Source organism: uncultured Sunxiuqinia sp. (assembly GCF_947495665.1).
GTDB lineage: Bacteria > Bacteroidota > Bacteroidia > Bacteroidales > Prolixibacteraceae > Sunxiuqinia > Sunxiuqinia rutila.
In genome coordinates this window covers 57,290-114,960 of sequence record NZ_CANLZV010000015.1, presented here as the reverse complement: position 1 = coordinate 114,960, position 57,671 = coordinate 57,290, and the positions used below count along the sequence as shown (strand labels likewise).

Sequence of the window (57,671 nt, the reverse complement as noted above, 5' to 3'; positions counted from 1 at the left end):
CGATGCCCGGAACCCGAATTTTGACACCAAAGTACTGGCTGTAACGGCCAATGTGCTGAAAAGTGATATTAACCTGTATATGGATCATGGATTTGATGGTTATGTGCTCAAGCCATTTAAGGAAACGGAGTTGTATAATAAGATCTGCAACATTTTGCAGCTAACCCGAAATGAGGCGCGTCCCCTGCAGGTCAATGCACCTGAGGATACTTTAAGCCCTTTGGAGGATAGGTTCAGTACGGATAGCCTGTGGCAAACGTCGAATGGCGATGAGGCATTTTTCAATAAAATGATTGATACATTCGAGAAGAATTCACACCGTTTTGCGGTCGGATTTGAGAAAGCTCTGAATGAGCAAGCCTGGCAACGATTGGGTGAGAGTGCCCATCGGGCCATTCCTTCTTTCAAGTTTTTTGGGTTGAATCGATTGGTGAAACAACTGGAAGAACTGGAAGACCTGGCCTTGCGGGAACAAGCCTATCAGAAACTTCCGGATAAAACCAAAGAGGTTATCGGTAAGTTGCAGGATGTGAGGCAGGAAGCCCGAAAGGCGCGTCGAGAATATTAAGCCAAATGCATAAAGACTATAAATAAGCAGAACCTATGAGTAAGATACTAATCATTGATGACGACACGTTTATTTGCGAAATTCTGAAAAAGCAACTGACAAGTAACGGCTACCAGGTGGAAACAGCCTTTTCAGGCAGAAAGGGGATGGAAGCGGTCAAGAGTAAAACCTTCGACTTGGTGCTTTGTGATTTTAGGTTGCCTGACACCGATGGGCTGGAATTGCTGCAACGCATCAAAGCGATTTCCCGATCCACCATCGTGATTATTATTACCGCTTATGCCGATGTTCGCCAGGCGGTGAAGCTGATGAAAATGGGAGCTGAAGATTACATCACCAAGCCTTTGCAGCACGAGGAGATTCTGGCTCTTGTCAAGCAAAAATTAACCGATGAGAAAAAGGAGAGCGCGCAGGCCGATGATCACATTTACACCGATGGCGACTTTGTGATGGGCAAGAGTGATAATATGCGTTCGGTCATTAACTTGTCGCGGCGTGTGGCACCAACCAATATGTCTGTGCTTATTCAAGGGGAGACCGGAACCGGCAAAGAGTATATTGCCCGGTTTATTCATCAGCACAGCAAGCGTAACAACAAGCCTTTTGTGGCGCTCGACTGCGGGGCAATTCCGAAGGATCTGGCCAACAGCGAGCTGTTTGGGCATATCAAAGGATCGTTTACCGGCGCGGTTCGCGATAAGGAAGGGGTTTTTCAGCAGGCCAACGGTGGGACCCTTTTTCTGGATGAGATTGGGAATCTGACTTATGACATTCAGGTACGTTTGCTTCGAGTGCTGCAGGAACGTACCGTTTCACGGGTGGGCGAAAACAAATCACAGAAGGTTGATGTGCGCATTATTACGGCTACCAACGATGATTTGTTGGATGAAGTGAGCCAGAACCGTTTTCGGGAAGATTTATACCACCGGGTGAATGAGTTTAAAATTAACCTGCCTTCGCTTCGGGAGCGGAGAGAAGATATTTTGTTTTTTGCCAATCACTTTCTGCAGGCCTCCAATGACGAGTTGGGCTTGCAGGTAGAACAAATAGCGCCGGATGCTGAGTTGATTTTGCAAAAATACCCGTGGCACGGGAACCTTCGGGAGTTGAAAAATGTGATTAAGCGGGCCACTTTGCTGTCAGGCGGTACGGAGATCACAAAAGACTGCCTGCCGCGCGATATTGTTTACCCATCGGAATCGGAAGTGAAGAGTGAAACGGTGGAAATTGGCGAATCCAAATTGAAAGATGCCTCGTCTGAGTTTGAGAAACAGCTTATTTTGCGAACCATTGAAGAGGCCGGGTACAATAAGTCGAAAGCAGCCCGACTGCTGAAAATTGATCGAAAAACATTGTACAACAAGATCAAGCAATACGGAATTGAGATTTAGTGTGCGCCTGATTCTTTGGAATGGATATTGAACATTGGGGGCATTGAGGAGGATGCAAAATGTGCCAATCAAATTTATTGAAGAAAATAGCCATTGTGGACGAGAATCAGGACTGTCTAGGCGTGAAAGGGGGAAGCCTGAGTCAGGAGACCTTGAAAAAACAGGTCCAATGTTTTTCAAAAGCAGCCGGCCTGTTAAGTTACCTGAAACAACTTAAGCAAGAAGGATTGTTTGAAAAATTCCCGGATTATGTGTTGATAGACATTCACTTGCCCGATATGGATGCCATAACGTTTTTGAATAGCTTTGAGGAGCTTGTTGCCAATATTGAAACGCCGGAAGTCTTTATCCTGTCAAGTTCAGGGAGCAAGAAAAGCCGGGACCTGGCCATGCAATATCCCTTTGTGAGTGCCTATTTGAAGAAACCGGTTTCGGCTGATTTAATTGAAGTGTTGATTGCCGGCAGAGGTGTGGATGATTCCCCTCATTAGTTTGTGGATATTTTTGCCCATTGATCCGCTCAGCCGGTAGGCGTTGCAGCAAACTCTTTTTTTTCGTTTAATTTTATAGCTGAAGTTGCTGTTTTTAGAATGAACCTCTCAAGTCGATTTAGTGGGCTGAGCTGTAAGCGAAGACAGAATCCCATTGAAGGAAGACTTGTAATATAAATTAAATACCACTGATCACGATGAATTTTCAACTGTCCGACAAATCATCATTGAGCTATGTGAGAGGGATTGTCATGATCCTTTTAGGAGTAGCGCTTTTGTTTTTTCCGGGTTTCACCTTGCTGTCCATTACCCGCTTTGTTGCCGCTTTCCTTTTGGTGAAAGGAGCCTTGTCGGGCCTTGTTTTGCTGCTTTCCAAAAACCGACCAAGACGCTCTTCTTTTGTGTTCGAGCTAATTTTTGATCTTGGTATCGGGCTCCTGATTTTGTATAACCCTAGTGGAACAATTTCATTCTTTGTTATTCTGCTGGCCATTTGGGCCTTATTGGGGGGATTGCTTATGGCTTTTTCGTTTACAAGCTTGCGAAGAGCCGGCATCACCAATTGGGGCTTATTTCTCAGCAGCGTCATTGCCTTGTCTTTTGGGTTGGTGCTTATCTTCGAACCTTTACGCAGCGGATTAACGCTGGCTACGGTTATTGGGGCTTTTGCCCTGGTGTATGGGGTAGTCAGTTTGCTTTCCAATCTTTCGCAAAAACACCTTCAATAGCCCTTGGTGTTCCTACCTGTTCTGTCGGTGGTCGAAAAATCTGCATCATTTTCTTCAGCTTCTCGGTGCTGAGATTTTGCTTCTGTTTACGAACCGGCTTACCAAGGTGTTTTCACTCACGTTAATCAGGTGCATTTCCGCAAGCCTGCACTTTGCAGGACAACTTCGAATAAAGGAATGGGCTGCCTGGCCTTCTCCTTAGGTTAATGAATTGATTTTCCCAAGGCTTAACTCTTGATAAGGTTTTTCCACAAGTTGTGGAACATATTCTACTTCTTTAAAGCCGTTTGTTTGATGGGAGATGTTTGTAAGCTCTTGTTATTCAGCAAATGGTGGGGTGAGGTTGTTGGCTGGGCCTTTTGGAATGGTTTTTTCTCTTTTGTAAGTAAATGCTGAAAAACAAAAATCATGAGGAATCTGAAGAAACGAATTGAGAATATGAATCTTTATTTGAATTCCAAGTCGTATTCAGCTAAAGATAAACAGACCATCCGCGGAAGCAATTCCCGAATGCGGTCCGGACGAATAACAACGACCCGTGATAATAACACAAATACGCGGACGTCGGATAAGTGGAAGACGTCTATTTAGATAACTTAATTATTAACCATTAAAAAATGAAGCCATGAGTAAAGCAACACGAAATGCCCTGTTGGGATTTGTTGCCGGTGCTGCCGCTGGAGCATTAGCCGGAGTTTTATTAGCCCCTGAAAAAGGTGAAAAAACAAGAAAGAAAATCCAGAAAAAAGTGAAGCGAGTATCTGAAGACATGACCGATGTGATCGGAGAAAAAGTTGACCATTTGAAAGATCAGGTTAATGAAATGATCGATCAGGTCAAGGAGAAAACAAACGAAGTGGAAGAGAAAGTTAAAAAAGAAGCCAAAGCGCAGGCAGATGCCGGTGGAAAGTAAGCTAATCATTAAAATTCTCTAATCTTATGAGCAAAAACCTATCAGATAATGTCAATGAACTGAGTGAAGTTACAAAGAAGTATGTTCAGACACGCATTGAGCTGTTGAAGCTTTCGGTGCTTAGCAAAGTAACCCAGGTTACAAGTTATTTTATCAGCACCCTAGTGTTGATTACGGGTGTAGCAATGGTGGTGTTTTTCTGCTTTGCTGCATTTGTTGCCTGGTATGGGCAGGTTTATCATGATTATCTGACAGGTTTGCTGCTTGTCATCGGAGTGCTTGTTGTGCTTGTTGTCCTGTTTGCCTTACTGAAAAAACAGTTGGTTACCTCGCTGGTTTTAAGAAAGTATTCCTCCTTGTTGTTTGACGATGAAGAAGAGGAGGTAGAATTATGAAGGACATCAGAAACATGCGTGAATTGAAACTGAAAAGACAGAACCTACGCTTTAAGTCGCGCTATTTGGAAGATAAATTGAAAGATCAATCCGGCGAGGCGATACAAGCCTTTACAGGGTATGTTAAGAACCTGGCTTTTGAAACAGGTTTAAAGATTGCCCTGCAGTTGTTTTTTCGACATCGAAAACATCAAAAAGAAGCGGATCCCGAATCAACGACAAAATAAAATAAGGGTTAGTTGTCATTTTACGATGATTGCCCTGCAACAATAGAACTCAAATCAAAAAGTCATGAAAACAAATTTATTGCTACTGGATACCTCAAAAAATATGGAACCCCTCATTTTTTCGGGCTTCAACTTAAGTAACCAGCAACAGCGAAAACTTAAAATAAGCTATGTGCTGGACTTTAATTGGATGGGAAGCGGTGCTTTTATTGAGCCAACAGGCTCTAATATTGATGCTAGCCTTCGCGTGGCCGAGAAAACATTGAGAAAAGATTTTGAACAAGCCCGAACAGAAATGCAAAGCATTGTGGCAAAATACCTGGAGCTTCACCCACAAAACGTTCCTTATGAGCTGGATGTGGTGGAGAATGACCGGTTGAGTGTTGTTAATAAAACGATAGAGGAAGAGAAAGATGTTTTGCTGCTAATGAGCAATTACAACAGCTATTCCGGACTGGACACCGGAGCAATCAACTATCCCAATATCATTGATAAAGTAGCTTGCCCGGTTTTAATTCTTCCCGACGATACTCCTACGGCGGGCATCAATACATACTTGTATGCTACAGCCTTTCACCCCGAAGATTTTAAGGCCATGCGCCACTTGAAAGAATTGACAGAAGGCCTGAGCCAATGCAGTCTGACCGTTTTTCACAACCTGGAATCCACCAATTTTGAATCGATTTTGAAATGGACCGGATTTAAAACCATGACCAAGGAAAGTATCGAGGGATTTCAATTGAACTTTGCCCATTCGCATGAGAAAAATGTACGCGAGGGATTGAAAAAATACCTGGAAGATGAAAAACCAGACGTCCTTGTGATCATGAAAGAAACAAAAGGCTTTTTAGCTGACCTGTTTTCTTCATCGGAAACACACTATGTGCTCACTCATTTTAAACGACCGGTATTGGTCTATCACGAAGAAAACCTGAAATAACGAATTCATTAAAAGCGAAAGAGGAAGACCATGGAAACAAAAGAAAAAACATTTGTAAGACTAGGATTTAACCAAAAAGATACCTCAGAACTGATCGAGCAAATCAATCGTTTAATCTCCAGTTACCATGTCCATTACCAGAAATTACGCAATTTTCATTGGAATGTAACCGGCAAAGACTTTTTTGATTTGCATGAGAAGTTCGAGGAATTATACGATTTTTCCAAAGTGAACATTGATGATTTGGCTGAGCGGGTGCGGGTATTTGGAGCCCACCCAACGGCAACCTTACAGGAATACCTGACCATTTCCAAAATTCAGGAACCCGAGGGAATTCCCGGCCCCGAAGAGATGGTTGGACAAATTCTGAGTGACTTCGAGATTTTGTTGTCGCAAATGATTAATGTCCTTGAAACGGCCAATGATTTGGGGGATGTGTCCACCATTGACTTGGTTAACTCAATGGTAAAGCAGACCGAAAAATATTTTTGGATGTTCACTTCCTGGATGGAAGACAAATAGTCAAATTTAAATTTTATTTATAGAAAGCTGTTGATTTTTCAACAGCTTTTTTATTGCCTGAAAACACCGACCGGCGCTGTTTTTAACCGTTAAATCCTAATTAAGAGTGAAAGTAAATAGCGATGAATTAATGACTTTTTAAGCAAAGGATCAAGGTTTATGACTATTTTTACAAACTTGGCCTCCCAAGGAAGTTTTCAACCGTGGTTTGTTAATTATTGACAAAATCGAGGGACTTCAAGGGTGTTTTGTTTTCTTTATATTTGTGACAAATAGCAATAAGTATGACTCCTAATTACGATGAAGGTTCGATAAGAACGCTTGATTGGCAGGAACATATCCGGAAGCGTCCCGGAATGTATATCGGAAAGCTGGGTGATGGAACTGCCTCTGACGATGGAATTTATGTGCTTCTAAAAGAAGTCATGGATAACTCAATTGATGAGTTTATGATGGGCTTTGGTAAGAGAATCGAAGTTCATGTTTCAAACGAGTTGGTAAGTGTACGCGATTTTGGACGTGGAATTCCTTTGGGCAAGCTGCTTGATGTTGCTTCGAAAATGAATACCGGGGCCAAATACGACTCGGAAGTTTTTAAAAAATCAGTTGGACTGAACGGAGTTGGTATAAAAGCGGTGAATGCCTTGTCGACCAGCTTTGTCATCAAGGCATTTCGGGAAGGACAGGTCAAAGAGATTGCTTTTTCAAGAGGACAGGTCGTTGAGGAGAAAGAACTGGGAACAACTGAGGAACCCAATGGAACAATGGTTTCCTTTGTGCCGGATGGAGATATTTTCAGAAGTTTCCGCTTCCAGAAGGACTATGTGGATAACATGATGAAGAATTACTCGTTCCTGAATGCCGGATTAACCATCTTGTGCAACGGAGAACGATTTCAGTCAAAGAATGGACTGAAAGATCTTCTGGAAGAAAATCTGGATGCCGAGCCTCTTTACCCGGTTATTCATCTGAAAGGCGAAGATATTGAAGCGGCTCTTACCCATGGCAATCAATATGGCGAAGACTATTATTCGTTTGTAAACGGGCAGCATACCACGCAGGGAGGAACCCACTTGGTTGCTTTTCGTGAAGCCATTGTGAAAACGGTGCGTGATTTCTACAAAAAGGATTTTGATCCTTCCGATATCCGGGCATCCATCATTGCGGCCATCAGCATCAAGGTGGAAGAGCCTGTGTTTGAATCTCAAACCAAAACCAAATTAGGATCACGCGACATTGGCCCTGACGGCCCCAGCGTGCGTAACCATGTGGTCTCCTTTATTCAGAAGGAACTGGACAACTACCTGCATAAAAATCAGGAGGTGGCCGAGGTGTTGCTGCGACGAATTCAGGAGTCGGAGCGTGAGCGAAAGGCTATTTCCGGGATCAAAAAACTGGCCAAGCAACGGGCGAAAAAATCGAGCCTGCACAATAAAAAATTGCGCGACTGTCGAATTCATTACAACAAAAACCATGAGCGCAAAAGCGAATCATCGATTTTTATCACCGAGGGAGATTCGGCCAGTGGATCGATTACCAAGTCGCGCGATGTGAATACGCAAGCGGTGTTCAGTTTACGTGGAAAACCGCTGAACACCTATGGAATGACCAAAAAGGTGGTCTATGAAAATGAGGAATTTAACTTGTTGCAGGCTGCTCTGAACATTGAGGAAAGCATGGAAGATTTGCGCTACAACAAGGTTATTATCGCCACCGATGCCGATGTGGACGGTATGCATATTCGCTTGTTATTAATCACGTTCTTTTTGCAATTCTTCCCGGAGTTGGTCAAAAAAGGACACCTTTATATTTTTCAAACCCCCTTGTTTCGTGTTCGGAATAAGCAGAAAACCTTTTATTGCTATTCCGAAGAAGAGCGTTTGGCGGCCGTAAAAGCGGTGGGAGCCAAGCCAGAAATTACCCGATTCAAAGGATTGGGGGAAATATCACCCGATGAATTCAAGAAGTTTATTGGTCCGGATATTCGTCTGGAGCCCGTTCAAATGAAAAAACATGAATCTGTTTCGCAGATGCTTGATTTTTACATGGGGAAAAATACCCCGGACCGGCAGGAGTTTATCATCGATAACCTCTATGTGGAAAAAGACGAAGTGTAATTCATTCGCGTGATTGATTGAACCTAAAGTTTTACCTATAATAAAATCGTTGTGGCAGAAGAGGAAGTAAACAAAGATAGTCAGCAGGCTGATAAAAGTGATGGCATTACCTACTTGTCAGGGATGTACCAGGATTGGTTTCTTGATTATGCATCATATGTTATTTTAGAACGTGCAGTGCCTTATGTCAATGACGGATTGAAACCCGTTCAACGACGTATTTTGCACGCTATGCGCGAGATGGATGATGGACGGTACAATAAAGTGGCCAACATCATTGGGCAAACCATGCAATATCACCCACACGGTGATGCCTCTATCGGCGATGCTCTGGTTCAGCTGGGACAAAAAGATTTGCTGGTTGACAGCCAGGGAAACTGGGGAAATATTTTAACCGGCGATGGGGCAGCCGCTCCACGTTACATTGAGGCTCGTTTGTCAAAATTTGCCCTTGATGTAGTGTTCAATCCCAAAACGACCAACTGGAAATTGTCTTATGATGGGCGGAAGAAAGAGCCCATTACTCTGCCTGTTAAGTTCCCTTTGTTGTTAACCCAAGGTGTAGAAGGAATTGCAGTTGGGTTGGCGTCGAAAATTCTTCCTCATAACTTCAATGAGCTTATTGATGCCTCGATCGCCTATTTGAAGGGAGAGGAATTTGAAATTTTTCCGGATTTTCCAACAGGCGGATCGGCCGATTTTTCGCGTTACAACGACGGACTTCGCGGAGGAGCTATAAAGGTGCGTGCCAAGATTGAGAAAGTGGACAACAAAACTTTGGCCATCACAGAACTGCCTTTTGGAAAGACCACTTCAAGCCTAATCGAATCGATTATTAAGGCCAACGATAAAAATAAAATCAAAGTAAAACGCATTGATGACAACACTTCTGATCGGGTGGAGATTCTGGTGCATCTTGGCGCCGGAGTATCTTCTGATAAGACCATCGATGCCTTGTATGCCTTTACTGATTGTGAGGTTTCCATTTCACCCAACGCGTGTATTATCGAAAATGATAAGCCGCTTTTCATTGGCGTGAGCGATATTTTGAAACGCAACACGAATCAAACGTTGGCTTTGCTTAAGCTGGAACTGGAGATCCGCAAGGGGGAGCTTGAAGAAGCCTGGCACTTTTCCTCTTTGGAGAAGATTTTTATTGAAGAACGCATTTACAAGGATAAAGAGTTTGAGCAGGCCGAAAATATGGACGAGGCGGTGGCTCATATTGATCATCGGCTGGAACCATGGAAGCCTAAGCTGAAGCGGGAGATAACGCGGGATGATATTCTGAGGTTGATGGAAATCCGCATGGCGCGTATCCTTAAATTCAATACGGATAAGGCCAACAATCATATTCAGTCGATTGAAGATGAAATTGAAGAAATCATCCGGAAAATTCAAAACATCGTTCCCTTTACGATTGAATATTTCCAACGGATAAAAGATAAGTACGGTAAGGAACGGGAGCGCAAAACGGAGATCCGAAGTTTTGAAAGCATCGAAGCCAGTAAGGTGGTTGTTGCCAACGAAAAACTCTATTTCGACCGGGAAGAAGGCTTTATGGGAACAAGTTTGCGCAAGGCCGAATACGTTTGTGATTGTTCCGATATGGACGATATTATTGTTTTCCGGAAAGATGGAACGTATTTCGTGACCAAAGTGTCGGAAAAAGCGTTTGTGGGCAAAAACATTCAGTACCTTGGCGTATTCAAAAGAAACGATAAACGGACGATTTACAATGTGGTTTATCGTGATGGACGACAAGGAACGTTCTACATGAAACGTTTTGCCGTTACCGGCATGACCCGTGATAAAGAATATGACCTGACTAAAGGAACAGCGGGCTCCCGAATTTGGTATTTCAGTGCCAACCCCAATGGCGAAGCCGAAGTGTTGCGGGTTACCCTGAAACATAAGGCACGCCTGAAAAAACTCAACTTTGAAGTGGACTTTGGCGAGTTGGCCATTAAAGGCCGTGGAGCCATGGGGAATATCCTGACGAAGAACGATGTGCACAAAATCAGCCTGAAGGAAAAAGGGGTTTCGACCCTTGGTGGACGGAAAATATGGTTTGACCCGGATGTGTTGAGGATTAATTCCGATTCAAGAGGTAAGTTCCTGGGCGAGTTCCAGGGGGAAGACAAGATTTTGGTTCTTTACAAGAACGGAGAGTATCAGTTGTATAACTTCGACTTATCAAATCATTTCGATCCGGACATCCTAGTGATTGAGAAGTTTGACCATGCCAAGATATTATCGGTAGTGTATTACGATGCCCAGCAGGAATATTACTACGTTAAGCGTTTTGAAATAGACGAAACCATGGGACGACGCATCAGCTTTATTGGTGATCATCCCGACAGCAAGCTGGTTAGCTTAACTTGGGTGCATTATCCCCGTCTGGAGATTGAATTTGGCGGGAAAAATTCGGCGCGGGAAAATGAAATTATTGAGGTGGCCGAGTTTATTGGTGTAAAATCGTACAAAGCGCGAGGCAAGCGGTTGACTAATTACGAGGTTGAGAATATTACCGAGATTGAACCAATTGTGAAGGATGAGGATGATAAGCCGGCTTCGGATATCGAACCGGAAGAAGTTTCGGACGATGTGCCTTTTGAAGTGAAGCGTACGGACGAAGAGGAAGAAGACGATAAAAATCAAATGTCACTGTTTTGATGAAAGTATTTTTGATCGGATATATGGGCTGTGGAAAATCAACCTTGGGGAGAAAGCTTTCGGAGCAGTTGAATATTCCGTTTGTTGATTTGGACAAGTATATTGAGGAAAAATACTTTAAGTCGATCCCACAGATTTTCGCAGAAGAGGGGGAGACGGCATTCCGAAAAAAGGAACAAAAAGCACTGATGGAAGTTGCCGATTTTGACCGGGTTATTGTTGCTACCGGAGGTGGGGCTCCCTGTTTTTTTGATAATATGGAGCTGATGAACCAAGCCGGGTTGTGTGTTTTTTTAGATGTGCCAACAGCAGCGTTGGCCGACCGGCTGAGTCAATCAAAAACAGAACGTCCGCTCATCAAAGGGAAATCCAATGAGGAGTTGCTGGCCTTTATCGAAAATGCGATGGCTGTTCGTCGGCCATTTTACGAAAAGGCAAAATGTATTTTAAAAGGAGATCAGATTTTACCAGAGCAAATTATTGCTGAAATAAAAAATTGAACGTGAGTCAACTTGAAATTTGTGCATTGGCGTCGGGAAGCAATGGAAATTGCTATTATGTGGGGAATGAAAAAGAAGCGGTTTTGGTTGATGCTGGCTTGTCGGCCAGGCAAATTCAACTTCGGTTGGAGCAGAAACAGATTGATCCTTCCAAGTTGAAGGCAGTTCTGATCACGCATGAGCATAGCGATCATTGTCGGGGTGCCCGCGTGTTGGGCAAGCGCATGGGGATTCCGGTGTACCTTACTAAAAAAACGTTTTTGGCCATGCGTAAGGCTGTCCGGCCTGAAACGCCCCGCTGGTTTGAACCCAATGAAGAATTTCAGGTTGGCGAGTTTTCCGTTTTACCCTTTTCCAAACAACACGATGCAGTGGAAGCTTGTTCTTTTCGGGTTTCCTATGCCGGCAAACATGTTGGTGTGATGACTGACATTGGAGAAGCCTGCGAACGTGTGAAAGCTGAGTTTGCCCGCTGTCATGCTGTTTTTCTGGAAAGTAACTACGATGACGATATGCTGATGAATGGCCCGTATCCTTATTACCTGAAACAGCGCGTGGCTTCTGATAGGGGACACTTGTCCAACGAACAGGCTTGTTTGTTATTGAAGGAGCATGCCGGGGAACAGTTGCATACCATCCTGCTGAGTCACCTTTCAGGCGAGAACAATACGCCGGAGAAGGCCTATGCGGTTTTTGAAAGCCTTAGCCAAACCTATCGGATTGAGTTAACCTCCAGGCACGCACCCACCGAAATAATTGCAATTTAGCTGTGTCTTTTTAGTTTTTTGATCTTCCGGTTTGCTTTGTAGAAGTATTCTGAAGAGCAATTGCCTATTGCTTATTTTTGGAAAATCATGGACGTACTAAATAAAAAAAGCCTGACCGAAGCCAGGCTTTTAATAATACAAGTAGTGATAAATATCGTTAATTGAAGGAGCTGACTTCGAAAAGTACCCGCTCCAATCGCAGAATTAGTCTACTTTAGTTACGTTCGTTGCAATTGGTCCTTTGTTTCCTTGACCAATTTCAAATTCTACAGTCTCGTCAGTGTCAAGACCAGCGTAGGCATCAGCTAAACCAGAACGGTGAACAAAGATGTCTTTGTTGTCCTCGGTCAGGATAAATCCAAAACCTTTGGTTGCGTCATACCATTTTACAGTACCTTTCATAATCAAGCTCCTAATTAGTAGTTTGATCTGAAGTTGTTGTCTCTACGGCCGTAACCGCCGCCACCGCCACGGTTGTTGCCACCACGGAAGCCACCGCCGCCACGGTTGTTGTCTCTCTTTTTCTCGATAGACTCATTAACAACCATAGAGCGTCCTTCTACTTCTGCACCGTTCAATTCTTCAATCGCTTTTTGGGCTTCTTCAGCATTAGCCATTTCAACGAATCCGAATCCTTTACTTCTACCAGTAAATTTGTCTGTGATTAACTTTACAGAAGTCAGCTCACCATACTCCTCAAAGATCTCACGCATATCATCTTCAGTAATTGCGTAATTGAGGTTTCCTACAAAAATGTTCATAATCAGTATTAAAATAAAAATGTGAATGGCAAATGTAGACTAATTTTGCTTTAAAAAAAATAAAATGGGGAAAATAAATGAATTATTTTCGATTTTCTTTTTGTTGATAATCAATATGAAAGCGGAATTAAATGCTGAAAAAGTTAATAACAAGGAGCATTTTTGCCTGAATGCGCTTGTTGTAGGCCGAAGGAAGGCCTTCGCGTGATTTTTTTTTGAGGAATGGGAGGAGAACTGCTTGGCTTATTGAAATTGAGGTGCCCTAAAAAAAATGGCGTTTGAATGTGAAGCTTGAGAGGCGTAGCTAATTACGCAGTCGGCTCCAAAGTTGAAGGTGGTTTATTGTAGGGCTTCACCTCCCGTTTTTGGAGCCGACTGGTAATTGGTAACTTAATGTTGTTAGTTCTCCAGCAGGTTGTCGCTTATGGCCTGCAATGTTTTTTGCTTGAAGGCTGTAGGAACCAAAACGGAGATATTGTGACGGCTTCCACCGTAAGAAATCATACGAATTGGAATGCCTTCCAAGGCATTAAATACTTTTGATGCAAAACCACGCTCTTCACCAATGATGTCACCAACAATACAAATAATGGTTTGCTCTTCGTCAACCAAAACTTCACCATATTCTTTAAGCTCTTTCAGGATGTCTTTCAGTTTGCTGGTGTTGTCGATGGTCAGCGAAACGGCTACCTCTGATGTGGAGATCATGTCGATTGGCGTTTTGAAAAACTCGAAAATTTCAAAAATGCTTTTCAGGAAACCATAAGCCATAAGCATACGGTCGGAACGAACTTTAATGGCTGTAATGCCGTCTTTGGCTGCCACCGCTTTAATGCCACTGCCGCTGGTCTCTGATGTGATTAGTGTGCCCGGATCACTTGGGTTCATCGTGTTTTTCAGGCGAACCGGAATGTTGTGCAACTTGGCCGGAAGAACAGTTTGCGGGTGCAGAATCTTGGCTCCGAAATAAGCCAGCTCGGCGGTTTCGTTAAACGATAGCTGTTCGATCTTTTTGGTGTTGCTAACATAGCGGGGGTCGTTGTTGTGAAACCCATCAATGTCGGTCCAGATTTGGATTTCTTCGGCATATAGAGCTGCCCCAATCAAGGATGCGGTGTAGTCTGATCCACCACGCTGCAGATTGTCGATTTCGTCTTTGTCGTTCCGGCAAATAAAACCTTGGGTAATGTAGTAGTCGGCATCGCCAACTTCTTTCATCACTTTTTCAATATTGACCGTAATGGCATGCAGATCGGCTGATTTTTCTGCATCGATTCGCATGAAGTCGAGCGCAGGCAAAAGCTTGGTGTTGTATCCGTTTTCAAGCATAAGCTGGGTGAACAGGCCGGTTGACATGAGTTCTCCTTGCGCCAGAATGGCTTGTTCGTTGGTCTGGTCAAATGCTCCGCTAGCTTCTTGACGAATCGTTTCGAAGCATTTTTTGATGATTTGCAGGCCTTCCTTTTTTCGGGCTTCTTCCTTGAAAAGATTGGAAACAACTTCCTTATATTGTAGTTCGAGCTTACCGATCTGAGCTCGTGCAACGTCCTTGTTTTTCTTGTGTAAGTAGTCAGAAATTTCAACTAAAGCATTGGTCGTTCCTGACATCGCGGACAGAACCACCAGCTTTTTTTTTCCATCAGTAATTAAGTTCATAACAGCGTTCATATTTTCAACGCTTCCAACTGATGTTCCTCCAAATTTTAAAACCTTCATAGTCTGATTTTTATTCATTAAAAGTTTTGTGTTTTGAAACACAAAGATTAAAATTTTTTTTCTCAAATTTTAGGTTTTAGACGAAAGAGGTGAATGTTTATGCGCAAGAAATGAATAAATATTAACCACCAGGTTTCATGAAATAATACGTCTGGGGTGGATAGGAGGTTTTGTTTTTGATAGCTAGTGTTTTATGGGTTTTGTGATGGCATCTCTTGTTGTACATATTGTTGATTTAAGCGCAAAAAAAGGCTGCTGATTAGGTGTTGTATAATAGTTAAGATTTTATGAAATTGTCATTAACTTTGTAATCAAAGACTTTTTGGTGGATATCCAGTCTCTTCTCAAGAGATTTATGTGCAGCTAGGGGTGGATGCACGGATGTCCACCTTTCTTTTTGTATAAAGGATCGAGATTTTTGACTTGCCTCTTTGTGCTAGAAATTACCGAAAATCGCGTGCTTTTCCGAGTTGAAATAGATGGTGGAGTAAATGTGAAAACCATCCCGGTTGGTCGATAGTTTCCGCTCGACATAAAGTACCGGTTCCCCTTTTTTGATATTCAGCAGCTGGCTTATTTTATCATCTGCTTTAATGGCTTTTAGCTTTTGCTCGCCTCCTTTAATTTCAATCTGGTAGTGTCCTCTTAAAATGTCAAAGAGTGATTTATTCTCAAATGTTCGGCTGGTAAAGCGCGGCAGATTGATATTAGGAATGTGGTTGATGTCGTAAAATACGGCTTGTTCATTCACAAAACGAAGGCGTTCCATGTAAATACAACCAAAGTCCTTTTCAGCTTCCGAAAGGTCAAAGTTGAAAGGCGTAGGCCAAGCTCTGATCGTTGGTTTTTGCAGAATTTGTGTCTGCAGGTATTGTTTCCCAATAGCCGATGATGTGCCGGATATCGATAAAATACCAATGTCTTGAGGAGGCTTTTGGACAATGCTTCCTTTGCCTTGTTTCTTGTAAATGAAGCCATCCTGCACCAGGGCTTCCAGGGCATGGCGCACTGTTGGGCGTGTCATGTTGTGAACCGCGCACAGTTCATTTTCCGAAGGAAGTAAGCTGCCTTCTTCATAAACGCCGGAGAGAATATGCTTACGCAGAATTTCGTATAATTTTTTGTACTGTGGAATTCGGAGTTCTTGCACCATAGCTTGTTGAATGAAAATCAAAAGTAAGAAAAATATTTAAATTCTTAATTTCAACTTGTAAATACAAGTTGTATGATGTAAGTTTACAACCGTAAATTTGTCAAAGCCATGTGCTGTGGTAGTTGTGTGTGGCTGTGAATGGACGATGAATCGAACTTATGTATTAACAAGTGAAATAAACGTATATGGCTATTCCGGTAATTATGCCTCGACAGGGGCAATCTGTAGAGACTTGCATCATCGGAGAATGGTACAAGCAGGTAGGCGATCAGGTGAAAGCAGGTGATTTGCTGTTTTCCTATGAAACGGACAAAGCTTCGTTTGAGGAAGAAGCGAAAGAGGACGGAGAACTTCTGGCTGTCTTTTTTGAAGAAGGCGACGAAGTTCCTGTATTGATTAATGTGGCTGTTTTGGGTCAACGTGGCGAAAGTGTGGATGAATTTCGTCCGGGGGGAGAACAACCTGTTGATGCTGCCGCCGAGGCAGAAACGGTTCCTGAAGTCGAAGCAATTCCGGATACCGAAGAAAAACCGGTGGTGTTAAGCGGGCAGCCTGAAGGCAACGTGAAAATCTCGCCCCGGGCCAAAGTGATGGCCGAGAAGCTGGGTGTTCCGTATGGTAAGGTGCAAGGCTCCGGGCCTTATGGTCGCATCATTGCGCAGGATATTGCAGGGGCTGCGGAGGCTTTGCCCAAGCTCACTCCCTTGGCTCAGGAAAAAGCAAAAGCTGAAGGCTTAACTCCTGCTGCTGAAACCACGGGATTGGGCGGTCGTGCAGCTGCTGAAAACCTGATTTCGTACAACCCGGTTTATGGGGATGACTTTGAAGTGAAGAAGCTGACCAATATTCGCAAGCTGATTGCTAAAGCCATGCACCAGTCGTTGCAGAATTCGGCCCAGCTCACCCACCATATGAGTGCCGATGCCCGTCAGATTATGGCGCTGAGGAAATCCTTTAAAAAGAAACTGGAGGCTGGAGAAGTTTCTCAAAATATTACCATTAATGACATGGTGTGCTTTGCAGTGATTCAGGCGTTGAAAAAGTTCCCGCAGGTGAATACGCATTTCATTGGCGACAGCATGCGCTGGTTTAAGAAAGTGCACCTGGGGCTGGCTGTAGACACCGAACGTGGCTTGATGGTGCCGGCCATTAAAAATGCCGATGACCTTTCCATTGAAGGGCTTTCGTCGCAGCTGGCTACTGTAGCCGGGCAGTGCCGCAAAGGCAATGTTGATCCTGAGTTGCTGAAGCCGGAAGCGGCCAGCTTTACTGTTTCCAATTTGGGTAATTATGGGGTTGAGATGTTTACGCCGGTTATTAATCTGCCACAGACGGCTATTTTGGGGGTCTGCACCATTGTTCCCCGTCCAAAGGATTTAGGCGACGGTGTGTATGGTTTTGTGCCGATGATGGGGCTTTCACTGACCTACGATCATCAGGCGCTGGATGGCGGCGAAGCCACCCTGTTCCTGAAAGAAATTAAAGAACAAATTGAAAACCTGACGCTGTGAGCTTTCCGGGAAGCCAATAAATCTGAAAATCCAAACAATGAGTAACAAATTTGATATAGCAATTTTAGGCGGTGGTCCCGCTGGATACGTTGCTGCCGAGCGCGCCGGTGCCAAAGGAATGCGCGTTGTAATTTTTGACAAAAGAGCTTTGGGTGGGGTGTGTCTGAATGAAGGATGCATCCCAACCAAAACGCTTCTGAATTCGGCTAAAGTTTTGGAGTATGCCCACGAGGCGGGCAAATATGGTATTGCCATTGAGTCGCCTGTCTCCATTGACTTCGGCAAAATCATGAAGCGCAAGGATAAAGTGGTGCGCAAGCTGGTTGCCGGTGTTGGCGCCAAGATGAAACATGCCAAAGCCGAAGTGGTGATGGCTGAAGCTGTCATCAAGGAAAAGCGCGGTGATGTGATTACCCTTACGGCTGACGGAAAAGATTACCAGGCAACACGCCTTTTGATCTGCTCCGGCTCGGAAGCGGCTGTTCCTCCCATTCCGGGATTGGATCAAAACATTGTTACCACCAACCGCGAAATTCTGAAGTTGAAAACCCTGCCCCAAAGGTTGGTGATTATTGGCGGAGGGGTGATCGGAACTGAGTTTGCCGATTTCTTCAATGCCATGGGCTCCAAGGTAACGGTTATTGAAATGTTGCCGGAAATCCTGACTGGGGTGGATGAAGATATTGCCGCTTTTGTGCGCAAGGAATTTACCAAGCGCGGGATTGATTATCATTTGAACGCGAAAGTGACTGAGCTGAAAGGCAAGGAAGTCATCTTTGAGAAAGACGGGCAGGTGCAATCGATCACTGGTGATGAGGTGTTGTTGTCGGTGGGGCGTAAAGCCAATGTGGATGGCATCGGACTTGAAAACATTGGGGTGGAGTTTTCCCCCAGGGGAATTAAAATTGATCAGCATTGTCGTACCAATGTTCCCAATGTGTATGCTGCAGGTGATGTTACCGGTTTTTCGTTGCTGGCACACACGGCTAGTCGCGAAGGCGAAGTGGCCATCAACCACATGTTGGGACGTAAAGATGTCATGCGATACCAAGCCATTCCGGGCGTAGTATATACCCATCCGGAAATAGCCGGTGTTGGCCTGACCGAGTCCGCTGCAAAGGCAAAAGGAATAGCGGTGGAGGTGCGCCAGTTGCCGATGGCTTATGCCGGACGTTTTGTGGCCGAGAATGAAGGGAAAGATGGATTCTGCAAGGTGATTGTGGGTAAAAAATACAAGGAAATTCTGGGAGTTCACCTGGTTGGAGGAGCCTGCTCCGAAATGATCTGGGGTGCCTGCGCCTTAATTGAGGCCCAGTTGCGTGTTCAAGATGTGGAGGAAATTGTGTTTCCCCACCCAACAGTCAGCGAAATCATTAAGGAAACGATATTTCAGTTTTAAAAAGTTCCAAATTTCATGTTTCAAATTCCAGGTTATGGCAACGGTTGAGCGTTTTGAAGATTTAAATGTTTGGAAGGCTGCACGTGAGTTTTGTAAGTTGATTCATCAGTTTACGTTAAGAAATGATTTCTGCAACGACTTCAAGCTGGTAAGTCAAATTCGGGCTTCGTCTGGTTCTGTAATGGATAACATTGCTGAAGGGTTTGAAAGGGATGGAAATAAAGAGTTTTGTCAATTTTTGTCCTTTTCAAAAGGTTCTTGTGGTGAAGCCCGTTCTCAGCTTTATCGTGCATTGGATGCCGGCTACATTTCAAAAGCCGATTTTGACCAGGCTTATAACCAGGCCATGGAGATCAGTAAGATGCTCAGCGGGTTTATAGCCTATCTGAAAGAGACTGAGTTGAAAGGGCGAAAGTTCAAATAGTTGTTGAGTCTAATTTGGAACATGGAACTTTGAATTTGAAACTGTTTACAGGAAGCTCAATATCAGAATAACAAACTAACGAAAGAGTAAAGCAAATAGAATAAAACTGATTAAATATGCCTAAAGTACAATTTATTGATCCGCAAGATGTCAGGAAGGCGGGGGAGGTAAGCTTCCAGCCGATTCCTGTAAACCAATACAGCAAAAGTATTGAAGATGAGAAAGCCAATTTCTCGAAAGAAGATTTTCTGCGCATTTATCACGACATGGTTGTCATTCGTGAGTTTGAAACCATGCTCAACGAAATTAAAACCAAAGGGGAGTACAACAGTGTTCCTTATAACCATCCGGGGCCGGCTCACTTGTCTATTGGGCAGGAGGCTGCTGCTGTAGGAATGGCGTACACGCTGGGAGTTGAAGATTTTATCTTTGGTTCGCACCGTTCGCATGGCGAAATCCTGGCGAAAGGATTGTCGGCCATTCATCAACTGACGGATGAGCAGCTGATCGATGTGATGGAGAATCATTTCGATGGAAAAACATTTGCTCCGGTAAAAGCAAACTTCCAGGGAACCACCAAGGAATTGGCTGTTCGCTTTTTGATTTACGGAACACTGGCTGAGATTTTTGCCCGCGAAACTGGATTCAACCGGGGCTTGGGCGGATCGATGCACGCTTTCTTCACGCCATTTGGCGTTTATCCGAACAATGCCATCGTGGGAGGTTCGGGTGATATTGCCGTTGGTGCTGCACTTTTCAAAAAGGTGAACCGCAAAGAGGGCATTGTCGTTGCCAATATTGGTGATGCCTCCATGGCTTGTGGTCCTGTTTGGGAAGGATTGACTTTTGCGACCATGGATCAGTTCAATCAGTTGTGGGAAGGCGATATGAAAGGTGGCTTGCCGCTGATCATTAATATCATGAACAACCAATACGGTATGGGAGGACAAACCTGTGGCGAAACCATGGGCTATAAAGTAGCCGCGCGTATTGGTGCCGGCTTGAATGCCGACCAGATGCATGCCGAGCGTGTGGATGGTTACAACCCGCTGGCCGTAATTGATGCATACAAGCGCAAGCGCGAGATACTGAAGGAAAAGCGTGGGCCGGTTTTACTGGATGTGTTGACCTACCGTTTCAGTGGTCACTCGCCATCCGATGCTTCATCGTACCGGTCTAAGGAGGAAGTTGAAGCCTGGCAAGCTGTGGATTCTATCATCTGGTTTGGCAACGAGCTGGTTGAGGCGGGTGTGGCTACAGCCGATGAGCTGGATGCGGTGAAAGCCAATACCACCGATCTGATCACCTGGGGCTTGAAATTGTCCATTGACGATACTGTTTCACCGCTGATGGATATGGAGAAATATCCGGAGTTGATTGGTGAAATGATGTTTTCCGATTCGCCGGCAGACAGCATGGAGCCGGGACGTGAGCCGGAAGTAAACCATCCGATGGAGGAAAACCCACGGGTGAAACAATTGAAAAACAAAGAGCGTTTTGCCTTCGATAAGGATGGCAAGCCGTTTTCTAAAATTAAGCAATACGGTTTGCGCGATGGTTTATTCGAAGCCATTGTTGACCGCTTTTACAAAGACCCGACTCTGATTGCTTATGGAGAAGAAAATCGCGACTGGGGTGGTGCCTTTGCGGTGTATCGCGGATTGACCGAAGCGCTGCCTTATCATCGTTTGTTTAACTCACCCATTTCTGAAGCATCGATTGTGGGAACGGCTATTGGCTATGCCATGTGCGGCGGACGTGTGATTCCCGAAATCATGTATTGCGACTTCCTGGGCCGTGCCGGCGACGAGGTGTTTAACCAGTTGCCCAAGTGGCAGGCCATGAGTGGGAATGTGATTAAAATGCCGGTGGTGTTGCGTGTTTCTGTTGGTTCGAAGTATGGGGCCCAGCACTCACAGGACTGGACCGCTTTGCCCGCTCACATTCCGGGCTTGAAAGTGGTTTTTCCGGCCACGCCATACGATGCCAAGGGCTTGATGAATACAGCCTTGCAAGGCACTGATCCGGTGATCTTCTTCGAGAGCCAGCGGATTTATGATATTGGCGAGCAGTTTCACGAAGGCGGCGTGCCCGAAGGCTACTACGAAATTCCGTTTGGTGAGCCCGATGTGAAGCGTGCAGGTAAAGATCTGACCATCCTGAGTATTGGAGCTACGCTGTACCGGGCTTTGGAAGCAGCCGACCAGCTGCAGGAAAAGTATGGTATGAGTGCGGAGGTGATTGATGCGCGTTCGTTGGTGCCATTCAACTATGAGCCGGTGATTGAATCGCTGAAAAAGACCGGGCGACTGGTGATTACCGGAGATGCTACCGCTCGTGGCTCGTTTATGAAAGAAATGGCTTCGACCATTACTGAGCTGGCCTTTGATGAGTTGGATGCTCCGCCGGTAGTGGTGGGCTCGCGCAACTGGATTACGCCGGCTTATGAGCTGGAAGATGCATTCTTCCCGCAAGCCGACTGGATCATTGATGCCATCCATGAAAAGATTGTTCCCCTTAAAGGGCATGTGGTGAAAAGTAACTTTACAACACCCGAACAAATCCGAAGAAATAAATTAGGGATTTAGCCCTGTTGGGCTGCTGTTACTTATTATCTTCCCATAATAATTCTAAAAGTCTCATGCTTTTGATGGCATGAGACTTTTTTTGTTGAGGCAGCTGGCCGGATGATTTCTTTCTCCTCATTTTCCTAACACCAGCCGCATGGGTTTTCAATCATTTTTCTAAATTCATTGCCGAAACAGGCACTTGAAAATTGATTGGCTATCTCCAGGATCTTGCTTCTAATTTTGAAGTTGTCTGCAAATCTGAGTATCTGAAAATCTAATGTCCAAAAACTATGAATGAATTAGCAGTAGGCACACGGGTTACGCACCCCGTATATGGCGAAGGAATTATTGCCCGGTCTCATTTAACGATTTATGAAATCTTTTTTGAGCGTGGAGGGAAGTCGGAAATGAGCAAGTATAATGAGGATCTGGAGGTGCTTGAAGCGCCGGAGACCGAGCCTCGAACCGGCTTGTCGCTTGCTGATATTGAGGAGGTGATGAGCTTTGTGCTGGATAAGTACCAGGGGATTACTCACACGGTGAAGCTGGGCGAAAAGTGGAAAGACGGCGTGATGGAGCTAAAACCCGGAAACCGGGACTTGCAAACGAAGGAAATTCCCATCGACAACTTTTTCCATAAGATAGTCATGCTGCGTGACCGCTTGCGGGTGCTGGAGCAAAACATCAACAGCCATCCCAAGCTGGATGATGCCGATAAGGTGCATTTGCAGCAGTATATTACCCGCGCTTACGGTAGCCTGACCAGCTTCAATATTTTGTTTGCCGAAAAGCAGGATTACTTCAAAGGGCAGGGGAAATAAGTGCTGGGCTTGTGGGTAGGATGAAGCGGAATGAGCCTGCTTTGTTTGTTGCGCCATGTGATCTGTTTTATTAACTTGAGACTTCATTTGCACCAATAAATAAACTTATGGCTGTTTTTCAACCGACCACCGAGCATTTGGATGCCTTGAAGGCCATTCCGTCCAGGCAGGTCAAACGTCCGGCAATACCCGTCCCAACATGCCTGCAGGAGGCCCATGATTTATATGTGTGGAGCCAGGAAGACCGGGAGGAGTTGCTGGAGGTTGGTTTGTCGCCCGTCGTTTTTGATGAGCTTCTGCTTGGAATTGACTTGTTGAGTTATTACCAGGGAAAGTGGAAGAAGGAGCAGAAACAGGTGGATCCGCAGGCTAAAGCATTGCGGGAAAAACAGCAGGAGGCGCGGCAGTTGCAGCAAAGTGTGGCGGCTAACATGCGTTTTGCTTTCAGGCGCCAGCCCGATTTGCTGAAAACGCTCAGGGCATCGGTCAAAAGAACGCCCTATGCGGCCTTGTACCAATCATTAAATGATTTGGCGGTGCTGGGCGAGGCATATTCCGACCTGCTTTTGGCTATTGGCTTCAACTTTGATGAGTTGGCGCAGGCCCGGCAGCTGGCCAATGATTTACCGGCATGGCACGCTTCGGTTTCGCCCAGAACGAACCCTGCCAAAGAACTTCGCGACCGGGCCTATGCTTACCTGAAAAAGCGGGTGGATGAGTTACGCACCTGCGGTAAATATGTTTTTCGGCAGATGCCCTCCCGGCAACGGGGCTATGTCAGTCCGTTTATGCGCAGGAAGTTTCAGGCTGAACAACGAGCCAGAAGTAAGCAAAAAGAATAAGCAGAAGGTTAATTTACTAATGCAGCATGCTGTTTTAATGCTGCAGCATATTGTTTTGCTAGTGCAGAAGGCTTCTGCAACTATAAAAAGGCATGCTGCATAGTTATATTTGAATGCTGCATTTATAAAACAGCCTGCTGCAAGCTATTTTTAGCAACAGGAGGTTGGGTGATTTTAACAGGAGCTGGTTCGTGTGCGGGAATGAGCTTCGCAAAAAACCTTTTTGGTTGTTGCCAGTTATTATCAAAAGAATTGGAACTTTGTAAAAAATTAAATCGGATAGGATGACAACGTTAAACGAATTCATACACGATCTGCCTAAGGCGGAATTGCACTTGCACATTGAGGGGACGCTTGAGCCCGAATTGCTTTTTAAACTGGCCGAACGTAATCAGGTTGAACTGAAGTACCCTTCGGTTGAGGCTTTGAAGCAGGCTTACAATTTTTCGAACCTGCAGGAGTTTTTGGATTTGTACTACGAAGGAGCCAACGTGTTATTGGAAGAACAGGACTTTTACGACCTCACCTGGGCTTACCTGTTGAAATGCAAAGCGCAGAACGTGGTGCACACCGAAATCTTTTTCGATCCACAAACACATACCGACCGTGGGGTGCTGTTTGCAACAGTCATTAATGGTATTAACCGGGCCTTGCAGGATGCGAAGGAGAAGTTGGGTATCAGCAGTCAGCTGATCATGTGCTTTTTGCGCCACCTGGACGAGGCTTCGGCTTTTGAGACCCTCGAAGAAGCGCTCGACTATAAAGACCTGATTGTGGGGGTTGGGCTCGATTCATCCGAGAAAGGCAATCCGCCAGCCAAGTTTGAACGCGTGTTTGCCAAAGCTCGCGAGGAAGGCTTTCTGACTGTTGCTCATGCAGGCGAAGAAGGACCGGCAGCCAACGTGAAGGATGCCTTGGATTTGTTGAAGGTGATCCGGGTAGACCATGGGATTTCATCAATCAATGATCCTGAACTGGTGGCCGAACTTGCTCAAAAACAAATCCCGCTAACCGTGTGTCCGCTTTCAAACCTGGCCTTGAAGGCTGTGGATAAACTGCAGAACCATCCGCTGAAAAAACTGATGGATCAAGGCGTATTGGTGACCATCAATTCGGATGATCCGGCTTATTTTGGCGGATACATGAACGAAAACTACCAGGCTTCGGCCGAGGCTCTTGGGCTAACCAAAACAGAACTGGTTCAGCTAACCAAAAATTCATTTGTGGCCAGCTTGCTCTCTGAACCGGAAAAGGAAAGGCATCTGGAAGCTATCGAACAGTATGCCGATGCAAATGCCTGATTAGCCTAAAGCTCTTTAGGTTTTTTGCGTCGCTGTTTCGGGTACAGGACACCCAAGGATGGGTTTGGTTACTTGTTTCGCTTTATTTGCAGTATCATTAAAACAAAGCAAAAGATGACGAGCGAATCAATTTTTAATCAATATCCTGAAGAGCGTAAACTGTTGGCTGAGACAGTAGATGTGAGCCAAAACATCCTTCAGGTAAACGGGCATTTTCATACGCCTTATTCATTCAGTGCTTTTTCAGAAATTATTCAGGTTTTTGAAATGGCTAAAAAGGAAGAGGTGAAAGTGTTAGGCATCAATGACTTTTATACCACGGATGGGTACACTGAATTCAACGAGCGTGCCAAACAATTCAATATCTTTCCTTTATTCAATATTGAATTCATGGCCTTGCAGAAGGATTTACAGGCTCAGGGTGTCCGCGTGAATGATCCCAACAACCCCGGTCGAACGTATTTTAGTGGCAAAGGACTCAAGTATCCGGTTGAGCTGAATGCCGAAATGGTGGAGCGCTTGCTGCGTGTGCAGGATGAGAGTAATCGCCAAACCGGAGAGATGATTGACAAGCTGAATGCCTGGTTGAAGGAATTGGGTGAAGATTTTGTTTTCTCATTCCAAGCCATGCGTGAACAGTATGCGAAAAACCTGTTGCGCGAGCGTCATATTGCCAAAGCGTTGCGTGAGGCGGCGGCTAAAAAATATACTTCAGAAGAAGACCAAAAAGCATTTTTTGAAAAGCTGTTTGACGGGAAAGCGCCTAAATCGGCCATGTCGGATTTTGCCGGATTGGAAAATGAGATTCGTGGAAACCTGTTGAAATCGGGTGGAAAAGCCTTTGTTCCGGAAGATGATAAAGCCTTCTTAAGTCTGGAGCAAGTCATTGAATTGATTGTTCAGGCCGGAGGGATCCCTTGTTATCCGGTTTTGCTGGATAATCCCAAAGGAGAATTTACCGATTTTGAAGGGGATTACGAGAAATTGTATGAAAGCCTGGTGGATAAAAAAGTGTATTCGCTGGAGCTGATTCCGGGACGGAACAAGCCGGAAATCCTGGAAGAATTTGTCAACTTTTTCAACGAGAAAGGCTTTGTGATTACCTTCGGTACCGAGCACAATACGCCAGCTTTAGACCCGATTACCGTTTATGGTGGCGATGGCAATCCGCTCAGCGATAACCTGAAGCAAATTGGTTACGAAGGAGCTTGCATTATTGCTGCCCATCAATATTTGCTGGCCAAAGGGAAGGAAGGCTTCCTGAATGCCTACGGAACAGCCAAATTGGATCGTCGGAAGGAATTCATTGCCATCGGTCATGCGGCTATTCAGCATTTTGTACACTAAAAATTAATCAGTACAGTTTTCAGTCACAGGTTTGGGTGTATTTTGCATGCAATGGCCTGTGCCTTTTGAAAGCTGGAATTTGAACCCCGGAAATTGATAACATGGAACAAGGAATAAAAGACCTCATCGAAGTATCCCGGTTTTATGGTCAGCAAAAGGATTATGTGTTGGCTGGCGGTGGAAATACTTCCTATAAAAATGATAAACACCTGTGGATAAAAGCCAGTGGTTTTGTTCTGGCTACGATTGACGAAGCAGGCTTTGCCAAGCTTGATCGGGCGCAGCTGGCCGAAATAAACACCAAAACGTATTCGGACAATGTGCTGCAGCGCGAGGCAGAAATTGTGAACGACCTGATGAAAAGCCGGGTGGAGCCAGAAAAGGGACAACGCCCTTCGGTGGAAACTTCGTTTCACAACCTGATTGATTTTTCGCTGGTAGTGCATACCCACTCCACCAAAGTGAATGGATTGATGTGTAGCCAGCAGGCTGCTGAGAAAACGGCAGAATTGTTTGGCGACAGCGTGCTTTACATCCCTTACGAAGATCCGGGTTATATTCTGTTCAAGGTGGTTGAAAAGGCCGTTTTGAATTACCGGAGAGAAAAAGGGCAAGAGCCTGCAATTATTTTCCTGCAAAACCACGGCGTATTTGTTGGTGGGAACACGGTGGAGGAAATCCACCAAAACTACAACTTTATTGAAGAAAAGCTGGATGCTGTTTATGGCGAGGAGCCGAAAAACGAGGCCTTGGAATTGTCCGCAGTGGCAGACCAGATTGTACCGGCCATTCGGATGATGGTATCAGGTGAAGGCCTGAAAACAGTTCGTTTGGTGAACAGCTCGTTGCTCAATAAATACCTGCAAAAGGAAAATAAGCAAGCCATCACTGCACCTTTCACGCCTGATGGAATTGTTTATGCGAATTCGGCTTTTGTGTATGTTGATTTTAAGGGGGATGTGGACGATTTTTTGAATACAGCAAAAGAAGAAATTACAAAATATACCGCCGAAAAAGGCAAAGCACCCAAAGTGATTTTTGCGGCAGGGCTTGGTGTTCTGGTCATGGCTGATCATGCCGAGGGAGCCGGGATTTTGGTGGATGTGGTAACCGATCACTGCCGAATTGCTCAGTTTGCAAAGTCGTTTGGCGGGGCGCACCCGATGACACCGGCGCAAATTGCTTTTATTGAAAGCTGGGAAGTGGAGCAATATCGCTCTAAAATTTTGTTGGGAGGAACAACCGGACGCGCTGATCGAAAAGTGATTATTGTGACTGGTGGAGCCCAAGGATTCGGTGCTGGAATTGTTGAACACCTGATGGAGCATGGCGCCAATGTGGTGATTGCTGACCTGAATGCCGAAAAAGGGCAGGCCTTTGCCAATGCGCTGAATGCTGTTCAACGGAAAAATAAAGCGCTTTTCGTATCGGTTGATGTGGCCAATGCCGAATCGGTTGAAAACCTGGTTCGCCAAACGGTTATTCATTTTGGAGGACTGGACACGTTTGTCAGCAACGCCGGAATTCTTCGGGCTGGGGGCTTGGATGAAATGACTCCTGAAACTTTTGAGCTGATGACCAAAGTGAATTACTCGGCCTATTTTATTTGTTCCAAATATGCCTCGGCTGTCATGAAATTGCAAAACCGCTTTAAGTCGGATCACTTTGCGGATATTATTCAAATTAATTCGAAATCGGGCCTGAAAGGAAGCAATAAAAACTTTGCATATGCCGGCGGTAAATTCGGAGGAATCGGCCTGACGCAGTCGTTTGCACTGGAACTGATGCCATTCAATATTAAGGTAAACTCCATTTGTCCCGGAAACTTTTTTGACGGGCCGCTATGGGCCGATCCCGAAAATGGTTTGTTTGTGCAATACCTGCGGGCCGGGAAAGTGCCGGGTGCGAAAACACTGGAAGATGTGAAGCAGTTTTACGAAGCCCAGGTTCCTGCTGGACGTGGATGTACGCCACTGGATGTGATGCGTGCCATTTTTTATGTGATGGAGCAGGAATACGAAACCGGGCAGGCTGTGCCGGTAACCGGCGGACAGAACATGTTGAATTAGGCGGTCTCTTTTTAAAGCGTTATCCTGAAAGTGTTTCAGAGACGTTTAGCTGGCAGATTCCGGAGAAGATCCGGAACAACTGGTGATCAATAAAATTTACAAAACAGATTAATATGAAAACAAAAGCAGTTCGATTATACGGTAAAAAAGATTTGCGATTGGAAGCGTTTGATCTTCCCGCAATCAAAGAAGATGAGATTTTAGCCAAGGTTGTTTCTGATAGTATTTGCATGTCGTCGTACAAAGCGGCAACGCAAGGAACCGACCACAAACGGATTCCGAATGATGTGGCTGAAAAACCGATTATGCTTGGGCATGAATTTGCCGGCGAGTTGGTGGAGGTTGGTGCCAAATGGCAACATAAATTCAAAGCCGGACAAAAATTCTCCATTCAGCCAGCCATCTATTATAAAGACGGTCCGGTAGGCGTGCTCAGTGCTCCGGGCTATTCTTACCAATACATTGGTGGTGATGCCACTTATGTTATTATTCCTAAAGATGTGCTGGAGCAGGATTGTTTGCTGGCTTATGATGGCCCTGGCTATTATCCGGCATCTCTGGCTGAGCCCTTAAGTTGTGTAATTGGTGCTATGCATGCCAATTACCATACTACACCGGGGTCATATAAGCACGACATGGAGATTGTGGATGGTGGTAAGATGGCTATCCTCGCAGGCGTTGGTCCAATGGGACTGGCTGCCATTAATTATGCCGTAATGCGTGAAGACCGCAAGCCTTCTTTGTTGGTAGTTACCGATATTGACCAGGCACGACTGGACCGGGCAGCTTCCATCTATTCGCCAACATGGGCAAAATCGAAAGGGATTGAACTGGTTTATCTGAATACAAGCGGTGATGATCCGGTGGCTAAGTTGCGCGGACTAACAGAAGACGAAGGCTACAACGATGTGTTTGTGTTTGCTCCCGTTCCGGCTGTGATTGAGCAGGGCGATGCCATTTTGGCTAACGATGGTTGTTTGAACTTCTTTGCCGGCCCAAGCAATGCTGACTTTACGGCGAAGATGAATTTTTACAACGTGCACTATGCATCAACACACATTGTAGGAACTTCTGGTGGAAACAATGATGACATGGTGGAGTCGCTTGAAATGTTTGGTAAAGGCCTTGATCCGGCTGGTTTGGTGACCCATATCGGGGGACTGAATGCGGTGATCGATACCACCTTGGATCTTCCAAATGTTCCCGGAGGAAAGAAATTGATTTATACGCACAAAGACATCCCATTGACAGCAATTAGTGAATTTGAAGAAAAAGGAAAATCTGATCCGCTATTTGCACAATTGCATGAGATTTGTGAGCGAAATAACGAACTTTGGTCCGTAGAAGCAGAAGAGTACCTGTTGGCAAATGCCAAAGACATTTAACACGGGGCATAATCTTCCGCTGACAATAAACGGACAGCTATTTGATAAACTATAAATAAACGAACTAACGCAGGAATCTCTTGAATGATGTAACTCTTTCAAGAGATCTTGCGTTTTTTTTGGTAAAAAAGAGACCTTATGATTTACATGGCAGACACGGCCGATCTTTCGGCATTGAAGGAGTTGTATGATTTTTTTCCATTGGAAGGTGTAACGACTAACCCTACCATCCTGAAGCAATCAGGAATGAAACTTTCGCAGGTGGTCGATGAAGTGGCCAAAATTGTTGGCAACGGAACTTTGCATATTCAGATGATGAGCACGAAATCGGATGACATTGTGCGTGAAGCGAAAAAGTATAAATCTTATTTTGGTCTGGGGGATAATTTTCACGCTAAGATTCCGGTATTCCCGGAGGGTTTTAAAGCCATGCGTATTTTGAAAGACAGTGGTATTCGGGTAACAGCTACAGCTATTTTTACGCAGCAGCAAGCTTTGGTTGCCGCTAAGGCCGGAGCCGACTTTGTTGCTCCCTATGTGAGCCGTCTGGATAATATTTCGTCACACGGAATTGAGGTGGTGCGTGATATTGTGAAAAATATGAATGACTACAAGCTGGACACGAAAGTGTTGGCGGCAAGTTTTAAAACTGTTGACCAGATTCACCGGGTAAGCATGTGTGGTTCGCATTCGGCTACCATCGGACCCGATCTGTTGATGCAGTTGATTAAGCATCCGATGACCGACATCAGTGTTGATCAGTTTTTGATAGATGGAGCGGACTATTACGATATTGCGTATTAGTCGGGCAAAAATAATTGTTCGCAATAGATGCTGTTGAAAGCATTAAATCGAAATTGAAGGGGCTCACTGAGCCCCTTTTTCTGTAATTAAGGTTCTGCAATGACAGTTTGATCGCTTTGCGGATTTTTGAGGTCCCATTCTGTCAGGTTAAAATCTTTACTAAGACCTATGAGTCTTTTCCCCAATGATTTCCTTGTTGTATAAATCATGATCCAATTGGTATGGTGTCTAATAAAAATGATACTTTTGAGGTGTAGATTATAGGGACTACATATGTGTAAGGAGATCAATGGTGATTATCTTTTGTGGGAAAAGTTGAAGAAAGGGGATACTTCTGCATTTAATGAATTGTATGAACGGTATGCCGGAATACTTTTTTCGTTTGGAATGATTTACTCCAGCGATAAAGAGTATGTGAAGGACTGCATACATGATTTATTTTTTGAGCTTTTTAAGTATCGGAAAAATCTTTCAGAGACAAATAGTATTAGGAATTACTTGTTTAAGTCCTTGAAGAGAAAAGTGTGCTCAAAACAAAAAGGCCGGCTGCAATTAATATATACCGCTGAATCGCTGGAGAGAAATGAGGGTAATTCTGCTGGAAGTGAGGAGGATCCTTTGCAAGAGGATATTCAAAGGCTGCTTAAAGCCATTCAGAAATTGCCCGAACGACAGCAGGAAGCATTGAACTTACGTTTTATCGTGGAACTGTCTTATCCTGAGGTTGCCAGTATTATGGATATTTCGCTCGAATCAGTTCGCACGTTGGTGTACCGTTCTGTGAAAACCTTGCGGGAAGATTTAAAAGGCAAGCAAGTAACGGTTTTGTTTTGTGTTATGCGAAGCTATTGATCCAACGATATATAATCGACTAATCCTAAGATGACCAACAACACCTATAATAAGCGAGCAGAAGATATATTGACTGATGACAGGTTGCTGAATCAAGCAGATGGGCTTCGACCTATGCCGGGAATTGATGAGGGAGAATTGTCATTGGCAAAGAATATTCAGCAGGCGCTAAAAAGACAAAAAAAGGAGTTGGATGAGACGGAGCAGCAGGAGCTTCAGACTCGATTGAACACCTCTATTCACCAATTCAACAGGAAGCAACGGATTATTCAACTTGCTTCGGTTGCTGCTGTTTTGTTAATGGTCTTTTTTGCAGTTACGCTATTGGACACCAGTCGCTCCCAGTTTTTACGGTTTGCTTCAAATTTCTCCGTTGAGCCCCAATTGGGTCAAACAAGACTTATTCTAGAGGAAGGGAATGATTTAGAAATCTCTGCAACAGAAGCGAGTATTCAATATTCACAGGCCGATAATTCCATTCAGGTAAGTTCGATTGAGCAGCTGACTACAACGCTTCTAGAGGGCGAAAAGAATCTTCACACATTGCTTGTCCCTTTTGGAAAGCGAACAAAGATTACCCTTTCAGACGGCAGTATTGTTTGGGTGAATTCAGGCTCAAAATTGATTTACCCATCTCGCTTTGATGATGATAAACGAGAGGTTTATCTTGAGGGAGCAGCAATTTTCGATATCACTCACCGAGCAGATCAGCCCTTCTATGTTTATACTGATGATTTAGACGTTCGGGTTTTAGGAACCATGTTTGCCGTTAGTGCTTATCCGGATGATGAGAATGTTAATACAGTCCTGGAGCGTGGAAAGGTGGAGCTAAAATACAAAGGAACAAGGCTGATTGGTTATGAAAAAGACATTATTACTCCGGGAACAAAAGCAACTTACCTGCCCGAAGCAGGAACGATGACACAGACGCAGGTGAACACCCGCAATTATACGTCGTGGAAGGATGGTTATGTGTTTCTGGAGAAAAAGACCTTGGGCTATATTGTGAAAAAAATAGCGAGGTATTACAATGTTACTATTCATGTTGAAGATGAGCAGTTGGCTTCGGAAACTTTCTCGGGTATGTTGGACTTACGAAATAATGCCAGTCAAATACTTGAAATAATCTCGGAAGTCATTAATATTGACATTGAAAAAGACCATGACCAGATTGTAATCAAGCGAAAACAGAAATGGTAGCAGGAGAAAAACCTGAAATAGCCTTGGTCTGGGAACTTTAAAATATGAATGGGAATTTTTTTCGGGTGATGAATACATGAGGTTTACAAAATATATTCTTTTATTCATTTTTATCTGCTTGTGTACAGTTGGGAAAGCTCAAGATCAGAAGATGTCTATTCGTTTGAAAAAGACTTCCATGGGAGATGTGTTTGAGCTTATTCAAGAGCAGAGCGACTACATTTTCTTTTATAAGGATGATCAGGTTGATCTTGATGCCAAGGTCTCGGTTAACGCTGAAAACCAATCGATCGATTATATTCTGAACCAGGTTTTATCGGGTACCGATTTGAAGTATAAAATCTTTGACCGCCAAATCATTATTATTCCCAGACATGAATCCGGAGATGAGGGAAATATCTTTATGAAAATCCGGGTTGGCACAGGACGAAGAACAATTTCCGGAACTGTTTCCGATGAGGATGGAATTCCTATTCCCGGAGTCTCCATTATTGTAAAGGGAAAATACTTCGGCACTACCACCGATGATGACGGCAATTATTCGTTTGAAATACCGGAGGATTGTGAACACCTGGTTTTTCATTACATCGGCATGCAAACAAAAGAAGTTCCTTTAGGCGACCGCAATGAACTTAACGTTACGCTTAGTTCGGAAGTGTTTGGTGTGAATGAAGTGATCGTATCAGCATTAGGGATCAGACGAGCCGAAAAATCGCTGACTTATGCCATGCAGACCATCAGTGGCGAGGAACTAACCAAAAGCCAGGAATACAACTACGTAAGTTTGCTTTCAGGAAAAATATCAGGCATTGAGATAACTAAAAGTGCTGCCGGAGCCGGAGGGTCAACCAAAGTTATTCTTCGGGGAAATAAATCCTTAAGTACCACCAGCGAGCCACTCTTTGTTATTGATGGAATTCCGATGGCTAATAATAAAGGTCGACAAATGGGCATGTTTGGAGGGAAAGACGGAGGCGATGGCTTGTCTCAGCTTAATGTTGATGATATTGAAAGTATCAGTATTCTGAAAGGAGCCAATGCTGCTGCACTGTATGGTAGTCAGGGGGCTAATGGAGTTGTTTTGGTAACTACCCGAAGTGGTCAGAAAGGTCGGTCGGAGGTTACCTTTAGCACAAGTTGTGGTGTTGAAAGTATTCTTGAATTACCCGAACTTCAATACAAATATGGAAGCTCAGGAGGCGCCAAGGAAAGTTGGTCTTACACGCCTGGGAGTTATGATGATGATTTTGTACGCGATTTTTTCAAGCCAGGAATAAATCTGATTAATACCGTGTCGGCAAGTGGTGGGAATGGCAAGTCTGTGGTGTATTTTTCGCTCTCGAACAACAATATTACTGGAATTATTCCGGAGAACGAATACAACAGGACTAACCTGACTTTAAAGCAATCGACTTCATTGCTTGAAGGGGTGCTGAACTTCAGTTCCAATGTCATGTTATCGAATGAAATTGTGAAAAATAAAAATGTTGCTGGTTACTATCTTAACCCGTTAACCGGACTCTATTTTTTTCCTCGCAATTTGCATTACCAGGATTATGCGGAGAATTACCAGATTTTTAATCCGGTGAGAAATATGTATTTACAGAATTGGTTTGTGGAAGACCATTTTCAATCGAACCCCGAATGGATTATTCATAACCAGAGAAATGATGATCAGGTTCGGCGTGGAATAGTGAATGCCGTGCTTGATTTTCAATTTAGTCCAAGCTTAGCGCTTCAGACCCGCGGAAGCTATGATTTCGCGATACGCTCGCACGAACAAAAAAATAGGGCTGGTTCTAATGGGACCAATGTGCATCCGAATGGATCATGGGAGTATGAGAAATTTTCGGATGAATTAGTCTATGTTGATGCAATTCTTTCATACCATACTGAAGTAGGTAAGTTTAGGCTTGACGCTATGTTTGGGGGGAGCTATCAACAGCAGAAGTACGGTGTGGGGACGAGTGTCAATACCGGGCTTGATGGGTTAAAATATCCGAATGAGTTCTTTTATCAAAACATTGCTGATAATGTGATGGTCAATTCAATACTGCAAAGTAGTTTGATCAAGGAGGCTGTTTTTGGAACCTTGCAATTGTCGTATAAAGAAAAAATATTTGTGGAGCTGCTGGGGCGTAATGATTGGGCTTCAAGTTTGTATGGGACGGGGAATGACTCCTATTTTTATCCATCAGCCGGCATTGCTGTATTGGTGAATGAGCTTGTGAGCTTGCCTGAGGTTATAAGCTATGCCAAACTAAGGTCATCGTATGCCATGGTGGCCAACGAAGTCCCTTTCAACTCGGTAAGCCCGAACAATACCATTTCTCCGATTGGAATTGAAATCAACACGACCAAGCCATTTACCAACTTAAAACCAGAGATGATTCGAAGTTTCGAGTTTGGAGGTGATTGGCGGTTTTTGGGTGGTCGATTCGGAATTGACCTGACCTATTACAACATCAATAGCCGGGATCAGTTTATAGCCTTGCCGGCTCCTTATGGTTCAGGCTATACCGAGTATTTTGTGAATGCCGGGGAGGTTGTTAACTCCGGGCTGGAAATGTCGTTGAATAGCGAAATAATCAAAAGAAAGAATGTAGGATGGTTGTCGCGCCTGAACTATTCGCATAACCGGAATCGGATTGTGGCTCTGCATCCTAACCTGAAAAACCCCATCAGTTTGTCAGACAATGAAGGTTACCAGTTGATTATCCAGGAAGGTGGCTCATTTGGTGATTTGTATGTTTACAAGTTTCAACGCGACGAGCAAGGGCGCATCATGCTTGATAAAAATGGGAACATCACAAAATCGGGTCGTAAAGAGTACATCGGGAACTCAAATCCGGATTGGAGTTTGGGCTGGAACAATACTATTAACTATAAGAATCTCTCCTTTAGTTTTCTGTTTTCCGGGAAGTTTGGAGGAAAGGTAATCAGCCAAACGGAGGCCATGCTTGACGGATACGGGGTTAGCAAGCGAACTGCTGACGCCCGCGATAATGGAGGTGTTGCCATTGATGCTGTTGCTTATGATGGAAGTGTGGTAACACGAATGGACCCCCAAAAGTATTACACTTACATTGGTGATCGCAATGGAATTAAAGAAGCTTATACTTACAATCGGACCAATATCCGACTCAGCCAGGTGAATCTTTCCTATGCGTTTGACTTAACTCATTCCCGTCTTAAAAGAGTAGCCTTTTCCCTGACAGGACAAAACCTGTTCTTTCTGTATAAAGATGCTCCGTTTGATCCGGAGGTTACCATGAATACAAAAAATACGGATCAGGCTTTGGATAATTTTAGCTTACCCATCACCCGAACGATTGGGGCTGCCGTAAAATTTACTTTTTAACTGAATCGAATTTGACCCAACTGGTAGCTCACTGAATTTTGGGTGGTGGCACCTTTTTTTGAAAAAAAAAACAATTTTCATATTGCCTTATTTACAGTGAGTTGAGATTGGGGTGATGGAGAAAGTGAAAAAAAGTTTCTTTTGATCGTCTATATTTTTCAAAAACTGTTCTTATGGTTTTTGAATTAGCACCACGACAAAAGTAATGGCAGCTTTATGAGTAGGAAGAAACAGGATAGAGAGAAATTGATTGCAAAGGAAGGCGATGCAGAAAGAAGAAAAGCCGGCCCTGCTTATTTGTCTGGTGCTGATATTTTTTCGACAGATGAATTTAACGATGCGGAATCTCTTTTGAGCAGTCTTTCAAAATTTCGAAACGACTTACCCGAAGAAGAGAAGAGACTACTCGGAAGTCAAATCAATCAAAGTATTTATAAGTATCAGAAGCAAAGACGGTGGGGAAAGTTAGGAATTGCTGCATCGATCTTGCTTATTGTCGGTTTTGCGGCTACACTTCAAATCTTGCAAATGTCTGATTTTAGGGTCTATGTTAAAAATATAGCTCCTGTTGAAAAGAGCGCTTCAACCCGTTTGTTCCTTTCCGGAGAACAAGAGATTGTTATCGATACGGAAGAGTCAAAAATAGAATATACCCAAGCTGGTGATCAGGTTAAGATTGATGCCGTACAGGCGGTCGACCAGCAATTGACAGGCAAAAAAATGGCTTTTAACACCGTGGTTGTTCCTTATGGAAAACGCACCATGTTGCTTTTGTCTGACAGCAGTCGGGTTTGGCTCAATTCCGGTTCGCGGTTGGTTTATCCGGCCCGGTTCGAAACGGCGAAAAGAGAGGTTTATTTGGAAGGCGAAGCTGTTTTTGAGGTGAGTCACAATCCAGCTCAGCCATTTCATGTGATTACACAAAACCTGGAAGTAAAAGTTTTGGGGACTGTCTTTAACCTGACAGCTTATACGGACGAACAGACGACACAAACGGTGTTGGAAAGTGGCTCTGTTGAGTTGGAATTTGATGGAGATGAATTTTGGGGAAAATCACAAAAGGTGATTGAACCCGGAACATTGGCTGTCTATGATTCACAAAGTAAGCTTATGGAACAAAAGCAGGTCAACACCAAGAGCTATACCTCGTGGCGTGAAGGTTTTTTGTTTGTTGAGCATCAGCCATTAAAAGACATTCTAAGAAAAGTAGCCCGGTATTATAATGCCGATATTCAGATTAAAGAACCAGACTTGGGAAATGAAACCTTCTCCGGGTATTTAGACCTTAGAAGTTCAGTCGATCAGGTATTGGAGGTTGTTGCTGAGTTTATGGCGATTAAGGTGGAAACGAATAATGAGCAAATTATGATATCAAGAATATAAAAAAGCCGGAAAGTGCTGTAACACCGCCCGGCAAGAGTAAATAACATCGTGCAAACATTATTAACCCAAAACTTCAAATTTATGAAAAAAATGAAGCAAAGTGAACCCTCTGTTCCTTTGAGGACTGTTCGGAGCCGAAAATTTAAAATTCAGAGAATTTTCGTGCTAGCGCTGTATGTATTAGGATGCTTTAGCTTGCTGGGAACAGCCAGTGTTAACGCAGCTTCTCCTAATTCGGGTATGTTCCAAACGGAACAGGAGAAAAAAACAGTAAAAGGTGTTGTGACTGATAATGACGGAGAACCCATCCCAGGCGTATCTGTATTGGTTAAAGGCACTACCGTTGGGCAAATTACCAATTACAATGGAGAGTATGCGCTTGATATTCCTGTAGCTAACGATACGCTTGTATTTTCATTTGTTGGCTTAGTAACGGTTGAAGAAGTTGTTGGCAATCGTACTGAGATTAATGTAATGATGGAAAGCGATGCTTTTGATGTCGATGAAGTGGTTGTAACAGCTTTGGGTATTCAGCGTGACAAAAAAACACTGACTTATGCATCTCAACAGGTTTCAGGTGAAGAGTTGCTAAAGTCGCGCGATATTAACTTCATGAACAGCCTGAGTGGAAAAACGGCTGGTCTTGAAATCAGAAAGAGTAGTTCCGGAGCAGGAGGTTCTACCCGTACCGTGTTGAGGGGCAGCCGTTCGGTGAGTGGGTTGACAGAGCCGCTATACGTTATTGATGGTATTCCAATGGTTAACCATAAAGGTGGACAGCCAGGTATGTGGGGAGGAACAGACCAAGGTGATGGTTTGTCTCAGATTAACCCGGAAGATATTGAAAGCATTAATATTCTGAAAGGATCCAATGCTGCCGTACTTTATGGTAGTCAGGGAGCAAACGGAGTGGTAATCATAACCACTAAAAAAGCCAAAGAAGGACGCGTAGATGTAACGTTTAGTTCGAGTTCCGTTTTTGAGAGCATTCTGGCAGCTCCTGAATTGCAATTTGATTATGGAAGTGAATCTGGTGCGAAAGAAAGTTGGTCGTATACAAAAGGAAATTATGACAGTAACTATGTGGACGACTTCTTCCAAACAGGATACAACCTGGTGAATAACCTGTCGATCAATGGAGGTAATAACAAAACTTCGGTTTATTTCTCATATGGAAATACAGCTTCATCAGGTATTGTTCCGAACAACGATTACTCCAAGCACAATGTCATGTTTAAGCAATCAACGAATTTGTTTAATGACAAAGTTCGAATTAGCTCCAATGTGATGTTGATTGCTGAAAAAACAAGTAATCGTAACACGGCTGGGTATTACCTAAACCCGCTAACTGGTTTGTATCTTTTCCCACGCGACAAGGATTTCCAATCGTATAAGGACAATTACCAGGTGTTTAATGCAGATCGTAACATGTATTTGCAGAACTGGTTTGTCGAAGATCACTTTCAGTCAAATCCTTATTGGGTAATTAACAAGGAGCCTAAAAAAGACTTGGCTAAGCGTTTGATTTCAAGTGCAACTTTAGAATATTTCATTACCGATAAATTGAAGTTTCAGGCTCGTGGAAACATCGATTATGCCGTGAAGTCCTACGAACAAAAGCATGCTGCAGGATCGAATCCAACCAACGTATCTGCAAACGGAAGATGGCAGTACCAAAAGTATGAAGACAAGTCGGTTTATACCGATGGAATCTTTACTTATCAAAATGAGTTCGGTGCATTTAATTTGGATGCAACCTTAGGTGCCAGTTACCAGGAAACCGTTTTGGGAGACGGGGTTGCTGTTGATAACGGAACCAACGATTTGCTTTATCCCAATGAATTCTTCTTCCAAAACTTGCCTTTCAATGTTCAGGTACGCTCAACTTACAGCGGGAAAGTGATTAAACAAGGTGTTTTTGGTAACTTCCAGTTAGGTTTCAAAGAAATGTTGTTTCTGGACTTGTCAGGAAGAAATGACTGGGCTTCGACCTTGGCTGGAACTGGAAACGATTCTTATTTCTATCCGGCAGTGGGGCTTACCGGTATCATCAGCGAGATGGTAACGTTGCCTGATTTTATTAGCTTTGCTAAAGTTCGTGCATCCAGCACAACGGTTGCCAACGAGGTTCCTTTTAATCGAATTCATCCTCAGCATACCATTAATAGTGGTGGAGGTGTTGACCGGAACACGCAACTACCATTTAGAACCTTGAAGCCTGAAATGCAGACCAGTATGGAATTAGGTGCTGACTGGAGATTTTTTAATGGCCGATTTGGCTTTGATTTTACCTATTACCATGTAGATAGTAAAGATCAATTCATACCTCTTCCTGCTCCATCAGGCTCAGGCTACACCACTTATTTTATCAATGCGGGTAAAATTGTAAATAAAGGGGTAGAATTAACGGTTAATAGCATTCCTGTAAAAACCAGAAACTTCACTTGGAATTCAACTTTCAACTACAGCAAAAACAACAGTAAAGTAGAAGAACTGGTTCCTGAATTTGAAGATAAAAGGATTGACTTGGGAAGTTCTGAAGGATATTCAACTTATCTGCTGGCTGGAGGTTCTTTCTATGATTTGTATGGATATAAGTTTCAACGCAACGAACAAGGACAAATCATTCTGGATGAAAAAACTGGCAAGCCACAAAAAACAACCGAGCGCGAGTATCTGGGCAACCTGGAGCCGGATTGGAGTTTAGGCTGGAATAACAACATGAGATACAAAAACCTTTCTTTAAGTTTTCTGATTAACGCGAAAATTGGTGGGAAAGTCGTTAGTCAAACTGAATCGATGCTTGATGGATACGGAGTGAGCAAACGTACCGGAGATGCTCGTGACAACGGTGGTGTTGTTGCCATCAATGCGATTCAGGGAACAACTCCTGTAACCGAAATCGATGCCAAAACTTACTATACAACAGTAGGTGAACGGAATGGTATCCTGGAAGCTTATGTGTATGATCGTACCAACATCCGGTTAAGCCAATTGGCTTTAACTTATGACTTTGATATGACAAAACTTAGCTTGCCCTTCAAAGCAGCTTCTTTCTCTTTAGTTGGTCAAAACTTGTTCTTCATCTATAAAGATGCTCCTTATGATCCAGAACTGGCAATGAATACCGGATTAAACTCTCAATCGCTGGATAACTTTAACTTGCCTTCTACGAGAACGTATGGTTTTAATCTAAAAATTACATTTTAATAATTCGCGACTATGAAAAAGATATTTTTTACCATGATGCTTGCTCTTGCTTTGGGAGCTTGCACCGATCAATTTGAAGAAGCGAACACCAATCCCTATGAGATTAGCGGGGAGTCGCTGAAACAGGATTTCAACCATGTTGGGGCTTATTTTTCTTCTATGTTGGGGAATATTTTTGGACACCAGATTGAAGAAAATCTGGTTGCTGAGTCTTTTGCTGATTACATGGCAACACCAACTCCGTTTGTGAGTAACGTCAACAACACGACGTACTACATTCGTTGGAATACCTACTGGAACCGGATCTATAATAACTTGATGGCTCCATCAAAACAAGTGATTGAAATTGCTGAAGAGGATGGTTACGAAGTGTTTGCACAATGGGCACGCTTAGTTCGTATCCTTGGCGTATCACGCTTGACAACTTATCATGGTCCTGTGATTTACTCCAATTATGGGTCTTCTGAATCAACGGTTTACTATGATAGCGAGCCTGAGCTATATGACACATTCTTTAGCGAATTGGATAAGATTCAGGAAGTGTTCCGGGCGAATGAGGATTATGTGGGGATGAAAAAGTTTGATGCCAGTTACAATGGAGATGTCCTCAAGTGGATGAAGCTGGTAAACTCCTTGCGTTTACGTTTGGCTATTCGTATTTCTAAAGCCGATCCTGTACTGGCAAAAGCTGAAGGCGAAAAAGCAATTAGTGATCCTGCGGGTTTGATTTTAAGCAATGAGGATAATTTTACGATTTCGCTGTATGGCGGTAAATTGTATTTGGCCATTATTTGTTTCGAGTGGAATGATACCAGAATGTCTGCAGCGATGGAATCATTCTTGGTAGGCTTGAAAGACAACCGTATTGCTAAATATTTCCAACCCGCAACGGACGAATCGTTATATCCGGATCATCCTGAATATCCGTATAAAGGTATCCGTAATGGAGCTGAGTTGGTTGCCAAAGATGATCGTACTTCTTTCTCAATGATTAATGAGAGCTTTAAAACAATTACGAAGCGAAATTACCTGGAAGCAGCTGAAGTTTATTTTGATTTGGCTGAAGCGAGTTTGAGAGGCTGGGAAGGTGCCGGAGATGCTCAGGAAAACTATGAAAATGGTGTTCGAGCATCTTTCGCAAACTGGGGAGCCGGTGGTGTTGATGAGTACCTGGCTGATGATACCAGTAAACCAATCAACTACAATGATCCTAAAGCAACAGGTGATGTTAATGATTTTATTTCTCGGTCTACCGTTACTGTAAAGTGGAATGAAGCCGATTCTGATGAGCTGAAGCTGGAAAAAATTATTACACAAAAGTGGATTGCAGGATTCTTTAATCCCAATGAGCCTTGGGCTGATTTTCGAAGAACCGGCTATCCTAAAATTCCAACGGTGTATAAAAATGACAGCAGTTCTGACTGGGGAATTATTCCTGAGGGAGAATGGATCAAACGGATGCCATTTGTTGAAGCTGAAAGAACCGGAAATGTGGAAGGTATTGCTGATGCTACTCAAAAACTGGGTGGCCCGGATGCAATCAGTACACGTTTGTGGTGGGATACAGGTGGTCCTAACTTTTAAATATGTGTTTTTGAGATATTGTAATGTTTGACAATGAAGAGGTGCTCCACTATACAGGAGCACCTCTTTTTCTTTAATAAAGAACGTATGGATACGATTTAAATAGAAGGGGTTATTGCTTGAGTTTAGCTATGTTCTAACTTTTGGACTAAAGGACTTTTTTCGTCTAAAGTTCTTTAATTAACTGATATACAGCATAAAAGCTTTTCGGAGAAATAAAAAATTTTATTTTTGCCAGTTACAACTAATCTTTAATTTGGATGAAAAGTACAACTTTACTATTTGTTGCATGTCTTTTAGGCATGCAATCATTGTTTGCTGGGGGCTTGCTGACCAACGCCAATCAGAGTGCGCAATACATTCGAATGCTCTCCAGAAATGCTTCTACTGATCTGGATGCAGTATATTTCAATCCAGCTGGAGTGATGGAAATGCAGAATGGCTTTCATTTTGGTTTTCATAGTCAAACCCTCTACCAAACCCGTACCATTACCACCACGGCACCTTTGAATAACCAGGAATTTATTGGTGAGTTGGAAGTGCCGGTTTTTCCAAGTGCTTTTGCGGTGTATAAAAAAGACAAGCTGGCTTTTTCGCTGGGCTTTGGTCCAAATGCCGGGGGAGGCTCGGTTGTTTTTGATGAAGGAATTCCTTCGTTTGAAGGAAGAATTGCGCAGATGGCTACAGGCTACGGAATGTTGGCTGATGTTTTTTCTGCTGCCAGTGGTGGTCAGATTCTAGGGGTGACGGGGTATAATAGCGACATTGCTTTCGAAGGCCAATCCGTTTTCTGGGGATTTCAGCTTGGAATGAGTACGAAAGTGAATGAAATGGTGTCGGTATATGGAGGCGTTCGGGTTTTGCCATCAGTGAATACCTATTCGGGAACGATTGCCAACATTCAGGCTATAACGGCAGCCGGTGCCATGCCCGCTTCACAATATCAAGGTATGGTAAAGCCAGTGCTTGATGGTTTGATTGGTACACTGAATACCACGCAAAATAATCTAAAAACGGCAATTGGGGTTGGTGCTCTTGATGGGGATGCTGCTATTGAAGATCCACAATTACTTCAGGTTTTAGGGATGCTGGGTTCTGATGCCAGTACCTATGGTGAGGCTGTTGGTGTTTTAGAAGCAACAGAAGGGCAGTTAGCTCAGCTGAATAATTCAAACTTGCTGGATCAAGAGTTGGATACCAAACAAAAAGGAACTGGCTTTACGCCAATTTTTGGGGTAAACATTTCGCCTAATGACCGATTGAATATTGGCGCGAAATATGAATTCCAAACGGTATTGAAGCTGACCAATGAAACTAAAGTGGATGATACGGGCTTATTCCCGGACAAAGCAGAAACGCGTACGGATATTCCTGCTATCCTAATGGTGGGTCTGGACTACAAGTTGACTTCGAAGTTATCAAGTTCCGTGTCTTTCAATAATTATTTTGACAAAGGCGTTAACTGGGGGAGAACAATGTCAGGCGATGAACGCGTGATTGAAGATAACCTGTGGGAAGTATCGCTTGGGTTGCAGTACGATTTTTCTGATCGTTTTGCATTGAGTGCCGGAGCCATGCAGTCAACCACTGGTGTTAGCGAGCAGTACCAAAGTGATTTCAGTTACAGCAATTCGTCCAATTCATTTGCGGCAGGCCTTCAGTGGAAAGCCACCAAGCAACTGACTTTGGATGCCGGAGTGCTTTATACGACTTACACAGATGAGGATAAGGCGTTTCCAACTTATACGGAAACCTATGACAAGGAAAACATTGCCGTTGCCATTGGCTTGCAATACAGTCTTTTTAAATAGGCATATTCGACCAATTCAAAAATAAGAGAAGAGGCACCGGAAAAAAGGTGTCTCTTTTTTTTGGCTTGAATAATGGTTATTTTTGGTGCTTATCAACTTAAATATAGATTTCAATCCTATGAAGAAATGGACCTTTATTCTTGGTCTGATGTTGCCATTGTGGAGCGTTAGCCAGTCGATTGATCAAAAGGACCTGGATAAAATCCGGTCAGGTTTTGTGAAAGATAATTATACGGTGGGCATGCAAAATGCACTTTCCTCCAATCCGATAACTGACTTGGCCTGGAGCCGGGAAAATGAGGGAACAACGGATCATTATTTTACTTACCGTGTTGAGGTGTCGGGAATTACCAATCAAAAGAAATCGGGCCGTTGCTGGCTGTTCACTTCATTGAATATTTTTCGTCCCATGGCGAGTGAGAAATTCAATACCCAATCGCTTGAGTTTTCTGAAAACTACCTTTATTTCTGGGACTTGTTTGAAAAGGCCAACTTATTTCTGAATAACATTATTGCTACGGCTGATTTAGCCATTGATGATCAGAAAGTACGTTGGTACTTCCGGTCGCCGGTGGATGATGGCGGACAATGGATCAATTTTGTAAACCTGGCCAATAAATATGGTATGGTACCGCGCGAAGCCATGGAAGAAACGTATTCCAGCGAAAACACCAGCTGGATGACCAAGTTGGTGAACCGCAAACTTCGTGAACAAGCTTTGGCGCTGCGTGAAATGAAAGCGTCGGGAAAAAGTGACAAGGCCATTGAAAATGCCAAGGTTGACATGATGGCTGTCATTTACCGCATGCTGGCCTTGAACTTGGGCGAGCCTCCTGTTGAGTTCGAATTCAGATACAAGGACAAAGAAGGGAAGTTGGTTGCAGCCCAAAACTATACGCCGCAATCATTCATGAAAGCGGTGTTGGGCGATATTCAACTGAATGATTATGTGATGTTGATGAATGATCCCACGCGACCTTTCTGGAAACATTATGAAATTGAGAATTACCGCAATGTGGAAGAGGGTGAAAACTGGCATTATGTCAATCTCCCCAACGAGGCGATTAAGGCATTTTGCATTGAATCGATTAAAAATAATGAAGCCATGTACGCCTCGTGCGATGTAGGCAAACAGCTACGGCGCGACTACGGCATTCTGGATGTGGATAACTTCAACTACGAAGCGGTTTACAATGTGCCTTTTCAGATGTCGAAAACAGAGCGGATTCAGAGTCGTGAAAGTGGTTCGAGCCATGGGATGGCTTTGATTGCAGTTGAGGTGGACAACGATGAACAGCCGCTGAAGTGGCAGTTTGAAAACAGCTGGGGCGCGCAGTCGGGCGAAAAGGGGTATCTGACTTTTACCGATCAATGGTTTGACGAATACATGTTCCGCATTGTCGTGCATAAAAAATATGTAAGTCAGAAAGTCTTGGATATCTACGGTGAAAAGGCAGAAATGCTTCCACCATGGGATCCGATGTTCTAAGAAGCTGACAAAATTTGAAACGGGCAACATCGTGAGTGTGTTGCCCGTTTTTTTGGATTAATTAAGAACGATTGTGAAAACTAGGTATTGTTTGATTAATTAAAATGTTTCTCCGGGAATCCGGATTTCCCCCGCACTTCAATCAGCCATTCGGTGAGGATATCCGAAGCGGGGCTCGTGTTTTTTTGGTACCAGTCGCCACGTTGCTGCAGCAGGTATCGGGTTAGTACCGGACTATTTTTTTTGGACAGGTAGATGGCGTAAATTTCCGCGCCGGCATCGGCCATCACCGATTTCCCTTCGCTAAGTCTTCCTTGGCGGGCTTTTAAAGCCAGTTGCTCCATTTTTTGAAGCGTATTTTCATTCAGGAACGTATCTCTGGCCGTGGCTTGCAAAAGATTGCTTTCAAAATCTTCAACTTTAATTTGGTCATTTTCCGGCCAATTCCAGTTTCCCGGTTGATTATAGTCGTATAGGGTTCCCTGCTGATCGATGATGAAGCCCCTGTGCAGATAGCCCCAGGCGTGGTTCACATGGTCAAACTGAAAATAAATGGTAAACTCTTTCGGATTGTCCGGCACTTCCTCTTCGGTGCAGGAGGCTGCCAACAGAAAGGGAAAAAGTAGCAGGAGTAGTCTGACTTTATTCATGGCGCAACGGATTATTCACTTTTCCTAAAAACAACAAGGTGTTGGTATCTTTTTCGCGAATGGCGAAAACAAAAGGACGGTTGACATTGAAAACCGGCTCTGCCCCAATTGAAGTAACACCAACGGTTACGCTTGTTACGGCGGCTGCTTCTGTTCCTTTCTCATCTACCTTGATGTAGCTTTTGTGCTTTACCTCAGAAAGAAACAGGTCTGATCGGTTTGAGATGCCTGAAAAATCAGCAAGCATCGGCGAAAAAGCATCGGTCATTCCAAGGGTCTTAAGCGGATCAGTCAAGCTGGTTTCAAAGGCGAATTCAAACTTCGAAAGGTAAACTTTCAGGTTTCGTTGATGCAGGTTCCCAAGCAACTCATTTAGCCCGGCAGAACCAAGCCCGGCAATCACCTCATTGGTTGAATGGTTCTTATTCGGAAGAAAGATCAGCATGCTGTATTTCTCTTTGCCGTAAGGAAGCTCCAGCAGTTCAAACTGCTCAGTGCTGGCGTAATTCAGGGGCATTTCTTCCAGCATCATGCTTAGTACTTGTAGCTCGTTGCCATTTTCGGTATAAAATGTCCGGTTCTCTGTTTGGTCTTTGTTGAAGCGGTATGTCCATTCCCCGTTAAAGTAAATGGCGTTGAGCAAATACATAACATCGTTCGGCGAAATGGAATCGATAATTTTTTCAATCTTATTTCGGGTTTGGTCGTTTACCCACTCATTAACCTGTTTTTTGCTGGCTTCTGCCGCATTGAAATTTAGTGCTTCTACTTCGGCCTGGTAATACTCTTGATTGGTTGAAATGAAGTTGGAGTTTACCTGGAAGTCATCGCGATGAAAAATGGCGTTGGCAATCGAAAGGTCTACTTTGGAGTCGTGGCTTTTTAGGGCTGCAACCAATTGTTGATACGCGTTATTGATTTCCTGAGTCGAAAAAACAGCTTTGTGCAGAGCCTCTTCCATCTGTGATTTGGTATTCCCTTCAGCCCCGTTGTAGGTCATGGCTAAAGCCAGCGAAATGCTGAGCGGTGAAAGCATCAGGTTTTTATCTTCCTCCAGGCTGGCATTGACTGTTTTAAAAAGTTCGAGGCCAAAGGTGTTGTCGCCTTCAATAAGCTGTTGTGATTTTTTAGTGAGCTCAATGGTGTCTCCTGGGCCATCTTCAACAGGCGTGTTGGTGCAAGACTGTGGGGACAACCCGAGAAGAGCAATGCTTAAAAATAGACTAAGAGTTTTCATGACTCAATGATTTTGTACAAAGATGTCGTTCATGTAATCTTGATTGGTAAATCAGTGTAATGGTTGCGTCAAAAAACAGAGAAACTGAAAAATGAATAGGCTGACGCAACCTTTAGAGGGCTACTTGCATCTGCTAAGTGAAATCACCCATCATGCCTGTTTTTTAGGTGTACTTATAGAACAAACCAAAGAATGAATTGCTATTTGTGCAAGGATTCTGCTAATTTTGATCTTAAACCAATTGAAACGATTTTGAAAGATCTGAAGCAACTCATTATTGATAGTGCTGCAGGAAAAGCAAAAGCGCAGGCCGAGCTTTACCGGTATATGGCACCCAAGATGTATGGGGTTTGTCTTCGCTATTCGAAAGATGACACGGAAGCGGAAGATAACTTGCAGGAAGGTTTTTTGAAGGTCTTTGAAAAAATTGGTTCTTTTCGGCATGAAGGCTCGTTTGAGGGATGGGTGCGACGAATCATGGTAAATACTGCCTTGGAGCGTTATCGTAAAAACAATTTAATGCACCCAGTGGAAGATATGGGCGTGTATGATGGTCCGGAATTAAGCGACCAAGTGATCTCAGAGCTGTCGGCTCAGGATCTGATGAAGCTAATTCAGGAGTTGCCACCGCGCTACCGTATGGTGTTTAACCTTTATGCGTTTGATGGGATGAACCACAAGGAAATTGCCGATGAAATGAATATTTCGGTAGGGACCTCAAAGTCGAACCTGGCGCGTGCGCGGGGGATCTTAAAGGAGAAGGTTGTGAAGTATTTTGGTGAAATAGAAAATAATTATTCTGCATGACAAAGAATAATAATCAAATAGATGAACTGTTCCGTTCGAAGTTGGAGCATTTTGAACAAGAGCCACCGGCTTATGTTTGGAATCGAATTCAGGAACAGCAGGTGGGGGACAAACGTCGTGTACTATTTCGTTACCTAAAAGGAACGGGGATTGCAGCTGCCGTTTTGCTGGCTTTTTTCTTGGGTTGGCAAATGCAGCATCGTGATGGGGAATTAGCTCCGGTTTTATCAGACCGGCAGGTTCCGGTTAGTGAACAGGAAATGAGCACAGTTCCCGGAGACTCCGAAGGAGAAACCAAAACTGAGACAGGGATTGCCATTCCGCAGAAACCGGATGAAACAGTTTATGCGCAGGAAGCCGCTAAGTCGAATGTGCCGGCAGCCCAGCAAGCGGGAGGTGCAAAGAGAAACGAGTTGAATGCCACGGCTACTCCAGCGTTTGCTTCAGGGACTGCTTTGTTTGCCCAAGAGAATGCTCCGGCAACAGAAGCTTTAATCCGTTCCACTGAAGGTGCTAGCCCATTGCGCTTGTTGGATTTGCTTAAGCTGGAATTGGACGATTCATTTGACCGGCAGACTGCCTTGGTGGAAATGAATAAAAAGCAGCGGGAAAGCGCATCAGAACTGAACCTGCTGGATCAGTACCGGATGCAGGAGAATGCCCGGATGCTTGCGATGAATCAAGAGGCTGGCGATGAGCAAGGCTGGGCGCTGGGTGCGATGCTGACACCGGGAATGGCTGTTAATCAAAGTTCACAGAGCCAGAATTATTCCCGCAGTATGACTGTTGCCAATTCAAAAGATTATTTCCAGATGGGAGGAGGACTTGCCGTTGAGTATAAAACAAAGAAACGCTGGAGTATTCAGAGTGGTGTTTACTACAGCAAACTGGAGCAAACATCTTCCAATCAGGTTTATCAACCCGCAGGCATTTCTAACGATGTGGTTAGCGGAGAATCGGCGAAAGGGGACCCCGCTTATTTCAATACAACCGTTGCTGTCAGAGCGGGTGAGATGCTGATGAACACAGCTGCTGGAGTTATCTCTATCGATCGCCTGCCAACCAACGCCAAGCTGAGTAATGGTTTTGAGTCGTTTGCAGCCAGTGATGGAATTTTACTGACCGAGACCGAGTTTGAACAAAACTTTGAATACATCGAGATCCCTTTTCTTTTACGTTACCAGTTGATCGACGCTACTTTTGATCTACAGGTACTTGGTGGTTTCAGTACCAGCGTACTTGTGGGGAACAACGCTTACGCCAACAGCCAGTTCGGAAATGAACGTATCGGCGAAACCCGGGATATGAACCGTTTGAATTACAGCACCACTATTGGGCTAGGAGTGGGCTACGGAATTTCGAACAAAATTAGTTTGCACCTTGAGCCCCAGTTAAGGTATTTCTTAGGTTCGTTGAATAGCAATCCTGATGTTGATTTCAAACCCTACACCATTGGAGTGTCAACAGGGCTGAGCTACCAGTTTTAGTGCAATTCTGGACTTTTGTCTTCAAGTGTAGTCGGAACTGATTCAATTGACGCAATCATTTTTTTGATTCGAATCAAAAGTTTAAAATTCATTCATCCAGGAAAAAGGCTCTTTTTGAAGGACTAAAATTGAGGAAAGACGTGGCCATAAACCGACAAACTTCAGCAGGCAGCTTAGAGGAAAATAGGTAAGCTGTCCGGCGAATAATCCAGCGCACAAATCCCCGTATCTTTTAAGCTTCCGGTTGTCATGTGGATAAACCAATGGAAAACCAACGAGCGATAGCGGAATTTTTATATTTTTGTGCCTTAATTCAGAATACGTTAAAAATCACATAACTAATGGAAATTCCAAGCAAGTATAATCCTGTTGAAGTAGAGGATAAGTGGTACCAGTATTGGTTGAAACAGAACTACTTTCACTCCGAACCCGATGAGCGTGAGCCTTACACCATTGTAATTCCCCCACCAAATGTGACGGGAGTGCTGCACATGGGGCACATGCTAAACAATACGATTCAGGATATTCTGGTGCGCCGGGCGCGTATGCTCGGAAAAAATGCCTGCTGGGTGCCCGGAACAGACCACGCTTCCATTGCAACGGAAGCCAAAGTTGTGGCTAAACTGAAAGGCGAAGGAATTGCTAAAAAAGACTTGACGCGAGAGGAATTTCTGAAACATGCCTGGGATTGGACGGATAAGCATGGAGGAATCATCCTGGAACAGCTGAAAAAGCTGGGTGCTTCCTGCGACTGGGAGCGTACCTGCTTTACCATGGATGAGGCGCGTTCCGAATCGGTAATTAAGGTTTTTGTCGATCTGTACAATAAAGGGTTGGTTTACCGCGGCGTACGCATGGTTAACTGGGATCCTCAGGCTAAAACCGCTGTGTCCGATGAAGAGGTAATCTACAAGGAAGAGCAATCGAAATTGTACTATGTCCGTTACCAGATTGAAGGCGAAGACGACTATGTGACCATTGCCACCACGCGTCCGGAAACAATCCTTGGAGATACCGCTGTGTGTGTGAACCCGGAAGATGAACGTTTTAAGCACTTGAAAGGCAAACGCGTATTGGTGCCGCTTGTTAATCGCAGTGTTCCTGTGATTATGGACGACTACGTGGACATGGAATTTGGAACAGGTTGTTTGAAAATTACCCCGGCGCATGATATCAATGACTACGAAATTGGGATGCGTCACAACCTGGAAACCATCGATACCTTTAACGATGATGGCACGCTGAGCGAAAAAGCACAGCTGCTGGTGGGGGTTGACCGTTTTGAAGCGCGTAAGCAAATCATCCCGATGCTGGAAGACGCCGGCAATCTGGTTAAAGAGGAAGACTATAAAAACAAGGTTGGTTATTCGGAACGTACCGATGTTGTGATTGAGCCCAAACTGTCGGCCCAATGGTTTTTGGCGATGGAAAAACTGGCCAAGCCTGCTTTGGAAGCGGTGGAGTCTGACGATGTGGAATTTCACCCTAAGAAATTTAAAAACCTTTACCGCCACTGGATGGGCAATGTGAAGGACTGGTGTATCAGTCGTCAATTGTGGTGGGGGCATCAAATACCCGTGTATTACCTGGCTGATGGCAGCTTTGTGGTAGCCGAAACGGCTGAAAAAGCGCTGGAGGCAGCCAAGGAAAAAACAGGCAACGCTCAGCTGACAATGGCTGACCTGACTCAGGATGAAGATGTGCTTGACACTTGGGCTTCTTCCTGGTTGTGGCCGATCTCGGTGTTTGATGGTATCAACGATCCGAACAATAAGGATATTCAATATTATTATCCGACTGATGATTTGGTAACCGCGCCGGAAATTATCTTTTTCTGGGTGGCCCGAATGATTATTGCCGGCTACGAATACCGTCAGGATAAACCGTTCAAGAACGTTTACTTTACGGGAATTGTACGCGATAAGCTGCGTCGGAAAATGAGCAAGTCGCTTGGGAATTCACCTGACCCGCTTGACCTGATTAAGCAATATGGTGCCGATGGTGTCCGGGTGGGCATGCTGCTGTGTTCGCCTGCAGGAAACGACTTGCTGTTTGATGAGGCGCTGACGGAGCAGGGACGTAACTTCACGGCTAAAATCTGGAACTCTTTCCGCTTGATTAAAGGATGGGAGGTTGCCGGCTTTTTGAAACAGCCCGAGCATTCGCGCTTAGCCCTCGACTGGTTCAACCATAAATTGAACGAACAGATTGCAATAATTAATGATCACTTTGAAAAGTTTCGGATTTCGGATGCCTTGATGACGGTTTATACTACCATTCGCGATGATTTCTCATCGTGGTTGCTTGAAGTGGTGAAGCCGGCTTACCAACAACCGATTGATCAAAAGACTTATGAAGAGGTGTTGGAAGCATTGGATAAAGTGCTGCGGATACTGCATCCGTTTATGCCTTTTATTTCAGAAGAAATCTGGCAGTTGCTCCGCGAACGTCAGGACGGCGAAAGCATCATGATCAGCCAATGGCCGGAAGCCGGAGTGGTGGATGCCAGCGTGCTGAACGATTTTGAATCGGTAAAAGAAGCCATTGCCGGAATTCGGAATATTCGGAACAACAATAACCTGCCGATGAAAGATCAGCTGGAGCTGAAGATTCAGTCGGGCGATAAAGGTTATAACCAGCAGTACGATTCGGTGATTGCCAAAATGGCAAACTTATCGGCCATCAATCTGGTTAACGAAGAAGTGAAAGGCGCTGCTTCATTCCGGGTGTATTCATCCAGCTATTTTATTGATTTGGGTGATTTGATTGATGCCGAAGAAGAATTGAAGAAACTGGAAGAAGAACTGAAATATACCCAGGGCTTTTTAAATTCGGTGATGAAAAAACTCAGCAATGAGCGCTTTGTTAGTGGAGCGCCTGAAGCGGTTGTGGCCAAAGAAAAAGCCAAACAAGCCGATGCTGAGGCCAAGATAAAAGTTCTGCAGGAGCAAATTGCCAACCTGAAGTAGGTTTGCCGGCAGATACTAAATTGAATACATAAAAAACCGGCTGATTCATGAAGAATCAGCCGGTTTTTTTATATCGCTAGTTGAACGGAGTTAGTTCCCCATTTCTGACATAAACTTAATGCGCATCAGACGAATGTCTTCCTCGGTGTATTCATCTTCGCCCAGCTCTTCAATGGCTGCCTCGATGGAGTCTTCCTCGGCTTCGCGGAAATAGTCAAACACTTCTTCCTGATGGTCTTCATCCATTACATCGTTGATATAATAGTCAATGTTGATTTTCGTTCCTGAATTGACAATGGCTTCCAGTTCGGTTATCAAGTCTTTCAACTCAAGTCCTTTGGATTCGGCAATGTCATCCAGCGAAAGTTTGCGGTCAATGCTTTGGATGATGTAAACTTTCATTTTTGACTTATTGGCGACCATTTTTACCACCATGTCTTGAGGGCGCTCTATTTCATTGTCCTCGACATAGCTCTTGATCATGGCGACAAATTCTTTACCGTAGCGCCGGGCTTTTCCTTCGCCCACTCCCTGAATGAATTTCATTTCTTCCAAGGTAATCGGATACTGGATGGACATATCAGCCAACGACGGATCCTGGAAAATTACGAAAGGAGGAAGCTTGTGTTTTTTTGCCACCTTTTTCCGCAAATCTTTCAGCATGGCAAACAAGGCCGGATCGCCACCGGAGCCTCCTGATGGTCCCGAACCCGATGCAGATGCTTCTTCTTCCAGTTCATCGTAGTTGTGGTTGCGTACAAGCATGAACGATTCGGGTTTCTCCATAAACTGGCGTCCCTTTTCATTAATCTTCAGCAAGCCATAATTCTCGATATCCTTGTTGATTAAGCCGGCAATCATGCTCTGGCGAAAAACGGCATTCCAGAAACGGTCGCTGTGGTCGTCGCCCGAGCCAAATGTTTTTAGTTGATCGTGCTTGAATGATTTGACAGCTGCGGACATTCGTCCGGTCAGGATGTCTGAAATGTGATCGGCTTTGTATTTCTCATGCACCTCGTCAATTACTCTCAGGGCACGAACCACTTCATCGCTGGCTTCCACCTGCTCTTTTGGGTTCAGGCAGTTGTCGCAATTGCCGCAAGGCTCTTCCAGGTTTTCGCCGAAATAGTTTAGCAGCATAATTCGCCGGCAAATGGCTGTTTCAGCATAGGAAGCTGTATCGAGCAGCAGTTGGCGACCAATTTCCTGTTCGGCCACTGGCTTGCCCTGCATGAACTTTTCAAGTTTCTGAATATCCTTATACGAATAAAAGGCAATGCACTGTCCTTCGCCGCCATCGCGTCCGGCTCGTCCGGTTTCCTGGTAATAGCCTTCCAGGCTCTTGGGAATATCATAATGCATAACAAACCGAACATCTGGCTTGTCAATACCCATCCCAAAAGCGATGGTTGCAACAATGACATCCACTTCTTCCATCAGAAATTTATCCTGATTCCCGGAACGGGTAGCGGAGTCCATGCCAGCGTGGTAGGCCAGGGCTTTGATGCCGTTAACCTGCAGCGCTTCGGCCAGTTCTTCCACTCGTTTGCGGCTTAGGCAATAGATGATGCCCGACTTTCCTTCATTTTCCTTGATAAACCGAATGATTTGAGTTTCCGGTTTGATTTTGGGCTTGACCGCGTAGTAAAGATTTGGCCTGTTAAAGGAGGCCTTGAACACGCGCGCATCCAGCATGCCCAGGTTTTTCTGGATGTCATGTTGTACTTTGGCCGTGGCGGTAGCCGTCAACGCCATAATTGGAGCCGCCCCGATGTCTTGGACAATGGGGCGAATTCGTCGATACTCGGGCCTAAAGTCGTGACCCCACTCAGAGATACAGTGTGCTTCATCAATGGCATAAAAAGAGATATTGACTTTGGCTAAAAAATCAATATTGTCCTGTTTGGTCAATGACTCCGGAGCGACATACAACAGTTTTGTCTTTCCGGCAAGCACATCATCCTTCACATTTTGAATAGCCACTTTGGTTAATGAAGAATTTAAAAAGTGGGCAATTCCATCGTCCGTACCAAAACTTCGGATTGAATCAACCTGATTCTTCATTAGTGCTATCAGTGGTGATATAACAATAGCAGTCCCTTCCATTATTAACGCAGGCAACTGATAGCACAATGACTTTCCTCCCCCCGTAGGCATCAGCACAAAAGAATCCTTCCCATCAAGAACACTTTTGATGACCTCTTCCTGCTGACCCTTAAACCGATCAAAACCAAAATACTTTTGGAGTTGCTCGGTTAATGATAGCTCATTCTTCATAAAAGCCTGAATTTGTTTACGTTAAACCTTTTTCTTTTTACAATCGCAGAATCTAAGATAGATAAAATATGCTTCATTTCGCAATGATTTTTTTAAATAACGCCAAGTTGAAAGAGCGTGAGTAGTATTCTGTTGGTATTTAGTTGGTTGTAGTCCTTGAGACTGCCCGAAGCATGTGTAGGCTGGAGAAGTGATTGAAAGCAATCATAAATCATTCTTTTTGCGCTTTCTATTCGTTAATCACTCAATTTGAAAGTCTGAGGTTGTCAGGTTGATGGCTGGAAGGAGTGTGTCAAAATTTGGGATTTTCTTTTTGTCAGGTAAAAATTAAGACCTCACACAAAAGCTTAATCCGTAATATAAACTATATTTGTCGTGATTTTTAAACAGCTAATTTTAAATCTTTTTTCTGAACCAAATTGCCGATAATGACTGAGACAAAATATTCTGAGAATCAAAAATCCAATAAGAAAAAGAGCAAAAAAGACCCACAGGAAGAAATGTCTTTTCTTGAACATCTGGAAGAATTAAGGTGGCATTTGATCCGTGCTTTTCTGGCCATTGTCCTGTTTGCGGTCTTAGCTTTTATCAACAAAGATTTTATTTTCGACACGGTGATTTTCAATCCGAAAACAGCCGATTTTTGGACCAATCGGATGTTTGCCAAGCTGGCAGAACTGACTGGAACCGATTCGCTTCGAATTAACAATACCGAGCTGCAGCTGATTAGTATAAAAATGGCCGACAACTTCATGACCCACGTGATGACCTCGATCATTGCCGGCTTGATTGTTTCGTCGCCTTATGTTTTTTATGAGATCTGGCGGTTTATCAGCCCGGCCTTGTATGACAAGGAACGCCGTCATTCAGGTGGTGCTGTTATTTATATGTCCGTTTTGTTTATTCTCGGCGTATTGTTTGGCTATTATTTAATTGTTCCGCTTTCCATTCACTTTTTAGGGTCTTATTCCATATCGAGTGAAGTGATCAACCAGATCAATATGCGGTCGTATATCGGTACGGTGACCTCGATCAGTCTGGCCAGCGGGGTTATTTTTGAATTACCTATCTTTGTTTATTTCCTGAGTAAGATTGGGATTTTAACTCCTGAATTGATGAAAAACTACCGGAGACATGCTTACGTGGCGCTGTTGCTGTTGTCAGCAATCATCACGCCTCCGGATGTGTTCAGTCAGATTATGGTTTGTATTCCTTTGGCTTTCCTGTATGAAATAGGTATCATTATTTCGCGCCGGGTGAACAAAAAAGCAGAGGAAAACCTGGAATCGATATAGTAGAATTACACAACAAGCGATAAGCGAATAGATATTATGAAATTACGGGGCGAGAACATTGTCAAGAAGTACCGAAAAAGAACTGTTGTAAAAGGAGTTTCCATTGAGGTAAACCAAGGGGAGATCGTTGGATTGCTTGGGCCCAATGGGGCCGGAAAAACAACCTCTTTTTATATGATTGTTGGCTTGATTCAACCGCTTTCGGGGAAAGTGTTTTTGGACGACCGCGATATTACCAAACTTCCGGTATACAAGCGTGCTCAGTTGGGCATTGGGTATCTGGCGCAGGAAGCATCCGTCTTTCGGCAACTGAGTATTGAAGATAACTTGCGGGCAGTGCTCGAAATGACTAGCTATTCGAAAAGTTATCAAAAGGAAAAGATGGAATCGCTGCTGGAAGAGTTTCGATTGCAGCATATCCGGAAAAGTAAAGGCTTTCAATTGTCCGGAGGGGAGCGTCGCCGTACGGAGATTGCACGGGCCTTGGCCATTGACCCGAAATTTATTTTACTTGATGAGCCCTTTGCAGGGGTAGACCCCATTGCCGTGGAAGATATTCAGGAAATTGTGATGACCCTGAAAGAAAAAAATATTGGGGTATTAATTACCGACCACAACGTGCACGAAACCCTGTCGATTACCGATCGTTCTTACCTATTGTTCGAAGGATCAATCATGAAGGCTGGCTCCGCCGAAGACCTGGCCAATGATGAAGATGTGCGACGGGTTTACCTGGGACAGAACTTCACCTTGCGGTAATGGAAAAAACAAGCCATTTTTTTTAAAGAAAACTTTTAAAACTGTTTGGCGAATAAAAAAAATAACATACATTTGCACCGCAATTAGCGGGCGTGGCGGAATTGGTAGACGCGCTAGACTTAGGATCTAGTGTCTTTGACGTGGGGGTTCGAGTCCCTTCGCCCGCACCAAACAACAAAAATAACCGTAGTGCTTGATTGAAAAAAATCTGAGCATGCGGTTTTTATTGATTTATAGGCTTTAGTTTAACTTGACAATAAGAGTTAACTATTTGGTTACTTGAACTTTTTCCAAAATCATAAGCGGATTTATATGAATATTACAAAAGAGAACATCAACGAGCTAAATGCGATTATTACTGTTAAAATTGAAAAAAGCGATTACGAAGCAACAGTAAACGAAAAACTAAAAGAATATCGTAAGAAAGCCAACATGCCTGGATTCAGACCAGGGAAAGTACCTGCCGGTTTGGTTAAAAAGATGTACGGAAAAGCAATTCTGGCTGAAGAGGTAAATAAGATGTTGTCAAATAACTTGTCAAAATTCATTGTTGACGAGAAATTGAATATTCTTGGAGAGCCCCTTCCAAACGAAGAAAAAACACCTGAGTTCTCTTGGGAAACAGCTGAAGATTTCGAATTTGCTTTTGATGTAGCCGTTGCTCCTGAAGTTGAAGTGAAATTCGATAAGCGCAAAAAATACCCTTACTACCAGATCGAAGTAGATGATAAAATGATCGATCAACAGGTAGATTCATATACCGGACGTTTTGGAGAAAATGAAACGGTTGATGCCGTTGAAGAAAAAGATACTATCCGCGGAAACTTTGTGCAGTTGGATGCCGAAGGAAATGAGCTGGAAGATGGCATCAAAGCCGAGCAAGTAATCATCGCGGTTGATGTGATGAAAGACGAGGAGGTTAAGCAAGCCATTCAAGGTAAAAAAGTAGGCGATACAATTGT

General features: G+C 44.0%; 45 protein-coding genes and 1 tRNA gene (2 of these 46 running past the window's edge). 39 read left to right on the top strand and 7 right to left on the bottom strand.

Annotated features, from left to right (window positions below; all coding sequences use genetic code 11):
- From Q1A18_RS15945 to Q1A18_RS15885, 13 genes are all read left to right on the top strand, one after another.
- Positions 1-568 carry the 3' portion of a PAS domain-containing hybrid sensor histidine kinase/response regulator gene (locus tag Q1A18_RS15945; RefSeq protein ID WP_299582825.1) on the top strand. The gene continues 1,853 nt to the left of window position 1, outside the view, so the window shows 568 of its 2,421 coding nt (coding positions 1,854-2,421); its start codon lies off the left edge, out of view; its stop codon occupies positions 566-568.
- A 35-nt stretch (positions 569-603) separates the two neighbouring features.
- Positions 604-1,959 (top strand): sigma-54 dependent transcriptional regulator, encoded by a 1,356-nt coding sequence (locus Q1A18_RS15940; RefSeq protein ID WP_299582822.1) that lies wholly within the window; start codon positions 604-606, stop codon positions 1,957-1,959.
- Positions 1,960-2,036: 77 nt separating this feature from the next.
- Complete coding sequence (locus Q1A18_RS15935) at positions 2,037-2,450, top strand: response regulator (protein WP_299582819.1); 414 nt, start codon at positions 2,037-2,039, stop codon at positions 2,448-2,450.
- A gap of 197 nt (positions 2,451-2,647) precedes the next feature.
- A complete protein-coding gene (locus Q1A18_RS15930; RefSeq protein WP_299582816.1) occupies positions 2,648-3,178 on the top strand; it encodes a DUF308 domain-containing protein in 531 nt (176 codons plus the stop codon).
- A 625-nt stretch (positions 3,179-3,803) separates the two neighbouring features.
- Positions 3,804-4,091, top strand: a complete 288-nt coding sequence (locus Q1A18_RS15925; protein ID WP_299582813.1) for a YtxH domain-containing protein — start codon at positions 3,804-3,806, stop codon at positions 4,089-4,091.
- A gap of 26 nt (positions 4,092-4,117) precedes the next feature.
- Entirely contained in the window at positions 4,118-4,486 is a 369-nt protein-coding gene (locus Q1A18_RS15920) for a phage holin family protein (RefSeq protein ID WP_299582809.1), read from the top strand.
- Positions 4,483-4,713, top strand: coding sequence for a hypothetical protein (locus Q1A18_RS15915; protein ID WP_299582806.1), 231 nt, complete (start codon positions 4,483-4,485; stop codon positions 4,711-4,713). The genes Q1A18_RS15920 and Q1A18_RS15915 overlap by 4 nt, the downstream gene beginning before the upstream one ends.
- Positions 4,714-4,777: 64 nt before the next feature.
- Positions 4,778-5,653: a universal stress protein gene (locus Q1A18_RS15910; RefSeq protein WP_299582803.1), complete on the top strand. Its 876-nt coding sequence runs from the start codon at positions 4,778-4,780 to the stop codon at positions 5,651-5,653.
- Between the two features lie 30 nt (positions 5,654-5,683).
- Positions 5,684-6,175: a DNA starvation/stationary phase protection protein gene (locus tag Q1A18_RS15905; protein ID WP_299582800.1), complete on the top strand. Its 492-nt coding sequence runs from the start codon at positions 5,684-5,686 to the stop codon at positions 6,173-6,175.
- Positions 6,176-6,459: 284 nt separating this feature from the next.
- Complete coding sequence (locus Q1A18_RS15900) at positions 6,460-8,292, top strand: DNA topoisomerase IV subunit B (protein ID WP_299582797.1); 1,833 nt, start codon at positions 6,460-6,462, stop codon at positions 8,290-8,292.
- Between the two features lie 51 nt (positions 8,293-8,343).
- Positions 8,344-10,968, top strand: a complete 2,625-nt coding sequence (locus tag Q1A18_RS15895) for a DNA gyrase/topoisomerase IV subunit A (RefSeq protein WP_299582794.1) — start codon at positions 8,344-8,346, stop codon at positions 10,966-10,968.
- Positions 10,968-11,468 carry a shikimate kinase gene (locus Q1A18_RS15890; protein ID WP_299582791.1) on the top strand — a complete coding sequence of 167 codons (501 nt, stop codon included), beginning with the start codon at positions 10,968-10,970 and terminating at the stop codon, positions 11,466-11,468. Before Q1A18_RS15895 ends, Q1A18_RS15890 begins: the two co-directional genes overlap by 1 nt.
- Positions 11,469-11,470: 2 nt before the next feature.
- Positions 11,471-12,235: an MBL fold metallo-hydrolase gene (locus tag Q1A18_RS15885; RefSeq protein ID WP_299582788.1), complete on the top strand. Its 765-nt coding sequence runs from the start codon at positions 11,471-11,473 to the stop codon at positions 12,233-12,235.
- A gap of 204 nt (positions 12,236-12,439) precedes the next feature.
- Here Q1A18_RS15885 and Q1A18_RS15880 read toward each other — a convergent pair whose 3' ends face one another.
- The 4 genes from Q1A18_RS15880 to Q1A18_RS15865 form a co-directional block, all read right to left on the bottom strand.
- Positions 12,440-12,637 carry a cold-shock protein gene (locus tag Q1A18_RS15880; RefSeq protein WP_299582785.1) on the bottom strand — a complete coding sequence of 66 codons (198 nt, stop codon included), beginning with the start codon at positions 12,635-12,637 and terminating at the stop codon, positions 12,440-12,442.
- A gap of 14 nt (positions 12,638-12,651) precedes the next feature.
- Positions 12,652-12,996 carry an RNA-binding protein gene (locus Q1A18_RS15875; RefSeq protein WP_299582782.1) on the bottom strand — a complete coding sequence of 115 codons (345 nt, stop codon included), beginning with the start codon at positions 12,994-12,996 and terminating at the stop codon, positions 12,652-12,654.
- A gap of 399 nt (positions 12,997-13,395) precedes the next feature.
- Complete coding sequence (locus Q1A18_RS15870) at positions 13,396-14,712, bottom strand: aspartate kinase (RefSeq protein ID WP_299582779.1); 1,317 nt, start codon at positions 14,710-14,712, stop codon at positions 13,396-13,398.
- 436 nt (positions 14,713-15,148) lie between these two features.
- On the bottom strand, positions 15,149-15,865 hold the full coding sequence (locus Q1A18_RS15865; protein ID WP_299582776.1) for a GntR family transcriptional regulator: 717 nt from the start codon (positions 15,863-15,865) through the stop codon (positions 15,149-15,151).
- A gap of 185 nt (positions 15,866-16,050) precedes the next feature.
- Here Q1A18_RS15865 and Q1A18_RS15860 point away from each other — a divergent pair, with 185 nt between their 5' ends.
- The 19 genes from Q1A18_RS15860 (at position 16,051) to Q1A18_RS15770 (ending at position 45,228) form a co-directional block, all read left to right on the top strand.
- A complete protein-coding gene (locus tag Q1A18_RS15860; RefSeq protein WP_299582774.1) occupies positions 16,051-17,376 on the top strand; it encodes a dihydrolipoamide acetyltransferase family protein in 1,326 nt (441 codons plus the stop codon).
- Positions 17,377-17,413: 37 nt separating this feature from the next.
- Positions 17,414-18,775 (top strand): dihydrolipoyl dehydrogenase, encoded by a 1,362-nt coding sequence (gene lpdA / locus Q1A18_RS15855; RefSeq protein ID WP_299582772.1) that lies wholly within the window; start codon positions 17,414-17,416, stop codon positions 18,773-18,775.
- Positions 18,776-18,809: 34 nt separating this feature from the next.
- The gene (locus Q1A18_RS15850) at positions 18,810-19,199 is read left to right on the top strand and encodes a four helix bundle protein (protein WP_299582769.1); all 390 of its coding nucleotides are present in this window, start codon (positions 18,810-18,812) and stop codon (positions 19,197-19,199) included.
- Between the two features lie 116 nt (positions 19,200-19,315).
- Positions 19,316-21,787: an alpha-ketoacid dehydrogenase subunit alpha/beta gene (locus Q1A18_RS15845; protein WP_299582766.1), complete on the top strand. Its 2,472-nt coding sequence runs from the start codon at positions 19,316-19,318 to the stop codon at positions 21,785-21,787.
- Positions 21,788-22,059: 272 nt separating this feature from the next.
- Positions 22,060-22,590: a hypothetical protein gene (locus tag Q1A18_RS15840; RefSeq protein WP_299582763.1), complete on the top strand. Its 531-nt coding sequence runs from the start codon at positions 22,060-22,062 to the stop codon at positions 22,588-22,590.
- Between the two features lie 107 nt (positions 22,591-22,697).
- Entirely contained in the window at positions 22,698-23,432 is a 735-nt protein-coding gene (locus tag Q1A18_RS15835; protein ID WP_299582760.1) for a hypothetical protein, read from the top strand.
- 284 nt (positions 23,433-23,716) lie between these two features.
- Positions 23,717-24,733, top strand: a complete 1,017-nt coding sequence (locus tag Q1A18_RS15830; RefSeq protein ID WP_299582757.1) for an adenosine deaminase — start codon at positions 23,717-23,719, stop codon at positions 24,731-24,733.
- Between the two features lie 114 nt (positions 24,734-24,847).
- Entirely contained in the window at positions 24,848-26,080 is a 1,233-nt protein-coding gene (locus tag Q1A18_RS15825; protein ID WP_299582754.1) for a hypothetical protein, read from the top strand.
- A 101-nt stretch (positions 26,081-26,181) separates the two neighbouring features.
- Positions 26,182-28,149 carry an SDR family NAD(P)-dependent oxidoreductase gene (locus Q1A18_RS15820; RefSeq protein WP_299582751.1) on the top strand — a complete coding sequence of 656 codons (1,968 nt, stop codon included), beginning with the start codon at positions 26,182-26,184 and terminating at the stop codon, positions 28,147-28,149.
- 113 nt (positions 28,150-28,262) lie between these two features.
- The gene (locus Q1A18_RS15815) at positions 28,263-29,534 is read left to right on the top strand and encodes a zinc-binding dehydrogenase (protein ID WP_299582748.1); all 1,272 of its coding nucleotides are present in this window, start codon (positions 28,263-28,265) and stop codon (positions 29,532-29,534) included.
- A gap of 138 nt (positions 29,535-29,672) precedes the next feature.
- The gene (locus tag Q1A18_RS15810; protein ID WP_299582745.1) at positions 29,673-30,338 is read left to right on the top strand and encodes a transaldolase family protein; all 666 of its coding nucleotides are present in this window, start codon (positions 29,673-29,675) and stop codon (positions 30,336-30,338) included.
- 273 nt (positions 30,339-30,611) lie between these two features.
- Positions 30,612-31,190, top strand: coding sequence for a sigma-70 family RNA polymerase sigma factor (locus Q1A18_RS15805; RefSeq protein WP_299582742.1), 579 nt, complete (start codon positions 30,612-30,614; stop codon positions 31,188-31,190).
- Positions 31,191-31,220: 30 nt separating this feature from the next.
- Positions 31,221-32,390: a FecR domain-containing protein gene (locus Q1A18_RS15800; RefSeq protein ID WP_299582739.1), complete on the top strand. Its 1,170-nt coding sequence runs from the start codon at positions 31,221-31,223 to the stop codon at positions 32,388-32,390.
- A 151-nt stretch (positions 32,391-32,541) separates the two neighbouring features.
- Complete coding sequence (locus Q1A18_RS15795) at positions 32,542-35,751, top strand: SusC/RagA family TonB-linked outer membrane protein (protein ID WP_299582736.1); 3,210 nt, start codon at positions 32,542-32,544, stop codon at positions 35,749-35,751.
- Between the two features lie 216 nt (positions 35,752-35,967).
- The gene (locus Q1A18_RS15790; RefSeq protein WP_299582733.1) at positions 35,968-37,134 is read left to right on the top strand and encodes a FecR domain-containing protein; all 1,167 of its coding nucleotides are present in this window, start codon (positions 35,968-35,970) and stop codon (positions 37,132-37,134) included.
- An 81-nt stretch (positions 37,135-37,215) separates the two neighbouring features.
- The gene (locus Q1A18_RS15785) at positions 37,216-40,344 is read left to right on the top strand and encodes a SusC/RagA family TonB-linked outer membrane protein (protein WP_299582730.1); all 3,129 of its coding nucleotides are present in this window, start codon (positions 37,216-37,218) and stop codon (positions 40,342-40,344) included.
- A 12-nt stretch (positions 40,345-40,356) separates the two neighbouring features.
- Positions 40,357-41,928 (top strand): SusD/RagB family nutrient-binding outer membrane lipoprotein, encoded by a 1,572-nt coding sequence (locus Q1A18_RS15780; protein ID WP_299582727.1) that lies wholly within the window; start codon positions 40,357-40,359, stop codon positions 41,926-41,928.
- A 260-nt stretch (positions 41,929-42,188) separates the two neighbouring features.
- The gene (locus Q1A18_RS15775; protein ID WP_299582724.1) at positions 42,189-43,739 is read left to right on the top strand and encodes an outer membrane protein transport protein; all 1,551 of its coding nucleotides are present in this window, start codon (positions 42,189-42,191) and stop codon (positions 43,737-43,739) included.
- Positions 43,740-43,857: 118 nt separating this feature from the next.
- Entirely contained in the window at positions 43,858-45,228 is a 1,371-nt protein-coding gene (locus Q1A18_RS15770) for a C1 family peptidase (RefSeq protein ID WP_299582721.1), read from the top strand.
- Positions 45,229-45,323: 95 nt separating this feature from the next.
- Here the strand turns inward: Q1A18_RS15770 and Q1A18_RS15765 are convergent, their stop codons facing one another.
- Together Q1A18_RS15765 and Q1A18_RS15760 are read right to left on the bottom strand one after the other, a co-directional pair.
- Positions 45,324-45,878 carry a hypothetical protein gene (locus Q1A18_RS15765; RefSeq protein WP_299582718.1) on the bottom strand — a complete coding sequence of 185 codons (555 nt, stop codon included), beginning with the start codon at positions 45,876-45,878 and terminating at the stop codon, positions 45,324-45,326.
- Positions 45,871-47,115: a serpin family protein gene (locus Q1A18_RS15760; protein ID WP_299582715.1), complete on the bottom strand. Its 1,245-nt coding sequence runs from the start codon at positions 47,113-47,115 to the stop codon at positions 45,871-45,873. Before Q1A18_RS15760 ends, Q1A18_RS15765 begins: the two co-directional genes overlap by 8 nt.
- Before the next feature lie 192 nt (positions 47,116-47,307).
- On the opposite strand from Q1A18_RS15760, the gene Q1A18_RS15755 reads away from it, so the two are divergent.
- From Q1A18_RS15755 to Q1A18_RS15745, 3 genes are all read left to right on the top strand, one after another.
- Positions 47,308-47,922 (top strand): sigma-70 family RNA polymerase sigma factor, encoded by a 615-nt coding sequence (locus Q1A18_RS15755; protein ID WP_299582712.1) that lies wholly within the window; start codon positions 47,308-47,310, stop codon positions 47,920-47,922.
- Positions 47,919-49,409, top strand: a complete 1,491-nt coding sequence (locus tag Q1A18_RS15750) for an outer membrane beta-barrel protein (protein WP_299582709.1) — start codon at positions 47,919-47,921, stop codon at positions 49,407-49,409. The genes Q1A18_RS15755 and Q1A18_RS15750 overlap by 4 nt, the downstream gene beginning before the upstream one ends.
- Positions 49,410-49,750: 341 nt before the next feature.
- Positions 49,751-52,378, top strand: a complete 2,628-nt coding sequence (locus tag Q1A18_RS15745; protein ID WP_299582704.1) for a valine--tRNA ligase — start codon at positions 49,751-49,753, stop codon at positions 52,376-52,378.
- Between the two features lie 90 nt (positions 52,379-52,468).
- Here Q1A18_RS15745 and recQ read toward each other — a convergent pair whose 3' ends face one another.
- A complete protein-coding gene (recQ, locus tag Q1A18_RS15740) occupies positions 52,469-54,655 on the bottom strand; it encodes a DNA helicase RecQ (protein ID WP_299582701.1) in 2,187 nt (728 codons plus the stop codon).
- A gap of 428 nt (positions 54,656-55,083) precedes the next feature.
- Here recQ and tatC point away from each other — a divergent pair, with 428 nt between their 5' ends.
- From tatC to tig, 4 genes are all read left to right on the top strand, one after another.
- On the top strand, positions 55,084-55,950 hold the full coding sequence (tatC, locus tag Q1A18_RS15735) for a twin-arginine translocase subunit TatC (protein WP_299582698.1): 867 nt from the start codon (positions 55,084-55,086) through the stop codon (positions 55,948-55,950).
- Positions 55,951-55,986: 36 nt separating this feature from the next.
- Positions 55,987-56,709, top strand: coding sequence for an LPS export ABC transporter ATP-binding protein (gene lptB / locus Q1A18_RS15730; protein ID WP_299582695.1), 723 nt, complete (start codon positions 55,987-55,989; stop codon positions 56,707-56,709).
- An 86-nt stretch (positions 56,710-56,795) separates the two neighbouring features.
- Positions 56,796-56,879, top strand: a tRNA-Leu gene (locus Q1A18_RS15725).
- A gap of 142 nt (positions 56,880-57,021) precedes the next feature.
- Positions 57,022-57,671, top strand: the 5' end (the start) of a protein-coding gene (tig, locus tag Q1A18_RS15720) for a trigger factor (protein ID WP_299582692.1). Its footprint extends 706 nt past the window's final position; only the first 650 of its 1,356 coding nucleotides appear in the window; it begins with the start codon at positions 57,022-57,024; its stop codon lies beyond the right edge, outside the window.

Coding starts and splice junctions, on each gene's coding strand:
- Q1A18_RS15940 (WP_299582822.1), top strand. CDS start 604: ATGAGTAAGATACTAATCATTGATGACGACACGTTTATTTGCGAAATT.
- Q1A18_RS15930 (WP_299582816.1), top strand. CDS start 2,648: ATGAATTTTCAACTGTCCGACAAATCATCATTGAGCTATGTGAGAGGG.
- Q1A18_RS15925 (WP_299582813.1), top strand. CDS start 3,804: ATGAGTAAAGCAACACGAAATGCCCTGTTGGGATTTGTTGCCGGTGCT.
- Q1A18_RS15920 (WP_299582809.1), top strand. CDS start 4,118: ATGAGCAAAAACCTATCAGATAATGTCAATGAACTGAGTGAAGTTACA.
- Q1A18_RS15915 (WP_299582806.1), top strand. CDS start 4,483: ATGAAGGACATCAGAAACATGCGTGAATTGAAACTGAAAAGACAGAAC.
- Q1A18_RS15910 (WP_299582803.1), top strand. CDS start 4,778: ATGAAAACAAATTTATTGCTACTGGATACCTCAAAAAATATGGAACCC.
- Q1A18_RS15905 (WP_299582800.1), top strand. CDS start 5,684: ATGGAAACAAAAGAAAAAACATTTGTAAGACTAGGATTTAACCAAAAA.
- Q1A18_RS15900 (WP_299582797.1), top strand. CDS start 6,460: ATGACTCCTAATTACGATGAAGGTTCGATAAGAACGCTTGATTGGCAG.
- Q1A18_RS15890 (WP_299582791.1), top strand. CDS start 10,968: ATGAAAGTATTTTTGATCGGATATATGGGCTGTGGAAAATCAACCTTG.
- Q1A18_RS15880 (WP_299582785.1), bottom strand. CDS start 12,637: ATGAAAGGTACTGTAAAATGGTATGACGCAACCAAAGGTTTTGGATTT.
- Q1A18_RS15875 (WP_299582782.1), bottom strand. CDS start 12,996: ATGAACATTTTTGTAGGAAACCTCAATTACGCAATTACTGAAGATGAT.
- Q1A18_RS15870 (WP_299582779.1), bottom strand. CDS start 14,712: ATGAAGGTTTTAAAATTTGGAGGAACATCAGTTGGAAGCGTTGAAAAT.
- Q1A18_RS15865 (WP_299582776.1), bottom strand. CDS start 15,865: ATGGTGCAAGAACTCCGAATTCCACAGTACAAAAAATTATACGAAATT.
- Q1A18_RS15860 (WP_299582774.1), top strand. CDS start 16,051: ATGGCTATTCCGGTAATTATGCCTCGACAGGGGCAATCTGTAGAGACT.
- lpdA (WP_299582772.1), top strand. CDS start 17,414: ATGAGTAACAAATTTGATATAGCAATTTTAGGCGGTGGTCCCGCTGGA.
- Q1A18_RS15850 (WP_299582769.1), top strand. CDS start 18,810: ATGGCAACGGTTGAGCGTTTTGAAGATTTAAATGTTTGGAAGGCTGCA.
- Q1A18_RS15845 (WP_299582766.1), top strand. CDS start 19,316: ATGCCTAAAGTACAATTTATTGATCCGCAAGATGTCAGGAAGGCGGGG.
- Q1A18_RS15840 (WP_299582763.1), top strand. CDS start 22,060: ATGAATGAATTAGCAGTAGGCACACGGGTTACGCACCCCGTATATGGC.
- Q1A18_RS15835 (WP_299582760.1), top strand. CDS start 22,698: ATGGCTGTTTTTCAACCGACCACCGAGCATTTGGATGCCTTGAAGGCC.
- Q1A18_RS15830 (WP_299582757.1), top strand. CDS start 23,717: ATGACAACGTTAAACGAATTCATACACGATCTGCCTAAGGCGGAATTG.
- Q1A18_RS15825 (WP_299582754.1), top strand. CDS start 24,848: ATGACGAGCGAATCAATTTTTAATCAATATCCTGAAGAGCGTAAACTG.
- Q1A18_RS15820 (WP_299582751.1), top strand. CDS start 26,182: ATGGAACAAGGAATAAAAGACCTCATCGAAGTATCCCGGTTTTATGGT.
- Q1A18_RS15815 (WP_299582748.1), top strand. CDS start 28,263: ATGAAAACAAAAGCAGTTCGATTATACGGTAAAAAAGATTTGCGATTG.
- Q1A18_RS15810 (WP_299582745.1), top strand. CDS start 29,673: ATGATTTACATGGCAGACACGGCCGATCTTTCGGCATTGAAGGAGTTG.
- Q1A18_RS15805 (WP_299582742.1), top strand. CDS start 30,612: ATGTGTAAGGAGATCAATGGTGATTATCTTTTGTGGGAAAAGTTGAAG.
- Q1A18_RS15800 (WP_299582739.1), top strand. CDS start 31,221: ATGACCAACAACACCTATAATAAGCGAGCAGAAGATATATTGACTGAT.
- Q1A18_RS15795 (WP_299582736.1), top strand. CDS start 32,542: ATGTCTATTCGTTTGAAAAAGACTTCCATGGGAGATGTGTTTGAGCTT.
- Q1A18_RS15790 (WP_299582733.1), top strand. CDS start 35,968: ATGAGTAGGAAGAAACAGGATAGAGAGAAATTGATTGCAAAGGAAGGC.
- Q1A18_RS15785 (WP_299582730.1), top strand. CDS start 37,216: ATGAAAAAAATGAAGCAAAGTGAACCCTCTGTTCCTTTGAGGACTGTT.
- Q1A18_RS15780 (WP_299582727.1), top strand. CDS start 40,357: ATGAAAAAGATATTTTTTACCATGATGCTTGCTCTTGCTTTGGGAGCT.
- Q1A18_RS15775 (WP_299582724.1), top strand. CDS start 42,189: ATGAAAAGTACAACTTTACTATTTGTTGCATGTCTTTTAGGCATGCAA.
- Q1A18_RS15770 (WP_299582721.1), top strand. CDS start 43,858: ATGAAGAAATGGACCTTTATTCTTGGTCTGATGTTGCCATTGTGGAGC.
- Q1A18_RS15765 (WP_299582718.1), bottom strand. CDS start 45,878: ATGAATAAAGTCAGACTACTCCTGCTACTTTTTCCCTTTCTGTTGGCA.
- Q1A18_RS15760 (WP_299582715.1), bottom strand. CDS start 47,115: ATGAAAACTCTTAGTCTATTTTTAAGCATTGCTCTTCTCGGGTTGTCC.
- Q1A18_RS15755 (WP_299582712.1), top strand. CDS start 47,308: ATGAATTGCTATTTGTGCAAGGATTCTGCTAATTTTGATCTTAAACCA.
- Q1A18_RS15750 (WP_299582709.1), top strand. CDS start 47,919: ATGACAAAGAATAATAATCAAATAGATGAACTGTTCCGTTCGAAGTTG.
- Q1A18_RS15745 (WP_299582704.1), top strand. CDS start 49,751: ATGGAAATTCCAAGCAAGTATAATCCTGTTGAAGTAGAGGATAAGTGG.
- recQ (WP_299582701.1), bottom strand. CDS start 54,655: ATGAAGAATGAGCTATCATTAACCGAGCAACTCCAAAAGTATTTTGGT.
- tatC (WP_299582698.1), top strand. CDS start 55,084: ATGACTGAGACAAAATATTCTGAGAATCAAAAATCCAATAAGAAAAAG.
- lptB (WP_299582695.1), top strand. CDS start 55,987: ATGAAATTACGGGGCGAGAACATTGTCAAGAAGTACCGAAAAAGAACT.